Genomic DNA, 57,671 nt, shown 5'->3' on the forward strand with positions numbered 1-57,671 from the left:
CCGCCCCGGCCAGGGCATTACCCAACGGCTCAATCGCAACAATCCGCCCACCCCGGATCCCTACCTCACGCGCCGCGATCCCCGCCGTCGTCAACACACGCCGACCACGAACAACCAAGTCATAGCGTTCTTCAGGCACTGAGGGTCTCCTTCGAGGATGTGGTGTTCATGGGCTGGAACCAGGGGGAATCAGGACCGAGCTGGCCGCCGATGGCGGTTCCAAGTTGTTCGAGAAGACGGCCGGCTTCGTTGATGCACGTTTCCACGTCGTCTTCAATTGAGGTCAAGGCAAACGTCGCCTGGAATCCTGCGGCGCTCAACTGCTCCGCCGTCAGCGTGGTGCGGCCGCAGACGGCGATGATCGGGACGCCGGCCAGCGCCGCCGCGCGCGCTACTCCCATAGGGGTTTTGCCGAGCAGGCTTTGTTCGTCCAGGCTGCCTTCGCCGGTGATCACGAGGTCCGCCCCGACCAGCCGGTGTGCGAGGTCGGTAAATTCCAGGACAACGTCGATTCCCGGCCGGCGGGAAGCGGCGAGGACCGCAATCGCGGCATAGCCGACGCCGCCTGCGGCCCCGGCGCCCGGGGCTTCCGCAGCCTTCAGCGCCCGGGAGCCCAGCTCCTCGCCGAGCACCTCCACGTAGCGTGCCAGTGCGGCGTCGAGCGTGCGGACGTCCTCACTGGAGGCCCCCTTTTGCGGGCCAAACACTGCCGCCGCGCCGTCCGGGCCAAGCAGCGGATTGTCGACGTCGCTGGCCAGCACGAACCTGGTGTCCTCCAGCCGTGGATCGAAATCGGAGAAATCAATCCACTTCAGCCCGGCCAGGGCAGCCCCGCCGGCCCGAAGCTGGTTTCCGTCCGTATCCATGAAGCGCGCACCCAGACCTTGCAGCACCCCGGCTCCGCCGTCGGTGTTGGCGCTTCCGCCGACACCAAGGATGATCTTGCGACAACCGGCGTCCAGGGCCGCCCGGATCAGCTGCCCGGTGCCCAGGGACGTTGCCCCCAGGGCATCCTTCGTGCCGCCGGGCAACACGGCGAGTCCTGACGCCGTCGCCATTTCAATGACCGCTTCGCGGCCCCGCACGGCGAATTCGGCCTCAAGCGGCTCGCCCGTCGGGCCGCTGACGACGGCGCTGCGGCGGGTGAAGCCGGAGCCGACGGCGGCGTCGAGGGTGCCCTCGCCGCCGTCGGCCACGGGGATGCCGTCCACGTCCAGGACCTGCCCGGCAGTCTGTTTCACGGATTGAAGACCCGTTGTGAGGTGGGTGACGATGTCCGGGGCCGATAGTGAGCCCTTGAACTTGTCCGGTGCTATGACCACTCGCATGCCGGGGTTTCCTTTCGATGAATCAGACGTGCCGGGGTTGGCGCGCGGTAGGTGGCTGGTATTAGTCCAGCAGGGCGATGATGGCCGTCGGTGCGTCCTCGCCGCGTGCGGCGAGTTCCTCGAACTCATTGACTGCGTCGATCTCGGTGCCCATGGAGATGTTGGTGATCTTTTCCAGGATCACTTCGACCACCACGGGGACGCTGAACTCGCTCATGAGCGCCTTGGCCTTGTCGAAGGCAGCCGGCAGGTCCTTGGGGTCTTCCACCCGGATGGCCTTGCAGCCCAGGCCTTCGGCGACCTTCAGGTGGTCCACGCCGTAGCCGTTGGTCTCCGGGGAGTTGATGTTATCGAACGCCAGGGACACGTTCTGTTCCATCTTGAAGCCGCGCTGGGACTGGCGGATCAGGCCCAGGTACGAGTTGTTCACCACCACGTGCACGTACGGGAGGTTGAACTGTGCGCCAACGGCCAGTTCTTCGATCATGAACTGGAAATCGTAGTCACCGGAGAGGGCGACGACGGTCTCGCCCGGCTTGCCGCGGACCACGCCGAGCGCGGCGGGTCCGGTCCAGCCCAGCGGGCCGGCCTGGCCGGCGTTGATCCATTTGCGGGGCCCGAAGACGTGCAGCATCTGGGCGCCGGCGATCTGTGAGAGGCCGATCGTGGTCACGTAGGTGGTGTCCTTGCCGAAGGACTTGTTCATTTCCTCGTAAACACGCTGCGGCTTGATCGGTACGTTCTCAAAGTGCGTCTTGCGCTGCAGGGAGCCCTTGCGCTTGATGCACTCATCGACCCAGGCACTGTAGTCCGGCAAAGTGCCGGCTGACTTGCGTTCCCGGGCGAGCTCCAGGAGCCCGTCCAGCGCCGCGCCGGCGTCGGAGGCGATGCCCAGGTCCGGGGAGAAGACGCGGCCGATCTGGGTCGGCTCGATGTCGATGTGCACAAACTTGCGGCCGGACGTGTAGGTGTCCAGTCCGCCGGTGTGGCGGTTGGCCCAGCGGTTGCCGATCCCGATCACGAAGTCCGAGGCCAGCATGGTCTCGTTGCCGTAGCGGTGGGAGGTCTGCAGGCCCACCATGCCGGCCATCAGGCGGTGGTCGTCCGGGATGGATCCCCAGCCCATCAGGGTGGGGATGACCGGGATGTTGAGCAGCTCGGCCAGTTCAACGAGCTGCGCCGAGGCCGAAGCGTTGATCACGCCGCCGCCGGCCACGATCAGCGGGTGCTGGGCTGCGGTGAGCATGTCCAGCGCCTTTTCCAGCTGCTTGCGGCTGGCCTTGGGCTTTTCGACCGGGAGGGGCTCGTAGGTGTCGATGTCGAACTCGATCTCGGCCATCTGCACGTCGAACGGCAGGTCCAGCAGCACGGGGCCGGGGCGGCCGGAGCGCATGAGCTGGAATGCCTTCTGGAAGGCACCCGGGATCTGGCCGGGCTCGAGCACCGTCATGGCCATCTTGGTGACCGGCTTGGCGATGGATTCGATGTCCACGGCCTGGAAGTCTTCCTTGTGCAGCTTGGCGACGGGGGCCTGGCCGGTGATGCACAGCATGGGGATGGAGTCCGCCCAGGCTGCGTAGAGTCCGGTGATCATGTCGGTGCCGGCGGGGCCGGACGTGCCGATGCAGATGCCGATGTTGCCGTCCTTGGCACGGGAATACCCGTCGGCCATGTGGGAGGCGCCTTCCACGTGCCGGGCGAGCGTGTGGCGGATACCGCCGTGCTCCCGCATCGCCGAGTAGAAGGGGTTGATCGCTGCACCTGGCAGGCCGAACGCCTCAATAGCGCCCTCCTTTGCCAGGATGGCGACGGCTGCGTCTACGGTGCGCATCTTCGTCATGGTGTTCTCCTTGAAAGTCTGTTGGGTGTGGTGGTGCGGCTGATGTGCGGCAGAGCTACTTGCGGCCGCTGAGCTGGAGGGTCTGCTTGAACAGTCCGGAGTGGTCGAGGCCGCCGTCGCCCTGGTTGACGGTGGCGGCGACGAGCTGCGCGGCGAGGGCGCCGAGCGGAAGCGAGACGTTGGCTTCGCGGGCGGCCGAAGTGACGATACCCATGTCCTTGTGGTGCAGGGCGAGGCGGAAGCCGGGCGTGAAGTCGCGGTCCAGCATCTTCTGGCCCTTCTGGTCCAGGACCTTGGAACCGGCCAGGCCGCCGCCGAGGACCTTGAGTGCCGCATCGGTGTCGACACCGTAGGCCTCGAGGAAGGCGACGGCTTCACCCAGGACCTGGATGTTGACGGCGACGATCAGCTGGTTGGCTGCCTTGACGGTCTGGCCGGAGCCGGCCGGGCCCACGTGGACGATGGTCTTGCCCACAGCATTGAGCACGTCCTGTGCTGCTTCGAAGTCGGCGGCTTCGCCGCCAACCATGATGGAAAGCGCGGCGGTGATGGCGCCCTGCTCGCCACCGGACACCGGGGCATCCAGGGCGCGGATGCCGGCTGCCTTGGCATCGTCCGCAAGCCGCTTGGCCACGTCGGGGCGGATGCTGCTCGCGTCAATCCAGAGGGTGCCCTGCTTCGCGTTGGCGAACAGGCCCTCGGGGCCGGAGACGACGCCTTCGACGTCCGGGGAGTCCGGGACCATCGTGATGACGACGTCAGCTTCCTTGACGGCGTCGGCGATGCTCGTTGCACCCTGGCCGCCCTCGGCGATCAGCGCGTCGATTTTGTCCTGGCTGCGGTTGAAGCCGGTGACGCTGTGGCCGGCCTTGACGAGGTTGATGGCCATGGGGAGGCCCATGATTCCGAGACCGATGACTGTTACGTTGCTCATGACGTTTTCCTTTGCTGAAATGTGTGGGGCCGGGTGCGCGGTCAGTTTGCGGCGGACTCGCGGATTGCCCAGGTGAACGCGGTTTCGGCCGGTTCTTTGTATTCGAGGCCGATGTAGCCCGAGTAGCCAAGTTCGCGGCTGCGGGAGATCCATTCGCCGAGCGGAAGGTTGCCGGTTCCGGGGGCTCCGCGGCCGGGGTTGTCGGCGATCTGGATGTGGCCGAAGTCCTTGGCGTGCTGTTCGATCACGGCGGCGACGTCGTCACCGTTGACGGCCAGGTGGTAGAAGTCTGCGAGGAGCTTGACGTTGTCCGCGCCGGACTCTTCCTTGACCCTGGCGATAACCTTCAAGGCATCGGCCGCGGTGAGCAGCGGGTACCGCGGCGCTCCGCTGACCGGTTCCAGAAGGACGGTTCCGCCGATCCGGGCCACTCCGGCGGCGGCGGTTGCGAGGTTCTCGGCGCCGACGGCGTCCTGCTTCTCGGCGGACTCTCCATCGACGCGGTTGCCGTAGAGGGCGTTGAAAGCTTTGCAGCCGAGGCGCTCCCCGATGCCGGCGACGACGTCGATGTTATCCAGGAACTCGGCCGAGCGGGCCGGCCATGAGACCAGGCCACGGTCCCCTCCGGGCATGTTTCCGGCGTTGAAGTTCAGGCCGGAAAGCTGGACACCGGCGTCGGTAATGGCCTGCTCGAACTTCGCAACCTCGGTGTCCGAAGGGACTGAGGTGTCAAACGGCCACCAGAATTCGACAGCGTCAAAGCCGGCTGCCTTGGCGGCCGCGGGCCGCTCGAGGAGCGGCAGTTCCGTCAGCAGGATGGAGCAGTTCACGGTATACGTCATTGGATTCGTCCTTAGCCCTCTGAACCGGCAACAACCGGTAGCTTGCACATTTCTAAGATTCCACTTTGTGGAATCTTTATTCTGCTTTATGAAAAGTTTAGGCTTCGCGGCGCACGCCGTCAACCCTGAAACCACCGGAGCGGTAGTTAAACGACGGCGCCCCGGTCAGATTGAGCCGGGGCGCCGTTCGCGGATGGTTAGGTCAGGCGGATCTGACGGTTGACATCCTTGTAGAGCAGGTAGCGGAAGTTGCCGGGCCCGCCGGCGTAGCAGGCCTGCGGGCAGAAGGCGCGCAGCCACATGAAGTCCCCTGCCTCCACCTCCACCCAGTCATTGTTGAGCAGGTACATCGCCTTGCCCTCAAGGACATACAGGCCGTGCTCCATCACGTGGGTTTCGGGGAACGGGATCACACCGCCCGGCTTGAACGTCACAATGTTCACGTGCATATCGTGTGCCAGGTCGTTGGGGTCCGCGAACCGCGTGGTCTTCCAGACGCCGTCGACATCCGGCATTTCGCCCGGCTCGACTTCCTGGTCACTCGTGACGAAGGATTTCGCCTCGTAGCCTTCGAGCCGCTCGTAGGCTTTGCGGATCCAGTGGAAGGACACGACGTCGTCCGAGACGTTTTCCAGGCCCCACTGTGCGCCGGCAGCAATGTAGGCGTAGCCGCCTTCCTCGAGCTGGTGCAGTTCACCGTCAAGGGTCAGGTTGACCTTGCCCTTGGTGACGAAGATGACGCCTTCGACGCCTGCTTCAAATTCCGCCTTGGGCGCGCCGCCGCCCGGGCCGATTTCCACGATCAGCTGGGAGAAGGTGGTGGCGAACCCGGAGATGGGGCGGGCGATGATCCAGGAGCGGGTGTTGGAGAAGCCCGGCAGGTTGCTGGTCACGATGTCGGTCATAACACCCTTGGGGATGACCGTATAGGCTTCCGTGACGATGGCACGCTCAGTAGTGAGGTGGGTCTGCGGCGGCAGGCCGCCTTTGGGAGTGTAGTACTTGCCCATCGGGTAGATCCTTACTTGAGAGAGTTGGAAGTGGTGGCCAGCCGCGGGTGGGCCAGTGCGGTCAGCTGCGGAACTCCGACGCCGGCAAGCGCCTGGACTTCGTCGGCACCGACGGCACCGCATTGGACGCCGCGCAGCACGAACGCTGCCAGTGCCCGGGCGGTGGCCGGCTCGTCCATGACGCCGCCTTCGGTCTGTTCCACGTAGTTTCGCAGACGGGCCGCGGCGGCCGGAAGACCCTGCCGGTAGAACGCGTAGGTCGCAGCAAAACGGCTGGGCAGCTGGGCCGGATGCAGGTCCCAGCCCTGGTAGAAGCCCCGCTCCAGCGAGCGGCGGACCAGCCGGCCATGGATGGCCCAGGCATTCTCAACGCCATCGCCGACCGGGATGATGTTGGTTGAGCCGTCAGAGAGGCGGATGCCCGTGCCGGCGACAGCCAACTGCATGACTTCCTTGGCGAAGTCGGCTACCGGGTGCTCCATGGACTGGTACTCGGCGGAGATCTGCAGGGAGGCCGAATAGTCATACGTTCCGTAGTGCAGACCGCTGATCCGGCCCGGGACGACGTGCGGCAGCTGAGCTACCGGTGAGGTTCCCTCGGGGCCCAGGATGAGCTGCGGTGTTTCCACCTGCACTTCAAACCTGAGCCGCCCGTGCGGCAGCGAGTGGATCTCTTCGAGCCGGGAGACGGCATAGTCCATGGCCTGTACCTGGGCCACCGTGGTGACCTTGGGCAGGGTAAGGATCAGGCCCTCCGGGAGCTCGCCGGCGCCCGCAAGTTTCGCGACGAAAAGATCCAGCGTGCGCAGTCCGCGGTTCCTGGTGGCAGCTTCAAAGCATTTGAAACGGATGCCAATGAAGGGCGGGGCCGTGCCCGCTGCGACCGCAGCCGCCACCGTCGAGGCGGCCGCCACAGCGGCGGAATCCTCAGCGTCGTCGCCCCGGTCCCCGTAGCCATCCTCGAAGTCCAGCCGCAGGTCCTCGATCGGCTCGGCGGCCAGCTTGGCTGACACCCGGGACGCCACCGCTTTGGCGAGGTCGGCGTCCTGGCCGAGCAGTTCACCGAGGCGGACCAATCCGCCGTGGGCGTCCGCCGCTGCCAGCGCCTGGGCGCCCCAGTCGGCCGCGAACGACGGCGTGAAGCGGTCCGCAGGGACGTAGACGGTATGCACCGGCTGGCGGGATCCGTCGTCGCCCGGGTAGTTCCGCTCCAGCAGCCGGTCGGTCGCGGCCAGCTGCGATTCAATCTCGGCCAGGTCCCTGCCGGTCAGGGAAAGATTGTTTGCCATCTTTCAGCCGATCAGTTCATAGGCGGGCGTGGTGAGGAAGTCCGTGTACTCCTCGGAGAGGCAGATGTCCGCGATCAGCCGGCTGGCGGGCAGGTAGAACTTCTGGAAGCTCTCCTCGCCGGCCTCGCCGCGCAGCTTTTCCGTTTCCTCTGCCAGGATTTTCTCCACGAGTTCGCGGGTGACGGTGTTGCCGGTATCTGCCAGAACGGACTTGTTGCGGATCTGCTGCCAGACCTGCGAGCGGGAGATCTCGGCGGTGGCGGCATCTTCCATGAGGTTGTGGATGGCCACCGCTCCGTTGCCGGAGACCCAGACCGCCGTGTAGGCCACGGCAACATACAGGTTCAGGCGCAGGCCGGCCTCGGTGACCTGACCGTCGGCTGAGGCAATGTCCAGCAACTGGTCGGCGGTTACCGATACCTCGGGCCGCTGCTTGTCCAGCTGGTTGGGACGGTCGCCCAGGACGGAGTCGAACACTTCCCGGCACGTTGAAACCAGGTCCGGGTGTGCAACCCAGGAACCGTCAAAACCGTCGTTCGCCTCACGGGTCTTGTCCGAGCGGACCTTTTCGAAGGCCTGCGCGGTGACGTCGGGTTCGCGCCGGTTGGGGATGACCGCGGCCATACCGCCCATGGCGAAGGCGCCGCGGTGGTGGCAGGTCTTGACGAGCAATTCAGTGTAGGCACGCATAAACGGCGCTGTCATGGCCACCGTGGCCCGGTCCGGAAGCACAAAGCTGGCACCGGCATCGCGGAAATACTTGATGATGCTGAACAGGTAGTCCCACCGGCCCGCGTTGAGTCCGGAGGCGTGATCGCGGAGCTCGTAAAGGATCTCGTCCATTTCGAACGCGGCAGGAATGGTCTCAATCAGCACCGTGGCGCGGACGGAGCCCTGCGGGATGCCAAGGTGGTCCTGGGCGAAGACAAACACGTCGTTCCAGAGCCGCGCCTCGAGGTGGCTCTCCATCTTGGGCAGGTAGTAGTACGGGCCGTGGCCATTGCTGATGAGCTGCCTGGCGATGTGGAAGAAGTGCAGGCCGAAATCGACGAGCGCTCCGACCGCGGGCTGTCCGTTGATGATCAGGTGGCGCTCATCCATGTGCCAGCCGCGGGGACGTGCGACGACGACGGCGAGCGGCGCGTCGGTCCGGAGGCTGTATTCCTTCCCTTCCGGGGAGGTGTACTTCAGCGTCCCCGCTGCGGCATCCCGGAGGTTAAGGAGTGCGTCGATGACATTGGGCCAGGTGGGCGTGCTGGCATCCTCAAGATCCGCCAGCCAGACCTTGGCGCCGGAGTTCAGCGCATTGATTGCCATTTTGGCGGGTGTGGCGGGGCCGGTCATTTCCACGCGCCGGTCCTGGAGAGCGGCCGGGGCGGGAGCAACCGTCCAGTCGCCCTCCCGGACGTCCCGGGTCTCGGGCAGGAAGTCGAGCTTGCCGGTCCGGGCCACCTGCTCGCGCTTCACCACGCGGGCCTTGAGGAGTTCGGTACGGGTGCCGGCGAAGCGGTGGTGGAGTTCCTCCACAAAGGCCAGCGCCTCCGGGGTCAGGATTTCTTCGGCACGTTCAATCGGGTGCGGGTCAGTGACTGAGAGAGCCATTGTCCGGGTCCTTTCCTTGGCGGTGAATCAGGCTTTGGCGGAGACCGCGGCGCGGGCTGCGTGGGCTGCGTGCGCGACCGCGGACGCGACGTCGGCGGCAACGTGCGGATCAAAGACACTGGGGATGATGTAGCTGGCGTTGAGCTCGTCGTCAGCCACGCGGTTGGCGATTGCCTCGGCGGCCGCCACGAGCATCTCCGGGATGATGTCCGATGCTCCGGCGTCCAGCAGGCCGCGGAAGAAGCCGGGGAAGGCCAGCACGTTGTTGATCTGGTTCGGGTAGTCGCTGCGGCCGGTGGCCACGACTGCGGCGTGCCGGGAGGCGATGACCGGGTCGATTTCCGGGGTCGGGTTGGCCATGGCGAAGACGATCGCGTCCTTGGCCATGGCGGCGACCTGCTCCTCGCCGATCACGTTGGGGGCGCTGACGCCGATGAAGACGTCGGCTCCCTTGATTGCCTCGTGCAGGGTCCCGGAGAAGCCTTCCTCGTTCGTGTTCGCCGCAATCCAGGTGCGGTGCTCGTCGTCGTAGTCCTGACCTGAGTGGATGGCACCGGAGCGTCCGGCAGCGATGATGTGCCGGGCGCCCTGGGCCTTGAGCAGCTGGATGATGGCGGAACCGGCGGCGCCGACTCCGGAGACCACGATCCGTACGTCGCCGATCTTCTTGTCCACCACACGCAGGGCGTTGGTCAGGGCGGCCAGGGTGACGATGGCGGTACCGTGCTGGTCGTCGTGGAAGACCGGGATGTCGAGTTCTTCGCGGAGCCGGTTCTCGATCTCGAAGCAGCGCGGTGCCGCGATGTCTTCAAGGTTCACGCCGCCGTAGACGGGGGCGAGAGCCTTGACGATCATGATGATTTCCTCGGTGTCCTGGGTGTCCAGGCAGACCGGCCAGGCGTCGACGTTGGCGAACTGCTTGAACAACGCCGCCTTGCCTTCCATCACCGGGAGCGCCGCTGCGGGGCCGATGTTCCCCAGGCCCAGCACAGCGGAGCCGTCGGTGACGACGGCGATCGTGTTGCGCTTGATTGTCAGGTTCCGGGCGGCGTCGGGGTTCTCTGCGATCGCCATGCAGACACGGGCAACACCCGGGGTGTAGGCGCGGGAAAGATCGTCGCGGTTGCGGAGGGCGACCTTGGGCACGACCTCGAGCTTGCCGCCGAGGTGCATCAGGAAGGTGCGGTCCGAGACGTTGCGGACTGTAACGCCATCGAGCGCATTCAGGGCGTCTTTGACGCGGCCGGCGTGCTCGTCATCGGTGGTGTTGCAGGTGACATCGACCACGAGCGTCTCGTGGTGGGATTCGGTGACGTCCAGGGCGGTGATGGCGGCGCCGGCAGCGCCGACGGCGGCCGCGAGTTCGCTCGTGGCGGTGAAGCTGGACGGCGCGTCCACGCGCAGGGTGATCGAATTTCCGGGGCTCGGGTTCGCCATTGAATGTTCCTCCAGTTCGGGCCCAGGGCTGGGCTGCTGTGCTAAATCAAAAAGTTTCGTATTATGGATATTATTATCTACTTTGTGGAAATACAAGCCTGAGAGTGCCAGGCTGGTCTGCGGGCCGTACTGTTAACTCTGGCACCCCAAGCAATTATTTTCACGATGTGGATACTAATTGCCACATCGATCCCGCAGGAGACCCCCGTTATGGCTGAAAAAGCCCCCGGAGGCGTGCAGTCCGTTGAGCGCGTCTTCGAACTCTTGGAACTCATTACCGACGCCGGCGGAGAAGTCACGCTGAGCGAACTCTCGTCCTCGACGGAGTTGCCGCTGCCCACTATCCACCGCCTCCTGCGCACGCTTGTGACGCTGGGTTACATCCGGCAGCTGCCCAACCGGCGCTACGCCCTGGGCCCCCGGCTGATCCGGCTGGGCGAGGGTGCCAACCAGCAGCTGGGTGCGCTGGCCAGGCCGCAGCTGAAGTCCCTCGTGGACCGGCTGGGCGAAACAGCCAACATGGCCGTCCTGGACTCGGACATGGTCATCTATGTGGCCCAGGTGCCGTCCCTGCACTCCATGCGCATGTTCACTGAGGTGGGGCCGGCGCGCCCACACCCACGCCACCGGCGTCGGCAAGGCGATCCTGGCCCAACTCGACGACGAGACTGTCCGCGGGATCGTCCAGCGCAGCGGGATGCCTGTTGCCACGCCGAAAAGCATCGGTGACATCGAGAGCCTGCTCCAGGACCTGAAACTGATCCGCGAACGCGGCTACTCCATCGATGAGGAAGAACAGGAGATTGGTGTCCGCTGCTTCGCCATGGCGGTTCCCAACTCGCCGACACCGGCGGCCATTTCCGTGTCCGGTCCGGTCTCGCGGGTGGACCAGTCCTTCGCGGAACGTGCCGTGCCGTTGCTGCGCGAGGCGGCACAGACAATCTCGGATGAACTGAACCACAGCTAGATCCCGTCTCCCTCGCCGGCGCGCCCGTAGGGCCCACCGGATTAGAAATGCCGACGCAAGCGTTGAGGCCCATGTTCCTGATGAACATGGGCCTCAACTATTACTCCGGCAGAAGGATCTTTACCAGATAGGGATCAGTGCTCGTCCGACACGCCGGACGGTTCCACGGGAACTTCCTTGCCGTCGCAGTCGATCAGCTTGCCATTTTCGAACTTGTCGCCGTCGGCCAGGCACTTGAGGTCCTCCTCGCGGATTACTCTGCCGGTGCCGGCCACGAAGACGGACTGGTTCTCGGAGTTTCCTGCCTTCAGGTGGTTGAACAGCAGGTTCAGCGCGATGGCCATGATCGCGGCGGAGCTGATGCCGGAGTGGAAGATCGTGTAGAACCAGGTGGGGAACTGGTCGTAGAAGGCCGGTGCGGCGATGGGGATCATGCCGAAGCCGATGGAGGTCGCCACAATGATCAGGTTCATGTTGTTGCGGTATTCGACCTTGGCCAGAGTCCGGATGCCACTGGCGGCAACGGTGCCGAACAGGACGATGCCGGCGCCGCCGAGAACGGCGGTGGGAACAGCAGCCACAACGCGCCCCATGACCGGCAGCAGGCCGAGCAGGACCAGGATGACGCCGCCGGCGGCGACAACGTAGCGGCTCTTGATCTTGGTAACAGCCACGAGGCCCACGTTCTGGGCGAACGCGCTCTGGGTGAAGGAGCCGAAGACCGGTGCGAACATGCTCGACACCATGTCGGCGCGCAGGGCCCGCGGCGATACGCTTGGAATCAGTTTTGGTTCCGACGATTTCGCCGACAGCCAGAATATCGGCCATGGTCTCGGTCAGGATCACCAGGACCACAATGACCATGGAGATGATCGCTGCGATTTCAAAGGTCGGAGCTCCGAAGTGGAACGGCGTCGGGAAGGCTGCGATCGGGCCGTTGCCGACCTTGGAGAAATTGGCCATGCCGGTCACAATGGCAACAACGGTGCCGATCACGATTGCCAGCAGGATGGAGAGCCGGGAGATGGTCGCACTGCCGACCTTGCTCAGGACGAGGACGGCAGCAAGAGTGATTGCGGCGAGGCCGATGTTGGCCATGCTGCCGTAATCCTCAGCTTTTCTGTTGCCACCCATGGCCCAGTTGGCGGCGACGGGCATCAGCGTCAGGCCGATGGTAGTGATCACGGTGCCCGTGACCACCGGCGGGAAGAACCGGACGATCTTGGAGAAGACCGGGGCGATCAGCAGGCCGATGGCAGCCGAGGCGATGACGGCACCGAAGACTGACGGCAGGCCGCCGCCGCCGGTGACGATTGCCACCATGGTGGCCACGCTGGCAAACGACACGCCCTGCACCAACGGGAGCTGTGACCCGAAGAACGGCAGTCCCAGGGTCTGCAGAAGCGTGGCCAGTCCGCCCATGAAGAGCGCGGCGGCGATGAGGATGCCGGTGTCAGCGGGAGACAGTCCGGCCGCCTGGCCGACAATCAGCGGGACGGCGATAATTCCGCCGTACATGGTCAGGACGTGCTGGAATCCGTAGGCGAAGGTGCTTCCAATGGGGAGCCGTTCGTCTTCGGGACGGGCAGGAGCCGTGCGGCCGCCGCTCGTCTTGGCGGCATTCTTGGCGTTTTTCATGTTCATGGCAGACTTTCTTGGTTCATGGCAGACGTCGTCGTCTGGCTAACAGGTGTCTGGCTAACTGGGTGCTGCGGATAAATCGGTGGCTCGGTTGAATCGTTGTTTCGGCCCTGCGGTGGCGCGGGCACTCGGGTTCCGGTGCCCGCGCCACACGATGTTTCAGCTCAGCAGAAGCCGGCGATTCCGGACCATGCGATGGCGGCCGGAGCAGATTCTTCGCGCTGGACTGTGGCCTCGATCAGGCCGTACGGCCGATCCGCGGCAAAGAAGACCTCGTTGGGGTTGTCGAGTCCGAAGGGTGAGAGATCCACCAGGAAGTGGTGCTTGTTCGGCATGGAGAACTTGATCTCGTCGATCTCGCTGTGTGCTTCCAGGACTTTCTTGCCCATGTCGAAGAGCGTTTGCTGCAGGGCATGGGAGTAGTTTTCGGTGAACCCCTCCAGGAGCAGGCCCTTGACGTCGTCGTAGCTCTTGTTGAAATCGAAGCTGCTGAAGTCCGTCCCGGTCTTGAAGCGCCAGCGCGCAGCCACATCGGTGGCGAGGATCCGGTCCGTGGTCTCCTGCAACGTCGTGTACTTGTCCTTGGGGTAGCCGACGAAGCCTGACTGGGTGGTCTTGAGGACGGTCAGGTCACGGAGTCCGGAAACGAGGTGGCTGGTCTCACCGTCGCGGACGAGGACGGCGGTGCGGACTTCCTGGCCGTTGCGTACGAACGAGTGGTCGTGGGCGGCGCCGTGGGACTGGATCCGGTCCCAGCTGTAGGCTTCGGCTTCCCAGCGGCCGCCGGAGACCCAGTCGAAACTGGAGGTGAAGTGATCGCCCAGACGAAGCAGCAGGGCTTCCGGCGAGCCGATGCCCTCGCGGGCAAAGGCGTAGACGGTGTTCTTCTGGGTGTCGGTCGGTACAACGTGGGCGTTGTCCCCTTCCAGGTGCGCAGCGGAAAAATCGCCGCGGAGCTGTGAGGTGACGTTGAGATCTTCGATTTCGTGCCGGTCAGAGTCCCGCGTGATCTTGACGACGCGGACTTCGGCCTTGCCGAACTGGTTTTCACCAAGGATGATCTTGCTGCTCATGGTCTGCTCCAAACTTCCGTTATGTGAAAGAAATAATCCACACTGAAAAGAGGCGCGCTTTGGCTACGCCGTAATGGCTTGCTGTCGACCCAAACAAAAAAGAGCCGACATCATTAGATGTCAGCTCATTACAACCCTGCCTGCTGCTCCCAGGTTTCGTGACTTGCACCACGATGTCCTTCAACAGTAGACGACTTTTCCGGTGTTGTACATCACAATGCGGAAATGTATTTCCGAACCGGCGGGCGCGGCCTGTCCGCGGAGGCACTCAGCCCTCCCCCTTGACCCGCCGGACCCGTGCCCGTAATCTTTTCATAAAGCAAGATTATCTTTTCACTATACGGAAATTGGAGACCATCATGTCACGTGAGACGGAACGGGAACCCGCCCGGACGGAATCCGCGGCAGGGTCGACGGGGTCAGCACCGGATTTTTATTTTCCTGCCGGCGGTGGCACGGATCCGGATTTCTCCCCCCGCGCAGACCCGGACGCTACTCCCGGGCGCTTTTCCCGCTGGCTGCACAGCCACCCGTTTGCGGGCCGGCGCACGCACTGACCCTGCGGGCGCCCGCCGCGGGCGCAGCACAACGAGGCACGACACGTTTGTCCGCTTCGCCGCACTGCGCCGCGCCCGGCGCCCCTCCCCTGCCCTTTAGCGCAGTACCACTGTCCGGTTGCCGTGCAGGAATACCCTGTCCTCACAGTGCCAGCGGACGGCGTTGCTGAGCGCTTTGCACTCGGTATCGCGCCCGGCCGCGACAAGGTCGTCGGGTCCGTAGGTGTGGTCGACCTCCACTACCTGCTGCGCAATGATGGGCCCTTCATCCAGCTCTGCGTTGACGTAGTGTGCCGTGGCCCCCACGGTCTTGACGCCGCGGGCGTAGGCCTGGTGGTAGGGCTTGGCGCCTTTGAAGCTGGGCAGGAACGAGTGATGGATATTGATGGCGCGGCCGTCCAGCCGGCGGGTGAGGTTGTCGCTGAGGACCTGCATGTAGCGGGCCAGGACCACCAGTTCGACGTCGAACCGGTCAATCAGGCCCAGGAGTTCTTCCTCCGCGGCTGCCTTGGTGTCTGCGGTCACGGGCACGTGGAAGAAGGGGATGCGGTGCCATTCGACAATCCCGCGGTGGTCGGGATGGTTTGAGACGACGCCCACGATCTCGACCGGCAGTTCTCCGATCCGGGCACGGAAAAGGAGATCGTTGAGGCAGTGCTCGAATTTGGACACCATGATCAGGATCCGCCGCTTGGCTCCGTGGGGGTGCAGCTGCCAGCGCATATCGAACTTTTCGGCAATAGGCGCGAAAGCCTCCCGCAACGACTCCGTTTTGGTCTCTTCCCCTGCGGATTCACAGTGAATCCGCATAAAGAACCGGCGGTCCAGTTGGGAATCGAATTGTTTGCTCTCAACGATGTCGCAGCCGTGTTCCAACAGGAACCCTGAGACGGCGTGGACGATGCCCGGTACTTCGGGGCAGTCCAGGGTCAGGACATGCGCAACCGTCATCTCGGGGTGCTCTGCGGGCACTTCAGTTTGATGTGCAGTCATGGTTCAGCACTCGATCACATTCACGGCGAGGCCCCCTCGGGACGTCTCCTTGTATTTGGTTTTCATATCCGCTCCTGTCTCGCGCATGGTCTTGATCGCCTTGTCCAGCGACACCTTGTGGCTGCCGTTTCCGTGCAGCGACAGCCTCGCGGCATTGATGGCTTTCACGCTGGCTATGGCATTGCGTTCGATGCAAGGAATCTGCACCAGGCCTCCGACGGGGTCGCAGGTCAGGCCAAGGTTGTGTTCGATTCCCACTTCTGCGGCGTTTTCAACTTGTTCGGCGGTGCCACCGAGCACTTCACAGAGCCCTGCGGCGGCCATCGAACACGCGGACCCGACTTCCCCCTGGCAGCCGACCTCAGCGCCCGAAATGGAGGCGTTGAGCTTGAACAGGATGCCGACGGCGGCCGCGGCCAGCAGGAACCGGACCACTCCGTCGTCGTTGGCGCCGGGAACGAACTTGACGTAGTAGTGCAGAACTGCCGGGACGATGCCGGCAGCGCCGTTGGTTGGGGCCGTCACGATCCGTCCGCCGGCGGCGTTTTCCTCGTTCACGGCCAGGGCAAACAGGTTCACCCAGTCCATGGCCAGTAGCGGGTCAGCAGGAATCTCGACCAGGTCAGCGCTCTGCGCCGCCGCATCCGCGCTGGCGGCGGAGGCTGCCAGCGTGCGGAACAGGGCCGGGGGCCCCGCCGGGGGACGTTAAGTCCACCCGGCAGGATCCCTTCGGCGGCGCAGCCGTTCTCTACGCATTGGCGCATGACGGCCCAGAGTGCGAGCAGCTTCTCGCGGGTTTCCGCCTCGCTGCGCCATACCCCCTCATTGGCGAGCATCACATCGGAAATGGACATGCCCTCCCGGGCGCAAATCCCGAGGAGTTCATCAGCGGTAGTGAACGGGTACGGCAGGACCGTGTCATCGGCCACCACCCGGTCCGAGGCGTCCGCGTCTCCGTCGACGACGAATCCGCCGCCGATCGAGTAGTAGCTTTTTTCCCCGAGCACGGCGCCGGTGTGGTCCAGCGCCCTGAACGTCATGCCGTTCGGGTGGGCCGGAAGCGACTTGCGGCGGTGCAGGACCACGTCCTCGTCCCAGTTGAAGTCCACCCGGTGGTCCCCGCCGATCCGCAGTTCGGCGTTAAGGGCCGCGGCCGCCACCTGGTCGTCAGCCGATGTCGTGTCCACTGTTTCCGGGTCCAGGCCCTGGAGTCCCAGAACCACGGCCTTGTCGGAGCCATGCCCCCGGCCGGTCGCGCCGAGGGATCCGAACAGTTCGGCCTGCACCCGCGTTGTTGCACTCAGCTGCCCGCGGGATCTCAGCCCGTCAGCAAAGAGCTTTGCTGCCCGCATCGGGCCGACCGTGTGTGAGGACGACGGCCCAATGCCAACTGAGAACAGGTCCAGGACGCTGAGCGCCATCAGTGAACCTCGGGGGAAGCGAACTCCCGCATGGCGTCCAGGAGCCACCTGCCCAGGAAGTCCGCGAAGGAGGCACGCGGGAAGAGTCTGAAGCTCTCCTCGCCTGTCTTCAGGAGCATCACCGGGATACCGCCGACTTCCGTGGCCAGGGCGCGCTCCGCCAAAAACGTGCGGGGGTGCAGATCAAGTGAGCAGCCCTTTTCCAGCACGGCCCGGGCACGCGGTCCGGAGAGTTCAAACGTCGTGCGGTTGGCGGAAAGGTCCACGACCTGGCCTTCGCTGTCCGCCACGGCACCTACGAGTGACTGGATGAGGTCCCCGCCGAGGGAATCATGGGCACCTTCCGGCGCCGTGACGAGGAATTCCGTGGGACCGAGCCAAAGGACGCGGATGCTGTCCCCAGCGACGGTTTCTCCACTGTGCCCGGGCAACCCGCCGGTGACTGACCCAATCCGGCTGCCGGCGTCGGAGTCCGGATCGACCCGGATCCCCACCATCGTCTGGAACGGGCACTCCTTCAGCGTCACACTTCCGGAAATGGAGCCTCCGGCCATGGCACCAGCGAGGTGTGATGCTGGGCTGCGGCGGACTTCCCGGAGTCCATTGATATCTTCAAGAGCTGCTGTATCAGCCATCTTTACGGGTCCCTTCAGCGTCGAAAAGTACGGTTTCAGCCACCACTACATCAACCAGCTGGTCGCCGGCGGCGGCCACGAGGGTCTCACCGATGCGGTTGCGGCCATTCTTGATCAGGGCCAGGGCGAATGACCGGCCCAGGGCCGCGCTGTGGTAGCTCGAGGTTACGAAGCCCTCCATGGGTACGGGACCGTAGGCGGGGTTGACGGTGATGCCATTTTCCACCAGTTGAGTGCCTTCGGGCAGCCTGATCGTCCCATCGACCGGCAGGACGCTGACCAGGTGTTTCCGGTCCGTGCGGCCGGCGTCCTTGCGGGTGTAGGACCGCTTCCCGATGAAGTCCTTGGCCTTGGAGACCACCCATTCCATTCCGGCGTCCTGCGGGGTGACGGTGCCGTCGGTGTCTTGTCCGACGATCGGGTACCCTTTTTCGGCGCGAAGGACGTGCATGGTTTCGGTGCCGTACGGAGTGATATTGAATTCCGCGCCGGCGGCCGCCACGGCCTCCCAGGTGTTAAGCCCGTACCAGGCCGGGATGTTGATCTCGTAGGCCAGCTCACCGGAGAACGAAATCCGGCAGATCCTGGCCCGGACGCCGGACGCCAAGGTCGTTTCCTTGAAGGTCATGAACGGGAAGGCTTCCGCCTCCAGCCCGCCCTCTGCCGCCAGTTGGGGTGCCAGCTTGGCCACCACCGCGCGGGACTTCGGACCGACCACCGCAATCGTGGACCATTGCTCCGTAACGGAGGTGCAGTGAACGTCCAGCTCCGGCCATTCGGTCTGCAGCCATTCCTCCAGCCAGTCCAGCACCTTGGCTGCGCCGCCGGTGGTGGTGGTCATGAAGAACCTGTCCTCGTCCAGGCGCAGCGTCACACCGTCGTCGAAGATCATCCCGTCCGGGGTGCACATCACGCCGTAGCGGGCGGAGCCCGGCGCCAGTTTCTTGAACGCGTTGGTGTAGATGCGGTTCAGGAATTCACCGGCGTCCTTGCCACGGATCTCGATCTTGCCCAGGGTGGTCGCGTCCATAAAGCCCACGGATTCACGCACCGCGGCGCACTCGCGCAGCACTGCCTCGTCCATGTCTTCCCCGTCCTGGGGGTAGTACCAGGGCCGCTTCCACTGCCCGACATCCTCGAAGAGAGCCCCGCGGGAGACATGCCAGGGATGGATGGACGTGAGGCGGGCAGGATCGAAGAGCTCCCCGCGCTGGCGGCCGGCCAGGGCCGAGAAAGCCACCGGCGTGAACGGTGCCCGGTACGCGGTGGTGCCGATGTCGCCAATGCTGGGTGCGCCACCGGCGGACTCTCCACTGCCTTGCTTCAGGGCCGCGGCGATCACGCCGATCGCGTTCACTCCGGACGTCTTGCCCTGGTCATTGGCGGTGCTGATCGAGGTGTAGCGCTTGACGTGTTCCACCGAGCGCATGCCGGCGCCGGTGGAACGCAGGACATCGGCCACGGACTGGTCGCGCTGGAAATCAACAAAGTGGTGGTGCCACTCCGCCGGGCCGCCCTCTTCCCCCGGTACGAGCCAGAGCTGGCGGGTCGGGGCCGAGGCGCGCGGCGCCGCCGGCGTTGACGGCTCGACGTCGGATTCGAACCCGACGGCAATGGCCGCCGCGGCACCAGCGGAAATGCCTTCTGCCAGGCAGTCGGCAAGTTCGTAGCTGCCGCGGCCTGACCCGGCCACCTGCTGGTTCGGGACCACACTGTTGGGCACAAACGCTGCCAGGTCCTCGTCCCAGCGCAGCTTGCCCTGCCGCTGGGAGTGCAGGTGGACCACCGGGGACCAGCCGCCCGAGACGGCCAACAGATCGCAGGAGAGCTGTTCAACGCCGGAGGTGAGCTCGCCGGCGTCGTTGATGCTCCGCACGGTAACGCCGGACAGCTGCTCCTCGCCCGAGGTGTTGGCGACGGCACTGCCGATCAGCACCCGGGTGCCGGCAGCGGCGGCTGCGGCGGCTGTTTCGCTCAATTGCGGACGGGCGTCCACAACGGCTTCGACCTTGATGCCCGCGGCGAGGAGGTCGGCCGCGAGGGTGTAGGCGCTGTCGTTCGTGGTGCTGATGACCACCCGGGAACCGGCGGCGACGGCGTAGCGGTTCAGGTAGCTGCGGACCGCGGAGGCCAGCATGATGCCGGGACGGTCGTTATTTTCGAAGACCAGCGGGCGTTCGTGCGCGCCGGGGGCCAGGATGACCTGCGCGGCGCGGATGTGCCAGATCCGCTGTCGGGACACCCCGGGCGCGGCCGGGCTCAGGAGATGGTCCGTACGGTTCTGCGCCGCGATGACGTAGTTCGAATCGTAGGATCCGAAAGCCGATGTGCGGTTCAGGACCGTGCATTCTTCCGCGGAGATCAGCTCGGCTTCAACATCAGCCACCCATTCCAGCGCGGGTTTGCCTTCGATCGGCTCACTCCGGGCGGGGTCGGTGGATGCCGAGAGCAACGTGCCGCCGAGTTCGGGCTGGTCGTCGATGAGGATGACCCGGGCCCCCGTCCGGACGGCCTCACGCGCTGCGGCCAGGCCGGCCGGGCCGCCGCCGATGACCAGGACATCGGTGTGGACGTACTTCTTGTCATACTCGGCCTGGTCCTCATTCGGGTCCAGTTTGCCAAGCCCGTTCAGCAGCTCGGCGCTGAGCCCGTCAACGAGCGAGACCGTGGTGGCGGGCAGCATGGACTCGGCCACGTGCCCGGGGAAGCGCGGGGCCACCTTGACCAGGGCATTGGGTTCCTCGACTCCGGCGGCCATGATGCCGCGGGGACGGTCCTCATAGAGCGAATTGCCGGCCCTGAGCTGGCCATTGGCCAGCAGTGCCGAGGCGAGGGTGTCCCCGGGGTGGCCGGTGAACTCACGGCCGTCCATGGTGAAGCGCCAAGTGACGCTCCGGTCGATGCGTCCGCCGGTAGCAAGGCGCGCGGGTTCCTGAGCGGTCATTTGGATGCTCCTTCCGGGGAAATGGGGCTGGGAACTATGGGGGCCGTGGGTCCCGTGGCCGGGCGAAGCTGACCCATCGGGTAGACGGCCTGGATATCGTAGGTGACGGTGTCGCGGAGCATGTTAAACCATTGGCGGCAGCCGGTGCTGTGCAGCCAGCGTTCGGCGAAGGCACCCTTGGTGTTGTCGCGGTAGAACAGGTATTCGGCCCATTCACGGTCGGTTAGCTCAGCCGGGTTTTCGGGGTAGGCCACGTGGGCCTGGCCGCCGTAGTGGTATTCGGTTTCGTCCCGGGGTCCGCAGTTGGGGCAGGGGATCAGAAGCATGTCCTTACCTCTTTCTAGTGGGCCACGGCGGCGGCGCCGTGTTCATCGATCAGGGCGCCGGTTTCGAAGCGCTCCAGGGCAAAGGGCTCATTGAGCTTGTGCGGAGTTCCGGTGGCGATGGTGTGCGCGAACGTCATGCCGGCAGCCGGGGTGCCCTTGAAGCCACCGGTTCCCCAGCCGCAGTTGACGAACATATTGTCCACCGGCGTGGTGCCGACGATGGGTGAGGCATCCAGGGTGGTATCCACGATCCCGCCCCACGTCCGGAGCACATGCGCCCGGGCAAAAATCGGGAAGAGTTCGACGGCGGCTGCCATCTGGTGCTCGATCACGTGGAAAGAACCGCGCTGGCCGTAGCCGTTGTAGGAGTCCACGCCGGCGCCCATCACGAGTTCGCCCTTGTGGGGCCTGGGAGACGTAGACGTGCACGTGGTTGGACATCACTACGGTGGGGTGGACAGGCTCGTGCAGTTCGGAAACCAGGGCCTGGAGCGGGTGGGACTGGATGGGCAGCCGGAACCCGGCCATTTCCGCCAGGACCGAACTGTGTCCCGCGGCGCAGAGTCCGACCTTTTCGGTGTGGATCGTGCCGCGGTTGGTCTTGACCCCCACCACGCGGTTCCCGTCCTTGAGGAAGCCGGTGACTTCGCAGTTCTGGATGATATCCACGCCGAGTTCGTCACACTTGCGGGCGAAGGCCCAAGCAACGTGGTCGTGCTTGGCGATACCCGCGCGGGGCTGATACGTGGCGCCCATCACCGGGTAGCGGATGTTGTCGTTGATGTTCAGGATGGGGCAGAGTTCCTTGACCTGTTTCGGGTCCAGCCATTCCGCGTCCACGCCGTTGAGCTTGTTGGCCCCGACCCTCCGCATGCTTTCGCGCACGTCGCCCAGGGTGTGCGCCAGGTTCATCACACCGCGCTGGCTGAACAGGAAGTCGTAGTCGAGTTCCTCCGGCAGAATCTCCCACAGTTTCAGGGCGTGCTCATAAATAGCCGCGCTCTCGTCCCAGAGGTAGTTGGACCGGATGATCGTGGTGTTACGGGCCATGTTGCCGCCCGCGAGCCAGCCCTTTTCCAGGATGGCGATGTTGGTCATGCCGTGGTTCTTGGCCAGGTAATAGGCCGTCGCTAGGCCGTGGCCGCCGCCGCCGACAATCACAGCGTCGTAGGAGGATTTAGGCTCGGGGTTGCGCCAGAGGAAGTCCGGGTGTTCCGGAAGCTGTTCCGTGCTCATTGTGCTGCTCCAATCAGTTCTGCCTCAGGCCCGTTCACTGCCTCGTAGCCCGTCTGGGCGACCTCAAGGTGCGGGTAGAGGGGGAATTTCGCCGCCAGCGCGTGGACGCGGTCGCGGAGTCCGGCGGCGGTTTCGGCACTGAGTTCGTTGTCCGTTGCCGGTGCGATCAGTGCCGAGGCGATGATGTCCGCCACCTCGGTGAATTCGGCGGCGCCGAAGCCCCGCGTGGCCAGGGCCGGGGTGCCAATCCGCAGGCCTGAGGAGACCATGGGCGGGCGGGGGTCAAAGGGCACCGCATTGCGGTTGACGGTGATACCGATTCGGTGCAACCGGTCCTCGGCCTGCTGGCCGTCCAGCTCCGAGTGCCGCAGGTCGACCAGGACCAGGTGGACATCCGTGCCCCCGTTGACCACGGAAATACCGGCGGCTCCGACGTCGTCCTTCAGCAATCGGGATGCGAGGAGGCCCGCGCCTTCGAGGGTACGTTCCTGACGCTCCTTGAACTCCGGAGACGCCGCGATCTTGAAAGCAACGGCTTTGGCCGCGATGACGTGTTCCAGCGGGCCGCCCTGCTGGCCCGGGAACACGGCACTGTTGATCTTGCGCGCGTACTCCTCCTTGCTCAGGATCACCCCGCCACGCGGGCCGCCGAGGGTCTTGTGGGTGGTGGTCGTGACGACATCCGCGTACGGGACGGGGTTCGGGTGCAGCCCGGCTGCGACCAGCCCGGCGAAGTGCGCCATGTCCACCATGAGGTAGGCGCCCACGAGGTCCGCAATGCGGCGGAATTCCGCGAAGTCCAGCTGCCGGGAGTAAGCGGACCAGCCGGCCACGATCATCTTGGGGCGGTGCTCCAGGGCCAGGGCCTCAACCTCGGCCATATCGACCAGGTGATCCTGTTCGCCCACGTGGTACGGGACCACGTTGTAGAGCTTGCCGGAGAAGTTGATGCGCATCCCGTGGGTGAGGTGGCCGCCATGGGCCAGGGACAGCCCCATGATGGTATCTCCCGGTTCCAGCAGGGCAAACATGGCGGCGGCGTTGGCCTGGGCGCCCGAGTGCGGCTGGACGTTCGCCGCCTCCGCCCCGAACAGGGCCTTGACCCGGTCGATGGCGAGCTGTTCGATCACATCGACATGCTCGCAGCCGCCGTAGTACCGCTTACCCGGGTACCCTTCGGCGTACTTGTTGGTCAATACCGACCCCTGCGCCTCCATGACCGAGGCCGGAGCGAAATTCTCCGACGCAATCATCTCCAGGGTCGACTGCTGTCGTCCCAGCTCGCGGACAATCGCCTGTCCCACCTCGGGATCTACTGCGGAAAGTCGGTCATTCAACTGCTCAACCACGGATACTCCTTTGAAATATCATTTCTTATCTAACTGATATATCAGTGTGTGAACAATGGTATGATTGGGATCACAGTAAGTCAATAGCCCGGGCGAGGATGCGTCTCCGCTCCGGCCGGAAGCCGAGGAACGGAGCATCCCTTGAATGCATTCCCCGCACTGCCCCCAGCAGAGGACGCTGCGCTATCCCAGGCCGAAGCGGCGTACCGCCAGCTGCGTGACAGGCTGATCATGCTCGAAATCCGCCCGGGCGCGCCGATCAATGACGGGCAGCTGGCGGCCGAACTCGGTTTCGGCCGGACCCCAATGCGGGAGGCCATCAAGCGCCTGGAGACCGATCACCTGGTGGTTTCGTATCCGCGGAGGGGAACCTTCGCCACCAGTGTGGACTTCACGGAGCTGGCGGACGTCTCAGAAATCCGCGAGCTCCTGGAGCCCCTGGCCGCTCGCCGCGCCGCCACGAGGGCCAGCGCCGCCATGCGTCAAGAGCTCCTTGACGTCGCGGACAAGATCGCGCACCTGGGCTCAGGCCCCGCGGAATCCCGGGACCTGATGCGATATGACCTGACCGTACACCGCCTGATCTACCGGGCATCGGCCAACCCGCATCTGGAAGACGCGTTGATCCGCTACGACAACCTCGCGACGCGCATCTGGTGCCTCATCCTGGACAAAGTCCCGTCGGTCAGCGGCCACATCACGGAGCATGTGAAACTGCTGGAGGCCATAGCGGCCGGCGATGCGGAAGTAGCCAGCCAACTCGCATTGGAGCATGTCAGTAGCTTTGAACAGGCCGTCCGCAGCGTGCTCTAGAGTGTGGACCATGGCCAAAACTGACCCAGAATCTGATACCGAGGCAGACGGCGGGCAGAATGGCGGCGTCCAGTCCGTGGATCGGGCACTTGCCGTTCTGGAGATCCTCGCCCGGGACGGCCATGCGGGGGTGAGTGAAATAGCCCAGGAGATGGGCGTCCACAAGTCCACCGTGTCCCGGCTGCTCGGATCGCTGGTAGGCCGGGATATGGTCCACCAAAACAGCGAACGGGGAAAGTACCAGCTGGGCTTCGGCATTCTGCGGCTGGCAAGCTCCATCCCCCGGCGGTTGAGTCTCGTCCACGAGGCCCCGCGCCGTCCTTGAAGGCCTCGCCGAGGAGTTTAAGGAAACGGTGAACCTTGCCGTGCTGCGCTCCAACTACGCAGTCAACGTGGACCAGGCCATGGGGCCTTCGTCGCTCGCCACGTACGACTGGGTGGGCAGCCTGACTCCGCTGCACGCAACGTCCAGCGGAAAGGTCCTGTTGGCGGCCCTCTCCGCGGATGAACGGGACCGGATCCTGAAGGAGACAGGGCTTCCGGCCCGGACGCCGCGCACCATAACCAACCGGAGCCAGCTGGAGCGCCAGCTTCTCGACGTCTCCCGCGAAGGCTACTGCGTCATTCGGGAAGAGTTCGAGATCGGGCTCAACGCCATCTCTGTGCCGGTGTACAACCATATGGGTTCAGCGATCGGCGCCGTCAGCATTTCCGGACCAGCTTTCCGTTTTGATCCGGATAAGACGCCAGGGCTCCTGGAGGCGTTGAAACAGGCAGGTCTCCAGATCAGTGCAAACATGGGCTACACCCGGCGGTAAGCTCACCCACCTTCTCTTGGACCCAATTGTGGAAAACGCCGATATGATGCTCGCTCGGAACCAGCACACCGCCCTTGGCATAGACCTTTGAGCCCATGGCCGGCTGGCAACGCTCGCAGGCGTCGAAGTCCTGCTCGTTGACGCGGTGGAAGAGCTCCACCGAGGCGCTGACGTCCTTTCCGCTTTCCACGACGCTGGGAAGGTACAGCCAGTCACATTCAACGATGGTGTGATCGGCGGCCATCGGGAACATGCGGTGGATGATCACATGGTCCGGGACAAGGTTGACGAATACCGTGGGTTTGATGGTCACGGCGTAATAGCGCCGGTCCTGGCCCTCCCCCACCCCCGGGATCCGGTCCATCCCTGCCGAGCCGTCGATGGTGAAGCCCTTGATGTCCTCGCCGAATTCGGCGCCGTGACCCACGAAGTACTGGGCGGCCAGGCCGTCGGCGAACTCGGGCAGCACCTCTGTGAGCTCGGGGTGGATGGTGGCGCAGTGGTAGCACTCCATAAAATTCTCGATAATGAGTTTCCAGTTGGCCTTGACGTCGTACTTGATGCGGCGCCCCAGGCTCAGGTTGGCAATGTCATAGTCCTCGACTGCACGCAGGTCCCCGAGACGGTCCTCGATGGCGCCCATGACGTCTTCTTCAAACGACGGCGGCTCATCAGCCAGGCAGACCCAGACATACCCGAGGTACTCGCGGGTGTGGACCTTCACGAGTCCGTACTCGTCCCGGTCGATGTCCGGCATCTTTGTCAGGTTGGGGGCAGCAATGAGCTTGCCTTCGAAGTCGTAGGTCCAGGCGTGGTAGGGGCACTGGAATGAGCGTGCGGCTTCGCCCTGCTCCTCCATGCAGAGCTTGACACCCCGGTGCCGGCACACGTTATAGAAGGCACGGATCCCGCCTTTGCGCGTGCGGCTGATCAGCACGCTCTCGCGGCCCACCTGCGCCGTCCGCCAGGCTCCGGGCTTGTCCAGGTCGGCGGACCGCACTGCGCAGAACCACATCTGCTCAAAAATGCACTCCTGCTCGGCGCGGAAGATCGCTTCGCTGACGTAGGCCTGGCCAGGGAGGGTGGGGATCAGGCTGGGCGTGAAAACTTCGGCGGTCATTCTTTGCTCCTGTGCGGTGACTGACTTCGGGATTGAATGGTCTGCAGGGATCAGGCGAAACTGGCGGATGCTGCCAGTGCAGACCGAGCATCGTCAGCCTCGGCTGCGGCGATGGCTGCCCGGAATGCTTCGGCCTCGACGACGGCCGCCCGGACTGCTTCGGCTGCGGCCGCGGCTTTGTGGACGGCGTTGAGTTGCCGCCTCCACTTGGTGAAGAGGCGCGGCTGGTTGGCACCAAGGACTGCTACAGGTTCGCCGTCACGGTAGTAGACGGCCAGGAAGCTGTGCGCTGCCGGATCTCCGGCCTCGATGGCCACCCGATCGGCGTCGCGGGACTGGCCGGCGAATTGGATCCTGACGTTGTACTGATCGGACCAGAAATACGGCAGGTTCAGCGGCTGGCGGGCGGCACCAGGTTCCAGGAGCGCCGTCACAGCCAGCGCCGGGCGCTCCACGGCGCTGCTCCAGTGCTCCACTCGGCGGTGCATTCCGGACTCTTCATCCAGCCATGCAGCACAATCGCCGACGGCCACCACGCCTGGCATATTGGTACGGCCCATCGGATCGCACAGGACTCCGTCGCCGAGTGCGATGCCGGATCCGGCAAGCCAGGCCGTATTGGGCACGGAACCAATGGCCACCAGGACGACGTCGGCGGCCACGTAGCGACCGTCGGCCAGGTGCAGCCCCCTGACCAGTCCCTCGCCGCTGTTATAGGACTCGATAGTGGCGTCACAAATCAGCTCCACTCCGTTGATTCCGTGGAGCGCCGCCAGGGTAGCTGCCATCTCCGGACCAAGCGGGCGGCTGAGCGGAACGGCGCCCGCGCAGACGACCGTGACATCAACTCCGAGTGCGCGGGCGGTGGAGGCGACCTCTGCACCAATAAAGCCGGCGCCTATGATTACGAGCCGTGCACCCGGCACCAGTTCGGGAGCGAGGTTCTGCGCGTCCTCCAGGGTACGCAGGGTGAAGACATTCGCGAGCCCGGCGATTTCCGGCAGCATCCGGGCGGATGCCCCGGTGGCTATGACTACGCCGTCGGCCTCTACTGCCGTGCCGTCATCGAGCCTTATCGTCCGGGCAGCGGCGTCCAGGCTGCTTACCGCTGTTCCCAGGCGCCACTCGGCCAGAAGCGGATCTGCGTCTTCACCCTCGTAGGCACTTTCCAGAAGGAGGTGTTCCGGGGAGATTTTTCCCGCCAGAAAATCCTTGGACAGCGGCGGCCTGTCATAGGGCCGATGCCGTTCGTTCCCGATGATGACCAGCCTTCCGGCGAAGCCCCGGGCGCGTATTGAACGGGCGGCCGAGATTCCCGCCAAGGACGCTCCCACTATTGCCAGTGTCTGCATGGACGCCTCCCCGCTACATAAATGCAATTCATTGCGCATAACGCAACAATTCCCCGTATGCGAAACAGCGTGGCGCGAACCGCAGGTCCGTGTCAAGGGCTTCGTTGACCGGCCGGTGAACCTTGACAAGCGAGAGCGGTATGAACCACGCTGTTGCGTATTGTGATGGGCGTTGATGATGGAACAACCTAGCGTTTGGGCTGAGCCCGTCAACCGTGAAAGAGGTTAATCGGATGCATATCGCCTGCCCACTTGCCGCCCTGGCCCCCGGAGATGCAGTCCGTCTCAACACGTCTCCGCCGATCGCCGTTTTCCACACGGAGGATGGCGAGTTGTTCGCCCTGGACGACACCTGCACCCATCAGGACGCGTCGCTCGCCGACGGCTGGGTGGAAGGTTGCGAGGTGGAATGCCCGCTTCATGCCTCCAAATTCAATCTCCACACGGGTGAAGTGGACGCGCCGCCGGCCAAGCGGCCTGTGCGGGTCCACAAAGTCTCGGTAGTGGACGGCCAGATCATGGTCGAGGAGTCCAGCGACGCTCCCAACCTTCCCCCGGGCCTGAGCATCGACGGCCACGTGTAGGCAGGAAGGGACCCGTTCAGCGGCCCGAATCGGGCTCACTCCACGCAGTACGTCACGAACAGGAGCTCCCGTATGAGCGCTACACCCCGCGTCGTTATCGTTGGCGCCGGCATTGTCGGTGCGAATCTGGCTGATGAATTGGCCACCCGGGGCTGGACGAACGTCACCGTAGTGGATCAGGGGCCACTCCACCTCGCTGGCGGTTCCACGTCGCACGCGCCCGGCCTGGTGTTCCAGACCAACCCGTCCAGGACGATGACGCAGTTCGCGGCTTATACGGTGGACAAGCTCCTCACTCTGTGCGACGAGGGTGCAGCGTGCTTCAACCAGGTGGGTGGACTGGAGATAGCCACGACCCCGGAACGCCTTGAAGACCTTAAACGCAAGCTCGGCTACGCCGCTTCCTGGGGCGTCGAAGGCCGCATCATCGACTCCGACGAGTGCACCAAGCATTACCCGCTGCTGAACCCGGATATGGTGCTGGGCGGCCTCTACGTCCCCTCGGACGGCCTCGCCTCCGCAGCCCGTGCGGTGCAGCTTCTGATCCGCAAGGCCACGGCAGCCGGTGTCACGTTCCTTGGATCAACCCCGGTGTCCGGGATTGAGCAGTCCGGCGGAAAGGTCACGGGGGTGCAGACTCCCGACGGCGCAGTCCCGGCTGACATCGTGGTGTCCTGCGCCGGATTCTGGGGTCCCAAAATCGGCGCAATGGCGGGTATGGCCGTTCCGCTGCTGCCGCTTGCCCACCAGTACGTCAAGACCACCACGGTGCGGGAGCTCGTAGGCACCAACCTCGGCACCAATCTGCTGGACCCCTCCAATGGCGCGCGGATGCCCATCCTCCGGCATCAGGACAAGGATCTCTACTTCCGCGAGCACGGCGACAGGATCGGCATCGGCTCCTACGCCCACCGGCCCATGCCGGTGGACCTGGACAGGCTGCCCGAGGTGGCTCCCGGGCAGATGTCCGAGTACCGGATGCCTTCCCGGCTCGACTTCACCGCCGAAGATTTCCTGCCCTGCTGGGAGGACAGCCGCCAGCTGCTGCCGGCACTCCGCGGGACGGAAATCGCCGATGGTTTCAACGGCATCTTCTCCTTCACCCCGGACGGCGGGCCGCTGATCGGGCAGGCGCCGGAGCTTGACGGCTTCTACGTCGCGGAAGCGGTCTGGGTGACACACTCCGCGGGCGTGGCCCGCGCGGTAGCCGAACTGCTGATCGAGGGCCAATCCCGCACCCCGCTCCACGAATGCGAGGTATCGCGTTTCGAGGCCGTCCAGACAGCTGAGAGCTACGTCAGTGAAACCTCGCAGCAGAACTTCGTCGAAATCTACGACATCCTGCACCCCCTCCAGCCACGTGAGTCCCCCCGGGACCTGCGCGTCAGCCCGTTCAACTGCCGGCAGAAGGAACTCGGGGCGTTCTTCCTCGAGGCCGGGGGCTGGGAACGCCCGCACTGGTTTGAGGCCAACCGGCATTTGTTGGACGAAATGCCGGGCGAATGGCGGGCGCCGGAACGCGGCCACTGGGCGGGCATGTTCAGCTCCCCTATTTCCGCGGCCGAGGCGTGGAAGACCCGAACCGCCGTCGCACTTTACGACATGACCGCGCTCAAGCGGCTCGAAATCAGCGGGCCCGGCGCCCTTGCCCTGCTGCAGCGGCTCAGCGCCGGTCAGATCGATAAGAAGCCCGGCGCCGTCACCTACTGCCTGCTGCTCAACGACGACGGCGGCATCCGCAGCGACATCACGATCGCGCGGCTCACGGAGACCACCTTCCAGGTAGGCGCCAACGGCAACATCGACTTCGACTACTTCACCCGCGAAGCACGGAACCAGGCCGCCTCGGACGCCAGCGCGTGGGTGCAGGTCCGCGACATTACGGGCTCCACCTGCTGCATTGGCCTCTGGGGCCCGCAGGCTCGGGAAGTTATGGCCAGGGTCAGCACTGATGATTTCACCAATGACGGCCTTCGTTACTTCCGCACCAAGCAGGTGTGGATCGGCGGCATCCCCGTGACTGCCATGCGCCTGTCCTATGTGGGCGAGCTGGGCTGGGAGCTATATACCACCGCCGAACACGGACTGAGGCTGTGGGACCTCCTCTTCGAGGCCGGTCAGGATCACGGCATCATCGCCGCCGGTCGCGGTGCCTTCAACAGCCTCCGCCTGGAAAAGGGATACCGGCTCTGGGGAACGGACATGACGCCCGAACATGAGCCGTACCAGTCCGGCCTGGGCTTCTCCATTGCCAAGACCAAGGACTCCTTTGTGGGCGCCGACGCCCTCGCCGGACGGAAGGAAAAGCCTGCGTCCCACCAGCTGCGCTGCCTCACGATCGACGACGGCATCTCCGTGGTCCTGGGCAAGGAGCCCGTGTATTTCCATGGCGAAGCCGTCGGCTACGTGACCAGCGCAGCTTACGGATACACCGTGAAACGGCCGATCGCTTATGCCTGGCTCCCCGCCGGAGCTGCCGAAGGCGATGCCGTGGAAATTGAATACTTCGGCACCAGGATCGCCGCCACCGTCACGCCGGAGCCGCTGGTGGACCCGGGCATGGAACGTCTGCGCGGCTGAGCCGGACCCGCCCAGACCCTTCAAAACGACTCCCAGACCACGCCTCATGAAGATTTACTCATGGCGGCGCCGGTCGCCTTGTCCCTGCGATTGCGGTGATTGCGGCGATGCCCACGCGGCCTAGGACCCGCCCGGATTGACCTGCCGGTGTTGAGGTGGCGCCGACGCCACTTGTCGGTCTTGACGCAACACACTTTCACCTAACGCAACACGTGGGCCGGTCCGGCAAGGCCGGGTGAATGACCAGCTGCACGCGTAGAACAAGTCATGTATATTCGCGGCCGCACAAAAAAGCATTGACCGTGTCGTAGATCACGCCTATTCTGGTGCAACAGCGTTGCGTTCAATGCAACCCCAAATTTTCATTGGTGGACATATGAGTAACGAACCAAACCCAACTGCAGCCGGTACCTTGCACAGCACCCCCGCTGCCCCCCATACCGCGATGTCCGGCGGATCCGGCCGGGGCGGAAGCCCCGAAGTCAGCAAGGACACTCGACGTCGAGTTGTCGCTGCCAGCTTCATCGGCAACTTCGTCGAATGGTTTGACTACGCCGTGTACGGCTACCTGGCTGTCACCATCGCCGCAGTCTTTTTCCCCGAGTCCGACCCGCAGACCGGGCTTCTGCTGACTTTTGCCCTGTTCGCGATCTCGTTCCTGGTGCGTCCGCTCGGCGGCTTTATCTGGGGGCACATCGGCGACCGGGTCGGGCGTCGGACCGCTCTGTCACTGTCAATCCTGATCATGTCCGGGGCAACGTTCTGCATCGCCCTGATCCCCGGGTACGACACCATTGGCATCTGGGCCCCAATCCTGCTGCTGATCATCCGCGTTGCCCAGGGCTTCTCCGCCTCAGGTGAATACGCCGGCGCCTCCGCCTTCCTCGTGGAGTACGCCCCGGCCAACAAGCGCGGCCTGTACGCCGCCGTCGTTCCGGCCAGCACCGCCGCCGGCCTGCTTCTCGGCTCCCTGCTCGCGGGCCTCCTGACCACCCTGCTCAGCACCGACGCGATGCAAAGCTGGGGGTGGCGCCTGCCGTTCCTGCTCGCAGCCCCGATGGGCCTGATCGGACGCTACATCCGCACCAAACTGGAAGATACCCCCGTATTCCTTGAAATGGCCGCCGAGGGCGAGGCCGCCAAGGCACCCGTGTCCAGCCTCTTCCGGAAACACTGGCGGCGGTTGCTTCTGGCCGTCGGAGCCGTGCTGCTCAACGCCGTCGGCTTCTACGTGATCCTCAGCTATATGCCGACCTACCTGTCATCGGAGCTGGGTCTCGGAGCCACCGAATCCTTCCTGGCCACCACCATCGCGCTGCTGACGTACATCGGGTTCATCTTCCTGACCGGTATGCTCTCGGACCGCTACGGCCGCAAGAAGGTGCTCATCGCCGCATCCGTCACCTTCATCGTGCTGACGGTGCCCGCCTTCGCCCTGCTGGGCACCGGAAACTTCCTGGTGATCGTGCTCGTCCAGATCCTGCTGGGCGCCATGCTCACCCTCAATGACGGCACGCTCCCGAGCTTCCTTGCCGAGATGTTCCCGACCCGCGTCCGCTACAGCGGCTTCGCGGTCAGCTTCAACCTCTCCAACGCGCTCTTCGGCGGCACCGCACCCTTCGTGGCCACGCTGCTCATCGCAACCACGGGCAACGTTCTGGCTCCAGCCTGGTACCTGGTCGCAGCTGCACTGATCTCCCTGATCGCCGTTGCGCTCTCCCGCGAAACCAGCAAGGAACCGCTGAGCCACGAATAGCCCCGACCGCTCATACTTCCTCACCAATAGAACAGCACTGCAGAAAGGCATCACCACCATGACTGTCACAACACCCGCAAACGCATCGTCGGTTTCCGAACTGGAACGACTGAAGGTCCTGCACAACGGCCAGAAGGAAAAGCTCACCTTTTCCGACGCGGAGTTCGAGCGCCGGCTCGGCGGCCTTCGCCGCATCATGGACGAGAAGAACCTGGACGCCGTCGTCCTGACCAGCTACCACTCCATCAAGTACTACTCCGACTTCCTCTTCACCTATTTCGGCCGCTCCTACGCCATGGTGGTCACCAAGGACGACACCGTCACCGTCACGGCCAACATCGACGCCGGGATGCCCTGGCGCCGGAGCTACGGCGACAATGTGGTCTACACGGACTGGCGCCGGGACAACTACATCTTCGCCATCCAGGAAGCGCTGCGGACCCGCGGCATCAACCCGCGCCGGCTCGGCGTCGAAGACGACTCGCTCCCGCTGGATAACCGGAACAAGATCCAAGCCGCTTTTGCCGGCGCCACCCTGGTGGACGTGGCTCAGGCCGCCATGCGCCAGCGGATGATCAAGTCCGCCGAAGAGATCGAGGTCATCAAGCACGGCGCCCGCATCGGGGACCTCGGCGGCGAAGCCATCCGCAACGCCATCACCGCGGGCATCACCGAGTACGAGGTTGCCCTGATCGGCACCGAAGCCATGGTCCATGAAATCGCACGGACCTTCCCGGACTCGGAAATCCGCGACACCTGGGTCTGGTTCCAGTCCGGCATCAACACCGACGGCGCCCACAACTGGGCCACCACCCGCAAGATCCAGGAACACGACATCCTGTCCCTGAACTGCTTCCCCATGACCTCGGGCTACTACACCGCCCTGGAACGCACCCTGTTCTACGGCGAACCCGACGCACGTTCCCTCGAGCTGTGGAACATCAACGTCGAAGTCCACAAGCGCGGCCTCGAGCTCATCAAGCCGGGCGCCGTCTGCAAGGACATCGCGGCCGAACTGAACGAGATCTACGTCGGCCACGGACTGCTCGCCAACCGGACCTTCGGCTACGGCCACTCCTTCGGCGTCCTGAGCCACTACTACGGCCGCGAAGCCGGACTCGAACTCCGCGAGGACATCGACACCGTACTGGAGCCCGGCATGGTCGTGTCCATGGAACCGATGATCACCGTCCTGGACGGCCAGCCCGGCGCCGGCGGCTACCGCGAACACGACATCCTCGTCGTCGGCGAAGACGGGGCCGAGAACATCACGAAGTTCCCCTTCGGCCCGGAACACAACATCGTGGGCGCATAGCAGTTGCCATACCGCCGAAAGCGGCGTCACGCACCGCGTGGCGCCGCTTTCGGCGCATATACGGAATGATGGTAGGTACCATGACCACAGCAGAAGCTCCTGAGACCACCGGAACCGGCGATGCCAAGGGCGCGTCGGTCATAGCCAATGCCATCGCCGTCCTGCGGACCTTTTCCGCCGAGGAACCGTTACTTGGGGTGACCGAGATCGCCAGCCGGGTCGGTCTGCACAAAAGCACCGTTTCCCGGATCCTGGCAACGTTCGAACAGGAACACCTGGTGGAACGCGACCCGGAAACCCGACGCTTCCGTATGGGGCTCGGACTGATCGCCATCGCCGGCCCGCTGCTCGCCGAACTGGAAGAACGGCGGGTGGCTCACCCCGTCCTGGGTGATCTCACCGAACAAACCGGCGAAACCAGCGCCCTCATGGTGTGGAACGGCACCGAATCGATGTGCGTGGAACAGATTGCCAGCCATCACGAAATCAAGCACACCACGCCGCTGGGAGCGCGCTACCGCGATGCCATGAGCTCTTCCGTCCAAGTCTTCCTGGCTGCCGAACCGGCCGAACGTGTCCGCGAATTACTGCGCAGCGGCGCCGTGAGCTACCGGGGCCTGGATGACGAGGGCCTTGAGGGATATGCGATCCGCCTGGACGACGTGCGGAAGCGCGGCTGGGCCATCAACTATGGCGAATCCTCGATTGACGAAGTGGGCGTCGCGGCGCCCGTCTACGACCATCGCGGCGAGATTGCAGCCGTCGTCCTTATCGCGGCGCCCCGGTTCCGAGTTTCCCGCGAACGACTGCAAAGCTTGGGCGAGGCGTGCGCCGCCGCTGCCTGGCAGGTCACCACCCGCCTGGGTGGACGTCCGCCCGGGAGTTCAGGGCAGGGCCAGCACTAGGCCTCAGGCGAGCCTCGCCAGCCGCGTGGCCAAATGCAAGGCCGCCAGCCGGCCCGTGTTCCGGGGATCACCGCCGCACAGCTCAAAGATCCGCCGCAGCCGCTGGTGCATCGACTGCCGTTCCAGATGGAGCTCCCTGGCTGCATGCGCGGTGTTGCATCCGCAATCCAACCACGTTGCCAGCGTGTCGAGCAGCCGCGAATTGCGATGCGCATCCTGATCCAGTAGCGCACCGAGTTGCTGGCGCACGAAATTCCGACGTCGATAGGGGTCAAGGGATTGAAGGGCGAGTCGTTCCACTGCGAATGCCTCCGCGTCGACCACGGACGGGTGCGCGCCGTCGGAGGCTGAACGGGATTGCTCCGGGGAGGCCGCCAGTTCCAAGGTGAGCTTGGCTTCGGACAGCGACCAGGGGGCATCTGAGATTCCGGCCACTAAGGGACCCACCGCCGTGAACGTCCTGGCTATGCTCGGAAGCTCCAGCAGGCCAGCCAGGAGCCTTTGACGGCTTTCTTCCGGAGCATCTCCGCCGAGTCCAGCCACGGCGAGAAGCTCGGCGTTATCGACATAGGTGGCGTGGGACTCTGCCGTCTGGTGCAGCAACTTTTCCACCGGCGACCGCAGCTGCTGGGAGGTATCTGACCGGACCACCACTGCCACGATCGGGCCGGAAGCCGGAATCCCGGCGGCCGACGCCAGCTGCTGAAGACGCCACAGCTGGCTACCTGAATCAATTGCGCGGATCAACGCAGCCCCTGCAACCTCCTGGAGCCCGGGCGACATCCGCTGCAGCATCGCCAGGGCCAGGATATCCACCGAACGTTTTCCGGCCGTGCGCGCGAGGTTCTCATCCTCCTCCGCTGGCATCTCGAGCAACAGCTGCGCCGCAAGGATCCCCCGCACCGGCACATCGATATGGATCAGGCGCACATGTTCCGGCGGTGCGGGGGCTGAGCTGCTGGCCGCTCCGGCGTTCACCGGAGTGGCACTGGCCAGAGTCACGCCGGTCAGGGAAACAAGGGTCACCTCGGCATGGGTGATGCCAGCGAGCACGGCCAGAATCCGGTCCAGGCTACCGCTGTGCGCCAGTTCGACGGCCATCGCGTGGCTCGCCTCGTCAGCCTGCCTCAAATGGAGAACCGACTCGCTGACCAGTGTCGAGTTGATGGCCTGCATAACACCGACAAACGGCACGACCTTGCGGAGCTCGATCAGAGGAAGTCCGGCTGCCTCGGCGGCCGACACCATGGCGGACGGGAGTGCGGGGAGGGCGACGCCCGTTTCGATGGCCAGGGCGGCCACGCCCCGCTCTGCCAACTGGCGGACGTACATGATTTGCCGTTCCTCGGAGGCGTGAGCGAGGGCCTCCCCTCCTGTCAGCAGCAGCTCGCCGCCGTCAAGCAGGGGAGCTATGTCCAGGATTTCGCTGGAATGGATCCACCGGAGCTGGGCCCTGGCAACGCTGCCGGCGGCCGCCCGGACTACGGGATCAGCGACTGTAAGCGTCGGATGGTCGAGTGCATCCTGAAGAAATATTGACACGACACTCCGTCACTAGAATTAGAAATTAACTAGACACATTATATATAGACTCGTGTGGCGTGCGCCACATAATCTTGCAGGGAACCCCTAAACTCTCACGGAGGCTCCAATGCGTGAAAATTCCCCCACCACTAACGCCAGCCCGGCACCGGTGGCCGTCGTGGACCATGAAGCCTGGCTTCAACCCATTCCCGAATCGGCCCGCACCCGGAAAGTCTCCGGTCAGTTCTGGATCTGGGCCGGCGCCAACCTCGCCCCGATCAACTGGGTGCTCGGCGCCCTCGGCATCCATCTCGGCCTCGGATTCGCCGACACAGTCACCGTTCTGGTTTTGGGGAACCTGATCGGCATGCTGCTCTTCGGCTGCTTTGTGTTACTGGGTCAAAAGACCGGAGCGACCGGCATGGTCCTCGCCCGGGCCGCTTTCGGCCGGCGCGGAAACTACCTCCCGGCAGCCATCCAGGCATTACTGGTCATCGGGTGGTGCGCGGTCAACACCTGGATCATCCTGGACCTTGTGATGGCACTCTTCGGAACCCTCGGCTGGGTTGACCCAACTGCCCACAACTATGCCTGGAAGATAGGCGTCGCCGCCGCCATCATGGCCACGCAGGTCGCCATCGCCTGGTTCGGCTACAGGGCGATTGCGGCGTTTGAAAAGTGGACCGTACCGCCTACCATCATCATCCTCGCCGTGATGTCCGCCGTGGCGTGGTTCGGCATGAAGATCGACTGGTCCTACGCAGGCCCCGGCCGGCAACATCCTGGAAGGCTCGGAGCGGATCGCCGCGATGAGCGCCGTGATGACGGCTATCGGCATCGGCTGGGGGATCACCTGGTTCACCTACGCCGCCGACTACTCCCGCTTCGTCAGTACCGAAGTGCCGAAGCGCAAGGTCTATCTGGCCTCGGTCCTGGGCCAGTTTATCCCCGTCGTATGGCTGGGCATCCTGGGCGCAAGCCTGGCCACCAACAGCGGCGAGATCGACCCGGGCAAGCTGATCGTCCAGAACTTCGGTGTTATGGCGCTACCGGTACTCCTGATGGTCCTGCACGGCCCGATCGCCACTAACATCCTGAACATCTACACCTTCTCCGTCGCGACGCAGGCCCTCGACATCAGCATCAGCCGCCGCAAGCTCAACCTTTTCGTTGGCGTCTTCTCGCTCGCCGCCGTCGTATTCTTCATCTTCCAAGAGGACTTCGCTTCCGTTCTGGATGCGTGGCTGATCGGACTCGTGGCGTGGGTTGCCGCCTGGGGCGGCGTCATGCTGGTCCACTACTTCTGGATCGAGAAGCGCTGGCCCGGCGACCCGTCCCGCCTGTTCGACGCCGTGGGCACCAAGCGCCTTCCCGGCGTGAACCCTGCCGGCGTCGTGTCCCTGCTCATCGGAATCTTCGCCACCTGGCTTTTCATGTACGGGCTGGTACCTGCCATGCAGGGCCCCATCGCCGTCGCCCTTGGCGGATGGGACCTGTCCTGGCTTGCCGGCGGCCTGTCCAGCGCCGGAGCATACGCCCTTATGGGGCCGCGTTACCACCGCAAGTACCTGCAGGTGCCCAGCCCCGACGAGGCTACCCAGGAATCAGTTCCTCCTCGAGTAACCGACCCTTCAACCACCGCCGCCCCCGTAGGCCTCTAGCCAGGAGATGACCACCATGGACTTTCCCGCTTTCCCTGACACCGGCCACCCGATCACCTGGCCCGATGGCCATCGAGCCGCTGCGTCCTTCACCTTCGATGTGGATGCGGAGTCCTGCACCATCGCCCATAACCCGCAGAGCACCCGGCGAATGTCTCTGATGACGCATCAGTCGTACGGTCCCAAGGTGGCAGTTCCGCGGCTCCTGCAGATTCTGCACCGCCAGGACATCAGGGCCACGTTCTTTATCCCCGGATTCACCGCGGAATGCTACCCGGACGTCGTCCGCCGGATCGCGGACGGAGGTCACGAGATCGCCCACCACGGATACCTGCACGAACCCATGCAGGGCATCGACTCAGCGACCGAGGCACGGTATCTCGACCGGGGCCTGGATGCCCTGGCCAAGGCCGCCGGCGTCCGGCCGACCGGCTACCGGGCACCCTGGTGGGAGCTCAACTGGCACTCCGCAACACTGCTCGCAGACCGCGGCTTCCTGTATGACTCCAGCCTGCTCGACGGCGACGCCCCCTATCGCTTCAGCGTCGCCGAGGGAGACCCCAGGGACCTCGTTGAGATCCCGGTCGACTGGGCCCTGGATGATTGGGAACAGTACGCCTTCTACCCGGGCGTGACCGGCAGCGGAGTCATCGAAAGCCCCGCAAAGGTCCTCGAAATGTGGACTCTGGAGGCCGAAGCGCACCACGCCGCAGGAAGCTGCTTTGTCCTGACCAACCATCCGTTCATTTCCGGCCGCCCGTCCAAGGCCGTGGCGCTGGAACGGCTAATCGACCGGGTTAAATCCATGGACGGCATGTGGGTGACCACGATGGAAGAGATCGCCCAACACACCCGTGACTCCGTCCAGCAAATCCACACCCATGCCCGCATTTCCGTCCCCGAGTTCCCAGACACCGGCGCAACCTTTACGCCGGCCCAAGTCCGTCAGCAGGAACTAACCACCGCCGGCCCAGCTATGTCCGGCCGGACTGGCGTGGGGGTCTAGGCGAGCATCCGCGCCGCGCCCATGCGTCGCTGCTCTCCGGGCCGAAGGCTTTCGTCAGCTCTTCAGAGGTGATCAGCCCGGTGATGGGCTCGATGACGATGTGGGCGCCGGCTCCGCAGATAACCCGGCCGAATCGCTCCCCGTAGTCCTCCACGGCTCAGTCCCCCCATGGCATCGGCTCAAGGCGGCATTGGGCTAGCCCAAAATTGAAAAACCAATCGGCCGCTGATGGACGCATGCATCAAGCAGGAAGACCCCCGGCTCCGCCTCCATGAGGGGCAGGAACGCCGGGGGTCTTCTGCGTTGGGACGTCACTTCGTCACCCGGGAGTGCTTGAGCATTTACGTTGCCCAGGCAACTTTTTTTGCCCTGGCTGACCCCGTCCCGGGATCGAGGAATAGAAACTCACACCGGCAATGTGTTGCTTGGATCACATCTTGTCCAGGGTTGTCCGGGGCACCACAGCGTTGTGGCACCCGGCATAGAGCGAGAAATATTCGTGACTACAGACAAGCTTCGAGTACTGGTCAGGGTAAACCTCGACTGAGCAAAGGCCCAGGTTGCCGCGCAGGGCCATGTGACTTCCAAAAGCGTCCACGGACTCTATGACCTGACGAAGCGCGCCAATTTGCTTACCGCGGGCATGACCCTGGAACTGGATATGACCCGGGCCCGGATCGAGCCCCACGCATTGGACGAACTCCGGACCTGCTCGCGGTCTCCCATCTGCCACCGCGGCAAGATTGCCGCCGTCGTCCTCATCCCGGCCCCGCGTTTCCCGCGAACTACTGCAAAGCTTGAGCCAGGCCTGCGCAGCCGCTGCCCGCAGGATCACCCGGCGCCTCGGCGGACGACCGCCTGAAGCCGCTGCAGGCCGTACTGTGGCGTAGCGACGCCAATGGCCGATCATGAAAAACGCCCGTCCGGGAAACCCTGGACGGGCGTTTTTCATGATCGGCTGCTGAACCACCAGCAGCCCTAAGGGCGCCAGGTCTCAAAGAGACCTTAGGAGTCGCCGCCGGCGTTGCCGGTGGTGCCGGCGTTGACGTTGTGGAGCTGGTATTTTTCGATGGCCTGGGTGGGTGCCTGGGCGTTGATTTCGCCGCGGCGGGCGAGCATCTGCAGGGATCGGACCACGATGGAGTGGATGTCGTTTTTGAAGAAGCGTCGGGCTGCGGCGCGGGTGTCGGAGAACCCGAAGCCGTCGGTTCCGAGGGAGGCGAACTCGTTCGGGAGGTACTGGCGGATCTGGTCCGGGACGGCTTTCATGTAGTCCGTGACGGCGACGATCGGTCCGGTGGCGCCGGCGAGTTGTGCTGTTACGAACGGGGTCCGGGGTTCCTGGCCGGGGTTGAGGAAGGCTTCTTCCTCGGCTGCCATCGCGTCCCGGCGCAGTTCGGTCCAGGACGTCACGGACCAGACATCGGCTGAGACGCCCCAGTCCTCGGCGAGGAGTTTCTGGGCCTGCAGGGCCCAGGGGACGGAGACGCCGGAGGCGAGGATCTGCGTGCGGGGCCCGTCGATTTTGGCCGGGGCGAGCAGGTAGATGCCCTTGATGATGCCTTCGGTGTCCAGTTCGGCCGGGGCCGGGGGCTGGTTGATGGGTTCGTTGTAGACCGTGAGGTAGTACATGACGTTCCGGGAGGGGTCGTTGTCCGCCGGGCCGGGCCCGTACATCCGGTTCAGGCCGTCCCGGACGATGACTCCCATTTCGTAGCCGTAGGCCGGGTCGTAGGTGAGTACGGCCGGGTTGGTGGAGGCGAGGATCGGGGAGTGCCCGTCGGCGTGCTGGAGGCCTTCACCGGTCAGGGTGGTCCGGCCGGCGGTCGCGCCGATGATGAACCCTCGGGTCATCTGGTCCGCGGCGGCCCAGAAGGAATCCCCGGTGCGCTGGAACCCGAACATCGAGTAGAACACGTAGACCGGGATCAGCGGTTCCCCGTGGGTGGCGTACGAGGTGCCGGCGGCGGTGAACGCCGCGACGGCGCCGGCTTCGTTGATGCCGGGGTGGATCAGTTGGCCCTTGGCGGATTCCTTGTAGGCCAGGACGATGTCCCGGTCCACGGAGAGGTAGTTCTGGCCTTCGGGGTTGTAGATTTTCGCGGTCGGGAAGAACGCGTCCATCCCGAAGGTCCGGGATTCATCCGGGACGATCGGCACGATCCGGGACCCGAAGTCCTTATCGCGCATCAGGTCCTTCAGGAGCCGGACGAACGCCATGGTCGTCGCGGCCATCTGCTTGCCCGAGCCGCGGTTGGTGAACTCGTAGGCCTTCTCCCCGGGCAGGGTGACCTCGGTGTGCGCGGAGCGGCGTTCGGGCACGAACCCGCCAAGTTTCGCCCGGCGTTCCATCAGGTACTGGATTTCCGGGGTGTCCATGCCGGGGTGGTAGTACGGGGGCCGGTACGGGTCCGTTTCGAGCTGTTCGTCCGTGACCGGGATCCGCAGGTGGTCCCGGAAGGCCTTGAGGTCATCAAGGGTCAGTTTCTTCATCTGGTGCGTGGCGTTGCGGCCCTCGAAGTGCGTGCCGAGCCCGTAGCCCTTGACCGTGTGCGCGAGGATCACCGTGGGCTTGCCCTTGAACTCCGCCGCAGCCTTATACGCGGCATAGACCTTGTTGTAGTCGTGGCCGCCGCGCTTGAGGTTCCAGATCTGATCGTCCGTGAGGTCCTGGACCATTTCCTTGGTCTGCGGGCTCTGGCCGAAGAAGTGCTCCCGGACAAACGCCCCGGACTCGGCCTTGTACGTCTGGTAATCCCCGTCGACGGTCTCGTTCATGATCTTCACGAGCGCACCGTCCTCGTCCTTGGCCAGCAGCTCATCCCACTCCCGGCCCCAGACGACCTTAATGACGTTCCAGCCCGCACCGCGGAAGAACGCCTCAAGTTCCTGCATGATCTTCCCGTTGCCCCGGACCGGACCATCCAGACGCTGAAGATTGCAGTTAATGACGAAGTTCAGGTTATCGAGCTTATCGTTCGCCGCGAGCTGGAGCAGCCCGCGGGACTCGGGCTCATCCATTTCCCCGTCACCCAAAAACGCCCAGACCTGCTGGTCAGAAGTGTCCTTGATGCCCCGGTTCTGCAGATACCGGTTCGACTGGGCCTGATAGATCGCGTTCATCGGCCCGATCCCCATCGAGACCGTCGGGAATTCCCAGAACTCCGGCATCAGCCGCGGATGCGGATAGGACGAGAGCGCATGGCCCTCCTTGGACTTCTCCTGCCGGAACCCGTCCAAATCCTCCTCGGAGAGCCGGCCTTCCATAAACGCCCGCGCATACATCCCCGGCGACGCATGACCCTGGAAAAAAACCTGGTCCCCGCCACACGGGTGGTCCTTGCCGCGGAAGAAATGATTGAACCCGACCTCATAAAGCGTCGCAGCCCCCGCATACGTCGAGATATGCCCGCCGACACCAATCTCAGCCCGCTGCGCCCGGTGCACCATCACCGCAGCATTCCACCGCAACCACGCCCGGTACTTACGCTCAATCTCCTCGTCCCCGGGGAACGGCGCTTCCTGGTCCACCGGGATCGTGTTCACATAATCCGTGGTCGTCACCATCGGAACACCCACACTCCGGGCACCGGCCCCGCTGCAACAGGCTGCGCATAATGTACTGGGCACGCTCCGTGCCCTGATCCTGAATCAGCGCATCCAGGGACTCACGCCACTCGGCGGTCTCTTCCGGATCACGATCAGGCAGCTGGTTTGTCAACCCGCTGAGGATATGGGAGCTATCTTCTCCTGCAGCCACGGCAGCCTCATTTCATCTTTGAATGTCTGGGCCAGAAGTTTTCGTATTGTGAGAAAACTTTCTTGCTATTCGAGATTACCGATCTGGCTGCGGGCCGTCAAGCAGAGACGGCCACCAACGGCCTCCAGTTCCCCCAGGAGGCCGATCCACGGATTGTGACCGCGGCACTGATGCCGCCGGGCTGACAGCAGCACCCGGGGCACCGTAGGCTCCTCCTCGGCAGCCCTGTTGCCCGCCCGCAGCCCAGAAGGAGACCCGTGGCCACCACCTCAGAACCAAGCGAAAAAGTTGCCGTTGTGACCGGAGCCGGCTCCGGTATCGGCCGGGCCGTTGTCCGGCTGATGCTCGCCGACGGCTATCGGGTCGTTTTGGCCGGGCGCCGGCGGCAGCAATTGCTCGAAACCGCCGGAGACCACCCCCAGGCGTACGCGCTGACTTGCGATGTCACGGTCCCGGACGACGTCGAACGCCTCTTCGCAGAAGCGGTCCAGCGCTGGGGCAGGGTGGATGTCCTATTCAACAATGCGGGGATCTTCGGGCCGGCCGCCTCGGTGGACGAGATCAGCGTGGCGGACTGGGATGCAACCGTGGCCGTCAACCTGACCGGTTCGATGCTGTGCGCCGCAGCAGCGGTCCGGGCCATGAAAGCCCAGGCCCCGCAGGGCGGCCGCATCATCAACAACGGCTCCATCGCGGCGCATTCACCCCGTCCCCGCACGGTGGCCTACACGGTCACCAAACACGCCATGACAGGGCTGACCAGGAGCATCGATCTCGACGGGCGCGGCTTCGGAATCAGCTGCGGGCAGATCGACATCGGCAACACCGCCACGGACATCATGGACACGATCGGCGTCGGCTCCGGAGCCCTCCAGGCGGACGGCAGCCGCAAGGTGGAGCCCACATTCCCGGTGGATGACGCAGCCCGTGCGGTGCTGCTGATGGCCGGCATGCCGCCGTCGGCCAGTGTGGGGTCCCTCGTGATCACGGCGGCGGGCATGCCGTTCATCGGCCGGGGATAAGACAACCGCCGGAGCAAGCCGGGGATCCGGCTATCGTGGCAGCCGGGTCCCCGGCGATTCAGCTGCCGCGGTAGCTGGAGAAGGCAAACGGGCTTAGGAGCAGCGGGACGTGATAGTGCGCCTCGTTCCGGTCGACCGTGAAAGTCAGCACGACCTCCGGAAAGAAGGTCGGCGTGTTCAAGGCGGCAAAATACTCCGCAGTGGAGAACTGCAGCCGATAGGTACCGGAGTCCAGGACTTCGGGGCCGAGTTCTTTGACGCGCCCGTCGTTATCGGTATGCGCCGCGGCCAGTTCTGACCAGGCGCCGTTATCCAGCGCCAGCAGGCTTACCGGGACACCGGCGGCGGGCTTGCCCGTCGCCGTATCGAGAATGTGCGTCGTTATGTGGGAAATCGTCACTGGCTCATCATTCCTTGGAGTCGATGGATGGCAATCTCGCGCAGCTGCTGCTGCACGATGGGTTCTTCCTCGGCGGCGCTATGGGAAATCCGGACCTGAAGTGCCTCCAGGATTTCCTCTTTGCTGCGGCCGGCGGCACGGATCAGGAACACCCGCCCGAACTTCTCTTCGTAGCTCCGGTTCCCCTCGGCAAGCGCCGCAATGACGGCACCCGACGCCTCTCCAAGGGCATCCTGCTCACCGCGCGAGAGTTTGGCTTCAGAACTGTCCCCTGCAGCTCGCTCACCGATCCGGGGGTGGTGGGCCAGCGCCGACTCCACCTCAGCCGCCGTGAAGGGAGAGGCCGCACGACGGGCGAAATCCAACAGGTCCTCGATCGAGGAGAACGGCCGCTCGTCGGCGATCTGGTCGACCCATCGCGGAATATCAACGCACGGACGCAGAGCTGAGACAATTTCCGGGCGGCTGGCCCCGTTGAAATCCTGGAGCAACATGAATGGTCCTTCTGCTTTGGGGCTGCTATCCGCGATGCAGGACAACACCACTTCGATTTCACATCATGGAATCTTTATTCCGTTATTCACCAGTGAAGCGCACGCAATATTGCGTGTCAACTGTGTCCACCCCCTATCACCTGACCGCAGTGCGCACTGCCTCCGGCACCGCGGCCGTGGCATTGCCGCCACGAAGGCTGCGCCAACCGAGACGCCCGGCCGCCACAAGCAGCAGCACAACAACGACGGCGGCGCCAGCGGCGACGCTCCGATGATAGGGCCAGTATCCGGCAAGTCCCAGGAAGGCCGGAAGAGTCGCCGTCACCTGACTGGTCAGCACGAGCGACCATCCGATGAACGGACCGAGGGGCTCGCAGCCCAGTGCCATCCGGACAAAAAAGAGGCTCCAGAGGACGGCCCAGCAGAGCCACAGCACGGCCAGGAACGGGTCCGCAGACAGCCACGCGGCCGACAAAAGCACCGCGAACACCGCAACCAGGCCGCTGTACCACCCCAGCCCCTTGGAGCCCAGGCCGAGCAGCGCATCCAATCCGACATACACATAGGTCAACCCGAACAGGAACATCCCGGCCGCACCCAGCAGCGTCCCGGGAGCACTGACATCAGCGGTACTGACGTAGGTGATACCCAGTGCAAGCTGCGTCGCGCCGATCAGCAAACTGAAGACCGCTGAATCCCGCAGGGGAATGCGGCCCAGCAGGGCCAGGCCGTTGACCAGCAGTGCCGCCCCCGACAGAAGGAGGCATAGATAGGGCATGACGGCTACTCTCTCGGAACTGCAGGCGGGCTCCAGCCACGCGCAAACAACGCTTCCGCATGATGGAATGGAACTTTTGTCTGGCGGTATTGTATACCCGCCCGCCACTCTGCGGCCGCGGCGACCAGACTGGGGGAATCAGTTCATATTCCACAATACGGAAAGTTACTCTTCCCTTGTGGAATAACGTGATCCGGGTTACCTTTAAATCGTCCCTCAACGAGGAGGACAGCAACAAGCGATTGGTCAGGATCATGCGACAGCCCCAGCTCCTCCAGGGACGTACCAGACGACAATCGCCACGTATGCCATCGCCGCCTGTACGCAGCGGCCCCGGGCATTCCCGTCCTGAAGCTCGGGACTGAAGTAAACGGCCACAAGCCGACCCTTATACCCGCAGGCACTTATGCCGGCCATTTTGTAGACCCAATTTTCTTGTTCCCGAGAGGTCACTCCATGTCACAAATGCCGACCGCGGCTCCGCCCGTCGACGACAACCACAACCGTCCCGCCGTTGCGTTGGATGACGTTCCCACCGCCGCGGAGCTCGGCCTCTCGCCGACGAGCGCACGACTGTACAACCAGGATCTCGCGCCCACAATGATGAAGGGTCGCCGCTGGAGCGCCTACAACATCTTCACGCTCTGGGCCAACGACGTGCACAGCCTGGGCAACTATGGCTTCGCGATCGGCCTGTTCGCTCTCGGCCTCGGCGCCTGGCAGATCCTGCTCGCTCTGGGAGTCGGCGCCGTCCTGCTTTTCCTGCTACTGACGCTGTCCGGGTTTATGGGCCATAAGACCGGCGTCCCGTTCCCCGTTATGAGCCGCATTGCCTTCGGCATCCACGGCGCCCAGATCCCGGCCCTGATCCGCGGCGGCGTCGCAATCGCATGGTTCGGCATCCAGACCTACCTGGCATCGCTGGTTCTCCGCGTCCTGCTGATCGCGCTGGCCCCCGGCCTGGCGGACCTCGATAAAGACTCCATTCTCGGCCTCTCGACTCTGGGCTGGGCGTCATTCCTCGCCCTGTGGGTCGTTCAGGTCGTTATCGTCCGGTACGGGATGGACATGATCCGTCACTACGAGGCCTTTGCAGGGCCCATCATTCTCATCACCATGGCCGCTCTGGCCGTTTGGATGTTCGCCCAGGCCGGCGGCTCCATTGCGCTCTCCACACCGGACGCCCTCACCGGAGGTGCCATGTGGCGGGAAATCTTCGCCGGCGGCGCACTCTGGGTATCCATTTACGCCACGTTTGTCCTGAACTTCTGCGACTTCACCCGTTCCTCCACCACCCGCAAGTCCATCATCAAGGGCAATTTCTGGGGCATCCCGATCAACATGCTCTTCTTTGGCCTCATCGTCATCGTCATCACCGGAGCCCAGTTCAAGATCAACGGCGTCGTGATCGGCAGCCCCTCCGACATTGTTGAGTCGATCCCCAACACCTTCCTGCTGGTCGCCGCGGCACTGGCCCTGCTCATTCTGACCATCGCGGTGAACCTGATGGCCAACTTCGTCGCGCCGATCTACGCCCTGACCAACCTCATGCCAAAACGGCTCGACTTCCGCAAGGCCAGCCTGGTCAGCGCAATCATCGGACTGGTCATCCTGCCCTGGAACCTGTACAACAACCCGGCGGTTATCGTCTACTTCCTGGGCGGCCTCGGCGCACTCCTCGGACCGCTGTTCGGCGTCATCATGGCCGACTACTGGCTTATCCGCAAAACCCGCATCAACGTCCCGGAGCTGTACACCGAAGTCGACAAGGGTTCCTATTTCTATAGCAAGGGTGTCAACATGAGGGCAGTCGGCGCTTTCATCCCGGCGGCCATCATTTCCCTGCTGATCGCCTTCATCCCGGCCCTGCAGCCGGTCGCAGCGTTCTCCTGGTTCATCGGCGCCGGAATCGGAGCGGTGGCGTACTTCATCGTCGCCGACCGCAAGCGGCAATTCCATGACGTCTCCGGCGAGCCGATCGCTGTGCCCAGCCTGCACTAACCCGCCCACCACCCCCGGCCGGTCCGCTCTCACACAGCGGACCGGCCGCTTCCCGTACCAACCGGCCGCTTCCCGAACCAGACGACCCGAAAGGCATCATGCGCATCCTCGTCGCAAACGTCAACACCACTGCTTCCATGACGGAATCAATCGCCGCACAGGCCCGCACGGCCGCCGCTGCCGGGACCGAGATCATCGGCCTCACCCCGCGCTTCGGCGCGGACTCCTGCGAGGGAAACTTCGAAAGCTACCTGGCAGCCATCGCCGTGATGGATGTTGTCCTCGCTTATCCCGAACCGTTCGACGCCGTCATCCAGGCCGGCTATGGCGAACACGGCCGGGAAGGACTCCAGGAGCTGCTCGACGTGCCCGTCATCGACATCACTGAAGCGGCCGCCAGCACGGCGATGTTCCTGGGCCACAAGTACTCGGTCGTCACCACCCTCGACCGGACCGTTCCGCTTATTGAGGACCGGTTAAAACTTGCCGGACTCGACGCCCGGTGTGCCTCAGTGCGGGCCAGCGGCCTTGGCGTCCTTGAACTCGAAGAATTCCCGGACCGCGCCGTGGAGGCAATCCTGGACCAGGCCCGACGGGCCGTCGAAGAGGACAAAGCCGAAGTCATCGTCCTCGGCTGCGGCGGCATGTCCGGACTCGACGAGCAGATCCGCACACGCCTCGGAGTTCCCGTTGTCGACGGCGTAGCAGCCGCCGTGACGATTGCCGAGTCGCTGGTACGCCTTGGACTGAGTACCTCGAAGGTCCGTACCTTTGCCACGCCGCGGCCCAAGGTTGTTACCGGATGGCCCTTTACGGTCAACCAGAACACCGACGGCACGCAAGCCCAGGTCGACGCCCGCTAGCAGTGGCTGTTCCCGGGTTCCTGTTTAGAACCTGATAATCCAATTACCAGATGTACAAAGGATGAAATCAATGAGTGAATCGACCGGACCGGAATATGACTTGGTTGTTCGTGGTCGGCGTGTGTTGACGACGGCGGGGATCGCGGCGCGTGAGGTCGGGATCCGGGGTGGGCGGATTGTCGCGATTGAGCCGTTGGGTAATGCCCTGGCCGGGGCGGAGGTCATTGATTTGGCCGATGACGAGACGATGATCCCGGGTCTGGTGGATACCCATGTCCATGTCAACGAACCGGGCCGGACGGAGTGGGAAGGGTTCGCGTCCGCGACCCGGGCCGCCGCGGCCGGTGGCGTGACGACGATCATCGATATGCCGTTGAACTCGGTCCCGCCGACCACCACGGTCGAGAACCTCAAACTCAAACGCGAGGTCGCCGCGGACCAGGCGTTCGTGGACGTCGGGTTCTGGGGCGGGGCGATCCCGGGGAACCTGGCGGATCTCCGGCCCCTCCATGACGAGGGGGTGTTCGGGTTCAAGTGCTTCCTGCTCCACTCCGGGGTCGATGAGTTCCCGCACCTGGAGGCCGATGAAATGGAAACGGACATGGCCGAGTTGAAGTCCTTCGACTCGCTCATGATCGTCCACGCCGAGGATTCCCACGCGATCGACCGGGCCCCGCACCCGGGCGGGGACCACTACGCGACCTTCCTCTCCTCCCGCCCGCGCGGGGCCGAGAACAAGGCCATCGCCGAAGTCATCGAACGCGCCCGCTGGACCGGGGCCAGGGCGCACATCCTGCACCTGTCCTCCTCGGACGCGCTGCCGATGATCGCTTCGGCCAAACGCGACGGCGTGCACCTGACCGTGGAGACCTGCCCGCACTATTTGACCCTGATGGCCGAGGAAATCCCGGACGGTGCGACCGCGTACAAATGCTGCCCGCCGATCCGGGAGGCCTCGAACCGGGAACTGCTCTGGAAAGGCCTGCAGGACGGGACCATCGACTGCATCGTCTCGGACCACTCACCCTCGACCCTGGACCTGAAAGACCTCGAAAACGGCGACTTCGCCGTCGCCTGGGGCGGGGTGTCCTCCCTCCAGCTCGGCCTGTCCCTGATCTGGACCGAAGCCCGGCACCGCGGGATCCCCCTGGAACAAGTGATCTCCTGGATGGCCGCCAAACCCGCCGCACTCGCCCGCCTCGCCACCAAAGGCCAGCTCGCCCTCGGCTACGACGCGGACTTCTCCATCTTCGCCCCCGACGACGCCTACGTCGTGGACGTGACCAAACTCCAGCACAAAAACCCCATCACCCCCTACGACGGCAAAGCACTCTCCGGCGTCGTACGCAAAACCTACCTCCGCGGCCAGCAAATCAACAACCAGACCCCCCACGGCACCCTCCTGCGCCGCGGCGGCATCTAACCCGCACCGCGGGACAGCCGGGTTTCGCACCGGCAACTTCTTCGGAGGCGGATCAGCTCCTGATCCGCCTCCGAAGCCGCAATATCCGCAGGGCCCGGGCGCGGCCGGGCGTTGTCACTCCGGCAGCCGCCAGGCCGTCTGGAACTCGGGGTGGTCCGCGTAGGGCACAGCAAGGGCGTGCAGCGACTGCGTCGTCCAGTTGATGAGTTCCGGCAGCCAGGGATCGTCGTCGGTGCTGCTGAGCAGGACGGCGAGGCCAGCCTGCCGTGCCGACTCGATGATGCCCAGGAGACGCCGTTTCGCCTCGCATTCGCGCAGGAGGCGCCTCTCGTACCATTGTGCCGACTCGGACACCAAGGGGTCAGAGAGGAGCCGCAACGCTGCAGCCTCGTCTTCGCTGAGCCGCGCGGCGATGAATTCCACCACGTCCACCCTCCGAGCCTACGGCGGGCATCCTTCCCCGTCATATGCCGACCGGCACACAGACACGCTTGCTAGGCTTCCATCATGAAAAAAATCCTCGCCGTCCTGACCGCCGCGACCTTCCTGATCGTCCTGGGCGGCTGCGGCCAGGTGCAGGACGCGGCTGAAAAAGCGGTCAACGATGGCGCCTCACAGGCTGCAACGGCCGCCGCAGGCGAGATCAAAAAGCAGGCCTGCTCCGTGGCCGGCGACGGACTCATCAGCCTGCAGGACAAGAAACTCCTGGGTGGCCTCGTAGCCGGAGCGGAGTCGGCCGGGGTCGCGTCGGACATCACCGCCGCGCTGCGGCAGATCTCCGACTCCGGCGACCAGGTCCCGGCTGAGGCCCTGACGGCGCTCCAGAACGCCTGCGACGCCTAACTGACCATCAACCACAAGCGACCATCCGGACCGGGCCCGATTTAGCGCTTGCCCTTCTTCCGCGATCCCTTGCCGCGGCCCTTGTCCGGGTTGGGTGCGTAGCGCTGGGCGACCTTGGGTTTTTTGACCGCAGGTCCCCGCCGGTCCGGCTTCGGTTCCCGCTTGGGTTTCTCCTGCTGGGCTGAGGGCTGGCGGGAGCTCGCGGCGGTCCGGCCACGGACAATTCCGATGAATTCCTCGATGACCTCATCGGTTGTGTCACTGGACCAGGCCACCGCGATCTGCGTGGCGGGAGCACCCGTCAGCTTCCGCGCGACTGTGTCCTTGACGTTGAAGTGCCGGGCGACGGACATCGGCAGGATCACCAGTCCCGCACCCGAGGCCACGACCTGCAGGGCCATCGCGGGGCCGCCGAGCTCGTCAACGTCCAGGATGGTCTCCGCGGACAGGTCCGCCAGTGCCACCTCCTCAAAGACTGAGATCTCGTGCCCCTTGGGCGCCACAACGACCGGTTGTTCCTCATAGAGCGGGATGACGCTGAGGCCCTCACGCTCCACCGGGAGCCGGACGAAGCTCAGGTCCGCTTCGCCGTCGCGCAATACCGTGACCTGCGCGCCGTCGTCGGACATAAAGGAGTGCAGCGGAACGTCAGGCATCCGCTCCTCCCAGCGCCGGATCCATTTGCCGGGGGTCACGCCGGCAACGTAGGCGAAGCGCAGTTCGCGCGCCTCGGGAGCGGATTCGTCGGTTGTCTGGGGGGATTCATCGTCAGCGGGCACACGTTTACAGTACCGCCAGTGCGTTCAGACGGTGCCGCGCCGGATACCCTAGAAGCATGACCTCTGCAAACTCCCAGTCCATGAAGCCGGCCACCGTTGCCAAGAAGCTTGGCATCTACCTGCCCGCAACACCCCAGGAGTTCCAGGATTCAGTGATCACCCGCGCCGATTTCGCCGAGCTCCAGGCCAACCCGCCGGAATGGCTCGCCGAGCTGCGCCGAAACGGCCCGCACCCCCGCCCGGTGGTCGCGCAGAAACTCAACGTCTCCATCGCCGGCCTGGCCCGCGGCGGCGTCGAAGAGGCGCTGACGTCGGCGGACATCACCGCACTGCTGCAGGCTCCCCCGGCCTGGCTCGTGGCCGAGCGCTCCACCCACGCCGCCGTGCGCGCCGAGGCCCAGCGGGTCAAGGACGACGCTGCCAAAAAGGACGCCAAGAAGGCCCGCACCGCGGCCAGCTAGCACGCACTCCCGGCCGGAAGGCCGATCTTTTGTTGAACAATCCCTTGCGTAGATTGTTCAACAGTCTGTACAGTTGCGGGAAACACCCGTTGTGACGCCAGTCACCGAAACTGTTGGGACCCCCATGGAAACCACCACCGTCAAGGCCGCCCTCAAGCCGGCCGCCCGGCGATCCGCCCTGCTGGGCGCCATGTTCCTTATGGCCACCAGCGCCATCGGCCCGGGGTTCATCACCCAGACGACGGCGTTCACCGTCCAGCTCGGCGCTGCCTTTGCCTTCGCGATCCTGGTCTCGATCCTGGTCGATATCGCCATCCAGACCAATGTCTGGCGCATCATTGGCGTCTCCGGCCTACGGGCCCAGGAGCTCGGCAACAAGGTCCTCCCCGGGGTCGGCTGGTTCCTGGCGGGGCTGGTGTTCCTCGGCGGCATCGTCTTCAACATCGGCAACATCGGAGGCACCGGCCTCGGCACCAACGCCATGATGGGTGTGGATCCGAAAATCGGCGGTGCGGTGTCCGCCGTCGTGGCAATCCTGATCTTCCTCAGCAAGCGCGCCGGCGTGGCACTGGACCGGATCGTGGTGATCCTCGGGGCGCTGATGATCCTCATGACGCTCTATGTGGCCATCGTGTCCGCCCCGCCGCTGGGCGAGGCACTTAAGAACACGATCATGCCGGAGAAGGTCGACTTCCTGATCATCACCACCCTGATCGGCGGCACGATCGGCGGGTACATCACGTACGCCGGCGCGCACCGGATGCTGGATACCGGCGTCACCGGCGTGGAAAACGTCAAGCAGATCACGCAAAGCTCCATCGTGGGCATCCTGGTCACCTGCGTTATGCGCATCCTGCTGTTCCTGGCCATCTTCGGCGTCGTCGCCGGCGGCGTGACCCTGACCGGCAACAACCTGGCCGCCTCCGCGTTCCAGGCCGCAGCCGGCGATATCGGCATGCGGGTCTTCGGCGTCATCCTGTGGGCCGCCTCCATCACCTCCGTGATCGGCGCGGCGTACACTTCCGTGTCCTTCGTGACCAAGTCCACCACCACGGACCGCACCCGGAACCTGATCACCGTCGGCTTCATCGCGTTCTGCACCGTGGCGTACGTCCTGATCGGCCAGGCCCCGCAGCAGCTCCTCATCTTCGCGGGCGCCTTCAACGGCCTGATCCTCCCTGTCGGCTTCGGGGTGCTGCTCTGGGTGGCCTGGCGCCGACGGGACCTCATGCAGGGCTACGTCTATCCCAAGGGCCTGCTCGTCATTGGCGTGGTGGCGTGGCTGCTGACCCTGTTCCTGGGCTACAGCTCAGTCACGACCCTGGGCAAACTGTGGGCGTAACACCGGCCGCGATCGCCGGCATGCCGACACCCGCCGGCCGACCCGTGGACCCTTCGAGTCTGCTCCCGGCCGAGGCACGGGCCCTGTTCCGCTCCGGCCTCGTAACCCCGACCTCGGGCTGGAGCAGCGGCTACGCGCAGGCCAACCTGATCATCGTCCCCAAGGCGCAGGCGTTCGACGTTCTCCTCTTCGCGCAGCGCAATCCCAAGCCCTGCCCGGTGCTGGGGGTGCTCGACGCCGGCGAAACCTCCGGTGCGCTGCTCGCCGGAGGGGACATCCGAACCGACGTACCCAAGTACGTGGTGTATCAGGATGGCCGGAAAGTCGACGAACCAACTGACATCACCGATCACTGGCGCGATGACCTGGTGACGTTCATTGTGGGTTGCAGCTTCACTTTCGAATCCGCCCTCCAGGCCAATGGCATCCACGTGGCCCACATCGACCAGGGCGTGAATGTGCCCATGTACCAAACGTCCGTCCGCTGTGAGCCGGCCGGCGAGATGGCCGGGCCCCTGGTGGTCTCGATGCGACCGATTCCGGCCTCCCAGGTGGCCGACGCCGTCCGCGTCACGTCCCGCTACCCGGCGGTGCACGGCGCCCCGGTCCATGTGGGCAACCCGGCCGAGCTGGGCATCGCGGACCTGGGCCGGCCGGACTTCGGCGACCCGGTCCGCATCCCCGAGGGGCACGTTCCGGTCTTCTGGGCGTGCGGGGTGACGCCGCAGGCGGCCGTTATGGAGTCCCGTCCCGCGCTGGCCATTGCCCACGCCCCGGGGCACATGCTCATCACGGACGCCCGGGATTCGGCTTACCAGGTGCCGTAGGGGCCCGCGAACCGTTTCGGGCAGACCACGCCCGATTTTCGGCGCGGCATCAGGCGGTTTCACCTCGGGATAACCTCCGACCTCGGCTGACCCAGCCACTCGCGCACCGACGGCCCATGAAAGGATTCACTTATGACTAGCGATAATGATGCCGCCAACCTTCCGGCGATAACGGACTCACCCGGCATGGACGCCTCGCCCGAAGCCAGCCGCAGGTGGAACCACATAGGGGCCATCATTGTCGATGCCACGCTGCAGCGCCGGCAAAATTACAATGAGACCGTCAAGCCGCGCGTTCTCGCCCTGGTTGCCGAATGGCCGGATGCCGCCACGACCAGTGGATTCCGGCAGCGGCTCGATACGGGGAAGCTCTCGGGGGTCATCGACTGGCCGTCACCTGGCCGACTCGCCCAAGTGGACGACATCACCCGCGTGTTAGAGCGCCAAGGCATCGAAACGGTTATGGAACTCCGAAGCACGCTCGATGACCACGCGACGAGAGCCGTTCTACGGGAGGCCCTCGCCACCGTGCGGCATGTCAGTCCCAAAACACTGGATTACATTGACGTCCTGAGTAGAATCTCCACGGGTCAGTCCGTCGACGGAGAGTGATCCAAGGGGCAGTCCGGCCGCATCAGAGGACGAGGTGACCAGCAGGAAAACAGCCTAAACCCGGTGACAGGTTCACTGAGGCACCTCTCACCCCCGCTACACAGCCCCGATATGCTCCAGCAGCTCCAGCTCGGCGGCGTCCAGATAACGGCGCAGTTCCGCCGCGGGCCTCGTCCCGGCGGCCGGCCCGCAGCTGCGCCACGAGGGCAGCGTTGCGTTCCACGTAGTGGCTGTGGAAATCCGGCGTTGTGGCCAGAGCGTGGAAGACCAGCCGCATCTGGGCGAGGACCTTTTCCATGAGTTCGGCCACCGAGGCACTGCCGGAGAGATCAACCAGGGCCTTGTGCAGGTCCTGATTGGCGTCCGCCATGTCCCGGACGGACCCGGCCGCCAAGGCGGTGCGGGCGCGGTCAATAATGGCGTCCAGCGCATCGAGGGCCTCGGGCGGCAACTCCCCCCACAGCACAGCGGCGGGCTCGATCAGGCGGCGGACCCGGTAGATTTCCCGGACGTCCTCGGCCTGGGGTGCGGCCACAAACACGCCGCGGTTCGGGATGCGCTGCACCACGGATTCCCCGGACAGGACCGTGAACGCCTCCCGCAGGGTGTTGCGGGAGACGCCGAGCGCCTCGGAGAGTTTCTGCTCGGAAAGTTTCGTGCCGGGCGCCAACTGGCCCGCCGAGATGCGTGACCGGAGCAGCCCGGCCACCCAGGAGACGGTGTGGGCGTGGGTGGCCTGGACCTCGGAAGAGATCCCTTCAAGCGCGGCGTTCATCGGCATGGCTTCCAATCTACAGACATCCCGCCCGCTCCCGGCGCGCGGGACGCCGCAGCCAGCAACATAGCGGCAGAACCGATGTCGGGTGTTTAGGCGATCGTCGCCAGAATGTCCCCACGTCCAACGGCGGCACCGGGCACCTGGGCACCGCGCTGCACTGTTCCGTTCCGGTGGGCAGCCACGGTGGTCTCCATTTTCATGGCCTCCAGGATCGCGACCGGCTCCCCGGCCTGCACCGTGTCGCCGTCGTCGACGAGCCATTTCACAAGCGACCCGGCCATCGGCGAGGACAGTCCGGCGTCGTCCACCGGACCAACTGCCGCCAGCGAACCGGCCCCGTGGCCGCCGCCGCCCATCAGCGCCTCAAACAGCCGCACCGGCAGACCCAGCTGAACCGCTTTTCCGTCGAGCTCCACCGTGATCGTGGTCCGGGCGGCATCCGGTGCCGTGCGGGCGATCTCCGGGGACGCGGCGAGCGGTTCGGCGAAGTCGTTCTCGATCCAGGTGGTGTGCACGCCGAGGCGATCCTCGGCCGTGAAATCGGGGTGACGCACGACCGCGCGGTGGAACGGCAGGACGGTGGGCAGGCCGCGGATCTCCATTTCGTCCAGGGCTGCGCGGGCCCGGCGCAGGGCCTGCGGCCGGTCCTCGCCGTGCACAATCAGCTTGGCCATGAGCGAGTCGTATTCGCCCGGGACGGTGGAACCGGAGCGCACGCCGGAATCCACCCTGATCCCGGGGCCGGTGGGGGCTTCAAAGACCTCCACGGTCCCGGGTCCGGGCAGGAAGCCGCGGGCGGGGTCCTCGGCGTTGAGCCGGAATTCAATGGCGTGGCCGCGCGGCTCGGGATCGGCGCTCAGGGTGAGCGCTCCCCCGGCCGCGATCCGGAACTGCTCGCGGACCAGGTCCACGCCCGTGGTCTCCTCCGTCACGGGGTGCTCCACCTGCAGGCGGGTATTGACCTCAAGGAAGGAGATGATGCCGTCCGTCCCCACCAGGTACTCCACCGTTCCAGCACCGTGGTAGTTGGCTTCCCGGCAGATGGCCTTGGCCGATTCGTGGATGAGGCTCCGCTGTGCCGGGCTCAGGAACGGCGCCGGAGCCTCCTCCACGAGTTTCTGGTTGCGGCGCTGCAGCGAGCAGTCGCGGGTGCCCAGCACCACCACGTTGCCGTGGGTGTCCGCCAGGACCTGGGCCTCCACGTGCCTGGGCTGATCCAGGAAGCGCTCCACGAAGCATTCGTCGCGGCCGAAGGCGGCCAGGGATTCCCGCACGGCTGATTCGAACGCGTCCTCGATGTCCTCGAGCCGGCGCGCGACCTTCAGGCCACGCCCGCCGCCGCCGAACGCGGCCTTGATGGCCACGGGCAGTCCGTGCTCCTGTGCGAAGGCCAGGACCTCGCCGGCGTTCTTGACGGGTCCGTCACTGCCGGGAACCAGCGGCGCACCGGCCCGGACGGCGATTTCGCGGGCCGTGACCTTGTTGCCAAGTTCCCGGATGGATTGCGGCGAGGGCCCGATCCAGGTCAGCCCGGCGTCCAGCACCGCCTGCGCAAAATCGGCGTTCTCGGACAGGAACCCGTAACCGGGGTGGACGGCGTCGGCCCCGGACCGGCGCGCGACGTCGATCAGTTTAGCGATGTCCAGGTATGTCTCGGCCCCGGTGGATCCGCCGAGGGCGTGGGCCTCGTCCGCGAACCGCACGTGCAGGGCGTCGGCGTCGGGGTCCGAGTAGACGGCCACGGACTGCAGTCCCGCGTCGGAACAGGCGCGGGCAATGCGCACGGCGATTTCGCCGCGGTTGGCGATCAGGACTTTTTTCATGGCGTGGTTCCTTCGGAAGCTGTGCCGCCGGTGGCGGGTTCAAGGCGTGCGGAGTTTTCCTGCGGAGCGGCCGGCACCGGCTGCAACGTCTCGGCGTCGACGATGTGGAAGCGCACCCGGTGCCCGGGTGGCAGTTGGGCCGCCACCGGAAGATCTTCGGGCACGACGACGGCGATCACCGGATAGCCGCCGGTCACCGGGTGGTCGTTCAGGAACAGGACGGGGTGTCCGTTGGGCGGGACCTGCAGCGCTCCCGCGACGGCTCCTTCGCTGGGGAGTTCGCCGGTCCGGCTGCGTTCCAGGGCCGCGGCCGGGCAGTTCTCCGCCGCGGCGGGCGCCAGCCGGACACCGATCCGGTTGGACTGTGCCGTCACGGCCCAGTCCTGACCGGTCAGAGTCTGAAGCGCGTCAGCACTGAACCAGTCATCCCGGGGTCCCAGGGTCACCCGCAGTGCAGCGGCGCCGGGCCCTGACCGCAGCGTTGATTCTTCCGCGGCGCCCACCGGCTGCAAACCGGCGGCGGCGGCCACCGGCAGGACGGTTCCGGCAGCCAGTGGTGCGGGGCCGATTCCGGACATCGAATCAGTCGACCGGCTCCCCAGCACCG

Annotated in this window: 43 protein-coding genes and 7 pseudogenes (2 of these 50 running past the window's edge); 20 read left to right on the forward strand and 30 right to left on the reverse strand. The window is 64.8% G+C overall.

All coding sequences use genetic code 11. From position 1 onward, the window contains the following. The 9 genes from allB (KY499_RS11465) to KY499_RS11505 all read right to left on the reverse strand — a co-directional run. Positions 1–139, reverse strand: the start of a protein-coding gene (gene allB, locus KY499_RS11465; RefSeq protein WP_219885434.1) for an allantoinase AllB. Its footprint begins 1,205 nt before the window's first position; the window shows 139 of its 1,344 coding nt (coding positions 1–139); it begins with the start codon at positions 137–139; its stop codon lies beyond the left edge, outside the window. Next, positions 132–1,328 carry a glycerate kinase gene (locus tag KY499_RS11470; protein ID WP_123256506.1) on the reverse strand — a complete coding sequence of 399 codons (1,197 nt, stop codon included), beginning with the start codon at positions 1,326–1,328 and terminating at the stop codon, positions 132–134. The genes allB (KY499_RS11465) and KY499_RS11470 overlap by 8 nt, the downstream gene beginning before the upstream one ends. Before the next feature lie 61 nt (positions 1,329–1,389). After that, the gene (gene gcl / locus KY499_RS11475; protein ID WP_123256505.1) at positions 1,390–3,168 is read right to left on the reverse strand and encodes a glyoxylate carboligase; all 1,779 of its coding nucleotides are present in this window, start codon (positions 3,166–3,168) and stop codon (positions 1,390–1,392) included. 55 nt (positions 3,169–3,223) lie between these two features. Beyond that, on the reverse strand, positions 3,224–4,102 hold the full coding sequence (locus KY499_RS11480; RefSeq protein ID WP_219885435.1) for a 2-hydroxy-3-oxopropionate reductase: 879 nt from the start codon (positions 4,100–4,102) through the stop codon (positions 3,224–3,226). Positions 4,103–4,143: 41 nt separating this feature from the next. Further along, positions 4,144–4,944, reverse strand: coding sequence for a hydroxypyruvate isomerase family protein (locus KY499_RS11485; RefSeq protein WP_123256503.1), 801 nt, complete (start codon positions 4,942–4,944; stop codon positions 4,144–4,146). Positions 4,945–5,141: 197 nt separating this feature from the next. Continuing rightward, on the reverse strand, positions 5,142–5,954 hold the full coding sequence (locus KY499_RS11490) for a bifunctional allantoicase/(S)-ureidoglycine aminohydrolase (protein ID WP_123256502.1): 813 nt from the start codon (positions 5,952–5,954) through the stop codon (positions 5,142–5,144). Between the two features lie 11 nt (positions 5,955–5,965). Beyond that, positions 5,966–7,243, reverse strand: a complete 1,278-nt coding sequence (locus tag KY499_RS11495) for a DUF6986 family protein (protein ID WP_219885436.1) — start codon at positions 7,241–7,243, stop codon at positions 5,966–5,968. 3 nt (positions 7,244–7,246) lie between these two features. Next, positions 7,247–8,845, reverse strand: a complete 1,599-nt coding sequence (gene aceB / locus KY499_RS11500; RefSeq protein WP_123256500.1) for a malate synthase A — start codon at positions 8,843–8,845, stop codon at positions 7,247–7,249. 27 nt (positions 8,846–8,872) lie between these two features. Continuing rightward, positions 8,873–10,282, reverse strand: coding sequence for an NAD-dependent malic enzyme (locus KY499_RS11505; protein ID WP_123256499.1), 1,410 nt, complete (start codon positions 10,280–10,282; stop codon positions 8,873–8,875). Between the two features lie 210 nt (positions 10,283–10,492). Between KY499_RS11505 and KY499_RS11510 the strand changes: the two are divergent. Beyond that, positions 10,493–11,249, forward strand: a pseudogene (locus tag KY499_RS11510) (IclR family transcriptional regulator). 134 nt (positions 11,250–11,383) lie between these two features. Here the strand turns inward: KY499_RS11510 and KY499_RS11515 are convergent. From KY499_RS11515 to glyA, 9 genes and pseudogenes are all read right to left on the reverse strand, one after another. Next, a pseudogene (locus KY499_RS11515) lies at positions 11,384–12,893 on the reverse strand (nucleobase:cation symporter-2 family protein). Between the two features lie 161 nt (positions 12,894–13,054). After that, a complete protein-coding gene (pucL, locus tag KY499_RS11520; protein ID WP_219885437.1) occupies positions 13,055–13,963 on the reverse strand; it encodes a factor-independent urate hydroxylase in 909 nt (302 codons plus the stop codon). Between the two features lie 653 nt (positions 13,964–14,616). Next, positions 14,617–15,513, reverse strand: a complete 897-nt coding sequence (gene purU, locus KY499_RS11525) for a formyltetrahydrofolate deformylase (RefSeq protein ID WP_123256495.1) — start codon at positions 15,511–15,513, stop codon at positions 14,617–14,619. Between the two features lie 3 nt (positions 15,514–15,516). After that, a pseudogene (locus KY499_RS11530) lies at positions 15,517–16,934 on the reverse strand (L-serine ammonia-lyase). Continuing rightward, entirely contained in the window at positions 16,934–17,569 is a 636-nt protein-coding gene (locus KY499_RS11535; RefSeq protein ID WP_219885438.1) for a sarcosine oxidase subunit gamma, read from the reverse strand. The pseudogene KY499_RS11530 and the gene KY499_RS11535 overlap by 1 nt, the downstream one beginning before the upstream one ends. Next, positions 17,562–20,513: a sarcosine oxidase subunit alpha family protein gene (locus tag KY499_RS11540; RefSeq protein WP_219885439.1), complete on the reverse strand. Its 2,952-nt coding sequence runs from the start codon at positions 20,511–20,513 to the stop codon at positions 17,562–17,564. Before KY499_RS11540 ends, KY499_RS11535 begins: the two co-directional genes overlap by 8 nt. Continuing rightward, positions 20,510–20,839 (reverse strand): sarcosine oxidase subunit delta, encoded by a 330-nt coding sequence (locus tag KY499_RS11545; RefSeq protein WP_123256491.1) that lies wholly within the window; start codon positions 20,837–20,839, stop codon positions 20,510–20,512. Before KY499_RS11545 ends, KY499_RS11540 begins: the two co-directional genes overlap by 4 nt. Positions 20,840–20,853: 14 nt before the next feature. After that, positions 20,854–22,075, reverse strand: a pseudogene (locus tag KY499_RS11550) (sarcosine oxidase subunit beta family protein). Then, positions 22,072–23,424, reverse strand: a complete 1,353-nt coding sequence (gene glyA / locus KY499_RS11555; RefSeq protein ID WP_308813037.1) for a serine hydroxymethyltransferase — start codon at positions 23,422–23,424, stop codon at positions 22,072–22,074. The pseudogene KY499_RS11550 and the gene glyA overlap by 4 nt, the downstream one beginning before the upstream one ends. 141 nt (positions 23,425–23,565) lie before the next feature. Here glyA and KY499_RS11560 point away from each other — a divergent pair, with 141 nt between their 5' ends. Together KY499_RS11560 and KY499_RS11565 are read left to right on the forward strand one after the other, a co-directional pair. Next, positions 23,566–24,237, forward strand: coding sequence for a GntR family transcriptional regulator (locus KY499_RS11560; RefSeq protein WP_219885440.1), 672 nt, complete (start codon positions 23,566–23,568; stop codon positions 24,235–24,237). A 10-nt stretch (positions 24,238–24,247) separates the two neighbouring features. Further along, positions 24,248–25,055, forward strand: a pseudogene (locus KY499_RS11565) (IclR family transcriptional regulator). Here KY499_RS11565 and KY499_RS11570 read toward each other — a convergent pair. After that, positions 25,024–26,175, reverse strand: a complete 1,152-nt coding sequence (locus tag KY499_RS11570) for an aromatic ring-hydroxylating dioxygenase subunit alpha (protein ID WP_123256487.1) — start codon at positions 26,173–26,175, stop codon at positions 25,024–25,026. The pseudogene KY499_RS11565 and the gene KY499_RS11570 overlap by 32 nt on opposite strands. A 50-nt stretch (positions 26,176–26,225) precedes the next feature. After that, a complete protein-coding gene (locus KY499_RS11575; RefSeq protein ID WP_123256486.1) occupies positions 26,226–27,527 on the reverse strand; it encodes an NAD(P)/FAD-dependent oxidoreductase in 1,302 nt (433 codons plus the stop codon). Between the two features lie 233 nt (positions 27,528–27,760). On the opposite strand from KY499_RS11575, the gene KY499_RS11580 reads away from it, so the two are divergent. The 5 genes from KY499_RS11580 (at position 27,761) to KY499_RS11600 (ending at position 34,667) form a co-directional block, all read left to right on the forward strand. Beyond that, positions 27,761–28,111 carry a bifunctional 3-phenylpropionate/cinnamic acid dioxygenase ferredoxin subunit gene (locus KY499_RS11580; RefSeq protein WP_123256485.1) on the forward strand — a complete coding sequence of 117 codons (351 nt, stop codon included), beginning with the start codon at positions 27,761–27,763 and terminating at the stop codon, positions 28,109–28,111. 72 nt (positions 28,112–28,183) lie between these two features. Continuing rightward, positions 28,184–30,691 (forward strand): FAD-dependent oxidoreductase, encoded by a 2,508-nt coding sequence (locus KY499_RS11585; protein ID WP_219885441.1) that lies wholly within the window; start codon positions 28,184–28,186, stop codon positions 30,689–30,691. Between the two features lie 376 nt (positions 30,692–31,067). Further along, complete coding sequence (locus KY499_RS11590) at positions 31,068–32,447, forward strand: MFS transporter (RefSeq protein ID WP_123256483.1); 1,380 nt, start codon at positions 31,068–31,070, stop codon at positions 32,445–32,447. A gap of 58 nt (positions 32,448–32,505) precedes the next feature. Beyond that, positions 32,506–33,762, forward strand: a complete 1,257-nt coding sequence (locus tag KY499_RS11595; RefSeq protein ID WP_219885442.1) for an aminopeptidase P family protein — start codon at positions 32,506–32,508, stop codon at positions 33,760–33,762. 80 nt (positions 33,763–33,842) lie between these two features. Then, complete coding sequence (locus KY499_RS11600; RefSeq protein ID WP_258190738.1) at positions 33,843–34,667, forward strand: IclR family transcriptional regulator; 825 nt, start codon at positions 33,843–33,845, stop codon at positions 34,665–34,667. Between the two features lie 3 nt (positions 34,668–34,670). Here KY499_RS11600 and KY499_RS11605 read toward each other — a convergent pair whose 3' ends face one another. Then, entirely contained in the window at positions 34,671–36,209 is a 1,539-nt protein-coding gene (locus KY499_RS11605) for a PucR family transcriptional regulator (protein ID WP_123256480.1), read from the reverse strand. A 109-nt stretch (positions 36,210–36,318) separates the two neighbouring features. Between KY499_RS11605 and KY499_RS11610 the strand changes: the two are divergent. The 3 genes and pseudogenes from KY499_RS11610 (at position 36,319) to KY499_RS11620 (ending at position 39,720) form a co-directional block, all read left to right on the forward strand. After that, a pseudogene (locus KY499_RS11610) lies at positions 36,319–37,852 on the forward strand (purine-cytosine permease family protein). 16 nt (positions 37,853–37,868) lie between these two features. Then, positions 37,869–38,858, forward strand: coding sequence for a polysaccharide deacetylase (locus tag KY499_RS11615; RefSeq protein WP_219885443.1), 990 nt, complete (start codon positions 37,869–37,871; stop codon positions 38,856–38,858). A 577-nt stretch (positions 38,859–39,435) separates the two neighbouring features. Then, on the forward strand, positions 39,436–39,720 hold the full coding sequence (locus KY499_RS11620) for a hypothetical protein (protein WP_219885444.1): 285 nt from the start codon (positions 39,436–39,438) through the stop codon (positions 39,718–39,720). A 143-nt stretch (positions 39,721–39,863) separates the two neighbouring features. Here KY499_RS11620 and aceE read toward each other — a convergent pair. Next, a pseudogene (aceE, locus tag KY499_RS11625) lies at positions 39,864–42,618 on the reverse strand (pyruvate dehydrogenase (acetyl-transferring), homodimeric type). A 257-nt stretch (positions 42,619–42,875) separates the two neighbouring features. Between aceE and KY499_RS11630 the strand changes: the two are divergent. Next, the gene (locus KY499_RS11630; RefSeq protein WP_123257115.1) at positions 42,876–43,640 is read left to right on the forward strand and encodes an SDR family oxidoreductase; all 765 of its coding nucleotides are present in this window, start codon (positions 42,876–42,878) and stop codon (positions 43,638–43,640) included. A gap of 58 nt (positions 43,641–43,698) precedes the next feature. Here the strand turns inward: KY499_RS11630 and uraH are convergent, their stop codons facing one another. The 3 genes from uraH to KY499_RS11645 all read right to left on the reverse strand — a co-directional run bounded on the left by uraH (position 43,699) and on the right by KY499_RS11645 (position 45,312). Then, on the reverse strand, positions 43,699–44,040 hold the full coding sequence (gene uraH / locus KY499_RS11635) for a hydroxyisourate hydrolase (RefSeq protein WP_123257114.1): 342 nt from the start codon (positions 44,038–44,040) through the stop codon (positions 43,699–43,701). Further along, positions 44,037–44,534, reverse strand: a complete 498-nt coding sequence (gene uraD / locus KY499_RS11640; protein WP_123257113.1) for a 2-oxo-4-hydroxy-4-carboxy-5-ureidoimidazoline decarboxylase — start codon at positions 44,532–44,534, stop codon at positions 44,037–44,039. The genes uraH and uraD overlap by 4 nt, the downstream gene beginning before the upstream one ends. 136 nt (positions 44,535–44,670) lie before the next feature. Beyond that, a complete protein-coding gene (locus tag KY499_RS11645; RefSeq protein ID WP_219885445.1) occupies positions 44,671–45,312 on the reverse strand; it encodes an AmiS/UreI family transporter in 642 nt (213 codons plus the stop codon). 465 nt (positions 45,313–45,777) lie between these two features. Between KY499_RS11645 and KY499_RS11650 the strand changes: the two genes are divergently transcribed. The 3 genes from KY499_RS11650 to allB (KY499_RS11660) all read left to right on the forward strand — a co-directional run bounded on the left by KY499_RS11650 (position 45,778) and on the right by allB (KY499_RS11660) (position 49,599). Next, positions 45,778–47,313 (forward strand): NCS1 family nucleobase:cation symporter-1, encoded by a 1,536-nt coding sequence (locus KY499_RS11650; protein WP_375141148.1) that lies wholly within the window; start codon positions 45,778–45,780, stop codon positions 47,311–47,313. Between the two features lie 98 nt (positions 47,314–47,411). Further along, positions 47,412–48,176, forward strand: a complete 765-nt coding sequence (locus KY499_RS11655; protein ID WP_219885446.1) for an aspartate/glutamate racemase family protein — start codon at positions 47,412–47,414, stop codon at positions 48,174–48,176. Between the two features lie 70 nt (positions 48,177–48,246). Beyond that, positions 48,247–49,599, forward strand: coding sequence for an allantoinase AllB (gene allB / locus KY499_RS11660; RefSeq protein WP_219885447.1), 1,353 nt, complete (start codon positions 48,247–48,249; stop codon positions 49,597–49,599). Positions 49,600–49,713: 114 nt separating this feature from the next. On the opposite strand, the gene KY499_RS11665 is transcribed toward allB (KY499_RS11660), so the two are convergent. Next, positions 49,714–50,031, reverse strand: coding sequence for a DUF6221 family protein (locus tag KY499_RS11665; RefSeq protein WP_219885448.1), 318 nt, complete (start codon positions 50,029–50,031; stop codon positions 49,714–49,716). 75 nt (positions 50,032–50,106) lie between these two features. Between KY499_RS11665 and KY499_RS11670 the strand changes: the two genes are divergently transcribed. Continuing rightward, a complete protein-coding gene (locus KY499_RS11670; protein WP_219885449.1) occupies positions 50,107–50,442 on the forward strand; it encodes a hypothetical protein in 336 nt (111 codons plus the stop codon). Positions 50,443–50,483: 41 nt separating this feature from the next. Here the strand turns inward: KY499_RS11670 and KY499_RS11675 are convergent, their stop codons facing one another. Further along, positions 50,484–51,221 (reverse strand): LysR family substrate-binding domain-containing protein, encoded by a 738-nt coding sequence (locus KY499_RS11675; RefSeq protein WP_219885450.1) that lies wholly within the window; start codon positions 51,219–51,221, stop codon positions 50,484–50,486. 56 nt (positions 51,222–51,277) lie between these two features. On the opposite strand from KY499_RS11675, the gene KY499_RS11680 reads away from it, so the two are divergent. From KY499_RS11680 to KY499_RS11695, 4 genes are all read left to right on the forward strand, one after another. Further along, positions 51,278–51,682 (forward strand): DUF5997 family protein, encoded by a 405-nt coding sequence (locus tag KY499_RS11680; protein ID WP_123255856.1) that lies wholly within the window; start codon positions 51,278–51,280, stop codon positions 51,680–51,682. Positions 51,683–51,806: 124 nt separating this feature from the next. Beyond that, positions 51,807–53,024: an NRAMP family divalent metal transporter gene (locus KY499_RS11685; protein ID WP_123255855.1), complete on the forward strand. Its 1,218-nt coding sequence runs from the start codon at positions 51,807–51,809 to the stop codon at positions 53,022–53,024. A 20-nt stretch (positions 53,025–53,044) separates the two neighbouring features. Then, positions 53,045–53,851 carry a putative hydro-lyase gene (locus tag KY499_RS11690; protein ID WP_123255861.1) on the forward strand — a complete coding sequence of 269 codons (807 nt, stop codon included), beginning with the start codon at positions 53,045–53,047 and terminating at the stop codon, positions 53,849–53,851. A gap of 132 nt (positions 53,852–53,983) precedes the next feature. Next, positions 53,984–54,463: a hypothetical protein gene (locus KY499_RS11695; protein WP_219885451.1), complete on the forward strand. Its 480-nt coding sequence runs from the start codon at positions 53,984–53,986 to the stop codon at positions 54,461–54,463. A 22-nt stretch (positions 54,464–54,485) separates the two neighbouring features. Here KY499_RS11695 and KY499_RS11700 read toward each other — a convergent pair whose 3' ends face one another. The 3 genes from KY499_RS11700 to KY499_RS11710 form a co-directional block, all read right to left on the reverse strand. Further along, complete coding sequence (locus tag KY499_RS11700; RefSeq protein ID WP_308813038.1) at positions 54,486–55,244, reverse strand: GntR family transcriptional regulator; 759 nt, start codon at positions 55,242–55,244, stop codon at positions 54,486–54,488. Between the two features lie 86 nt (positions 55,245–55,330). Beyond that, positions 55,331–57,064, reverse strand: coding sequence for a biotin carboxylase N-terminal domain-containing protein (locus KY499_RS11705; RefSeq protein ID WP_219885452.1), 1,734 nt, complete (start codon positions 57,062–57,064; stop codon positions 55,331–55,333). Continuing rightward, positions 57,061–57,671: the final stretch of a 5-oxoprolinase/urea amidolyase family protein gene (locus KY499_RS11710; RefSeq protein WP_308813039.1), read on the reverse strand. It continues 1,033 nt past the right edge of the window; 611 of the gene's 1,644 nt are visible here — the last part of the coding sequence; the start codon falls outside the window, past its right edge; it ends in the stop codon at positions 57,061–57,063. The genes KY499_RS11705 and KY499_RS11710 overlap by 4 nt, the downstream gene beginning before the upstream one ends.

The sequence above is a fragment of the Arthrobacter sp. PAMC25284 genome, assembly GCF_019443425.1.
Classification (GTDB): Bacteria; Actinomycetota; Actinomycetes; order Actinomycetales; family Micrococcaceae; genus Arthrobacter; species Arthrobacter oryzae_A.

Bases quoted from the DNA above. Each gene is read 5' to 3' on its own strand.
- KY499_RS11495 (WP_219885436.1), bottom strand. From the start codon at position 7,243: ATGGCAAACAATCTTTCCCTGACCGGCAGGGACCTGGCCGAGATTGAA.
- aceB (WP_123256500.1), bottom strand. From the start codon at position 8,845: ATGGCTCTCTCAGTCACTGACCCGCACCCGATTGAACGTGCCGAAGAA.
- KY499_RS11535 (WP_219885438.1), bottom strand. From the start codon at position 17,569: ATGGCTGATACAGCAGCTCTTGAAGATATCAATGGACTCCGGGAAGTC.
- KY499_RS11685 (WP_123255855.1), top strand. From the start codon at position 51,807: ATGGAAACCACCACCGTCAAGGCCGCCCTCAAGCCGGCCGCCCGGCGA.
- KY499_RS11700 (WP_308813038.1), bottom strand. From the start codon at position 55,244: ATGCCGATGAACGCCGCGCTTGAAGGGATCTCTTCCGAGGTCCAGGCC.
- KY499_RS11470 (WP_123256506.1), bottom strand. From the start codon at position 1,328: ATGCGAGTGGTCATAGCACCGGACAAGTTCAAGGGCTCACTATCGGCC.
- KY499_RS11590 (WP_123256483.1), top strand. From the start codon at position 31,068: ATGAGTAACGAACCAAACCCAACTGCAGCCGGTACCTTGCACAGCACC.
- KY499_RS11540 (WP_219885439.1), bottom strand. From the start codon at position 20,513: ATGACCGCTCAGGAACCCGCGCGCCTTGCTACCGGCGGACGCATCGAC.
- KY499_RS11580 (WP_123256485.1), top strand. From the start codon at position 27,761: ATGCATATCGCCTGCCCACTTGCCGCCCTGGCCCCCGGAGATGCAGTC.
- KY499_RS11680 (WP_123255856.1), top strand. From the start codon at position 51,278: ATGACCTCTGCAAACTCCCAGTCCATGAAGCCGGCCACCGTTGCCAAG.
- purU (WP_123256495.1), bottom strand. From the start codon at position 15,513: ATGACTGCACATCAAACTGAAGTGCCCGCAGAGCACCCCGAGATGACG.
- KY499_RS11705 (WP_219885452.1), bottom strand. From the start codon at position 57,064: ATGAAAAAAGTCCTGATCGCCAACCGCGGCGAAATCGCCGTGCGCATT.
- KY499_RS11600 (WP_258190738.1), top strand. From the start codon at position 33,843: ATGACCACAGCAGAAGCTCCTGAGACCACCGGAACCGGCGATGCCAAG.
- KY499_RS11695 (WP_219885451.1), top strand. From the start codon at position 53,984: ATGACTAGCGATAATGATGCCGCCAACCTTCCGGCGATAACGGACTCA.
- KY499_RS11655 (WP_219885446.1), top strand. From the start codon at position 47,412: ATGCGCATCCTCGTCGCAAACGTCAACACCACTGCTTCCATGACGGAA.
- gcl (WP_123256505.1), bottom strand. From the start codon at position 3,168: ATGACGAAGATGCGCACCGTAGACGCAGCCGTCGCCATCCTGGCAAAG.
- KY499_RS11490 (WP_123256502.1), bottom strand. From the start codon at position 5,954: ATGGGCAAGTACTACACTCCCAAAGGCGGCCTGCCGCCGCAGACCCAC.
- KY499_RS11545 (WP_123256491.1), bottom strand. From the start codon at position 20,839: ATGCTTCTGATCCCCTGCCCCAACTGCGGACCCCGGGACGAAACCGAA.
- KY499_RS11505 (WP_123256499.1), bottom strand. From the start codon at position 10,282: ATGGCGAACCCGAGCCCCGGAAATTCGATCACCCTGCGCGTGGACGCG.
- KY499_RS11575 (WP_123256486.1), bottom strand. From the start codon at position 27,527: ATGCAGACACTGGCAATAGTGGGAGCGTCCTTGGCGGGAATCTCGGCC.
- KY499_RS11485 (WP_123256503.1), bottom strand. From the start codon at position 4,944: ATGACGTATACCGTGAACTGCTCCATCCTGCTGACGGAACTGCCGCTC.
- KY499_RS11595 (WP_219885442.1), top strand. From the start codon at position 32,506: ATGACTGTCACAACACCCGCAAACGCATCGTCGGTTTCCGAACTGGAA.
- KY499_RS11615 (WP_219885443.1), top strand. From the start codon at position 37,869: ATGGACTTTCCCGCTTTCCCTGACACCGGCCACCCGATCACCTGGCCC.
- KY499_RS11650 (WP_375141148.1), top strand. From the start codon at position 45,778: ATGCCGACCGCGGCTCCGCCCGTCGACGACAACCACAACCGTCCCGCC.
- KY499_RS11570 (WP_123256487.1), bottom strand. From the start codon at position 26,175: ATGACCGCCGAAGTTTTCACGCCCAGCCTGATCCCCACCCTCCCTGGC.
- KY499_RS11645 (WP_219885445.1), bottom strand. From the start codon at position 45,312: ATGCCCTATCTATGCCTCCTTCTGTCGGGGGCGGCACTGCTGGTCAAC.
- KY499_RS11690 (WP_123255861.1), top strand. From the start codon at position 53,045: ATGCCGACACCCGCCGGCCGACCCGTGGACCCTTCGAGTCTGCTCCCG.
- allB (WP_219885447.1), top strand. From the start codon at position 48,247: ATGAGTGAATCGACCGGACCGGAATATGACTTGGTTGTTCGTGGTCGG.
- KY499_RS11670 (WP_219885449.1), top strand. From the start codon at position 50,107: ATGAAAAAAATCCTCGCCGTCCTGACCGCCGCGACCTTCCTGATCGTC.
- uraD (WP_123257113.1), bottom strand. From the start codon at position 44,534: ATGTTGCTCCAGGATTTCAACGGGGCCAGCCGCCCGGAAATTGTCTCA.
- KY499_RS11480 (WP_219885435.1), bottom strand. From the start codon at position 4,102: ATGAGCAACGTAACAGTCATCGGTCTCGGAATCATGGGCCTCCCCATG.
- KY499_RS11585 (WP_219885441.1), top strand. From the start codon at position 28,184: ATGAGCGCTACACCCCGCGTCGTTATCGTTGGCGCCGGCATTGTCGGT.
- pucL (WP_219885437.1), bottom strand. From the start codon at position 13,963: ATGAGCAGCAAGATCATCCTTGGTGAAAACCAGTTCGGCAAGGCCGAA.